Genomic DNA, 56,883 nt, shown 5'->3' with positions numbered 1-56,883 from the left:
GGGTACAGCACATGTGCATGGAAGGGTTCCGCTTGTTCGGCAGCGGTGCCGAGCTCTGTACTCCGAACGGGCATTTGTGGAACGTGATGATCACCTATCACGGTGTTCTGATGATGTTCTTCGTGGTCATCCCTGCCCTATTCGGCGGATTTGGCAACTATTTCATGCCGTTGCAGATTGGCGCACCGGACATGGCGTTCCCGCGGATGAACAACTTGTCCTTCTGGCTCTATGTCGCCGGTACTTCGCTGGGCGTGGCCTCGCTGCTGAGCCCCGGTGGTAATGACCAGCTTGGTTCGGGCGTCGGCTGGGTTTTGTACCCGCCGCTGTCGACGAGCGAGGGCGGCATGTCCATGGACCTTGCGATCTTTGCCGTGCACGTATCGGGCGCCTCCTCGATCCTCGGCGCGATCAACATGATCACCACCTTCCTGAACATGCGTGCCCCGGGCATGACCCTGTTCAAGGTGCCGCTGTTCAGCTGGTCGATCTTCATCACCTCGTGGCTGATTCTTCTGTCGCTGCCGGTTTTGGCGGGCGCGATCACCATGTTGCTAATGGACCGCAACTTTGGTTTCACCTTCTTTGATCCGGCCGGTGGTGGTGATCCGATCCTGTATCAGCACATCCTGTGGTTCTTTGGCCACCCAGAAGTGTACATCGTGATCCTACCTGGATTTGGCCTTATCAGCCACATCATCGCGACCTTCTCGCGCAAGCCAGTCTTCGGTTACCTGCCGATGGTTTGGGCACTTATTGCGATCGGTGTACTGGGCTTTGTCGTGTGGGCACACCACATGTACACAGTCGGCATGTCGGTCCAGCAGCAAGCCTACTTCATGCTGGCAACGATGGTCATCGCGGTTCCTACCGGCGTTAAGGTCTTCTCGTGGATCGCAACCATGTGGGGCGGCTCGATCGAGTTCAAGACACCGATGCTGTTTGCCTTCGGCTTCCTCTTCCTGTTCACCGTTGGCGGTGTGACCGGTGTGGTTCTGTCGCAGGCTGGTATCGACCGCGCCTATCACGACACATATTATGTGGTTGCACACTTCCACTATGTGATGTCGCTGGGCGCTGTGTTTGCGATCTTTGCTGGGATCTATTTCTACTTCTCCAAGATGACAGGCCGTCAGTATTCAGAGTTCTGGGGCAAGGTTCACTTCTGGCTGTTCTTCATCGGCGCCAACCTGACCTTTTTCCCGCAGCACTTCCTGGGCCGTCAGGGCATGCCACGTCGCTACATCGATTATCCCGAAGCGTTCGCGCAGTGGAACTATGTCTCGTCGATTGGCGCCTTTGTATCCTTCGCCTCGTTCCTGCTGTTCTTTGGTATCGTGTTTTACGCCTTGTTCCGTGGCGCACGTGAGACCCGGAACAACCCGTGGAACGAATACGCGGATACGCTGGAATGGACCCTGCCCTCGCCGCCGCCCGAACACACGTTCGAGCAGCTGCCCAAGCAAGAAGACTGGGACAAGGGCCACGCGCACTGATCCCTCTGAACCAACAGAAAACCCCGCCAACTTGGCGGGGTTTTTCATTTCTAAGTGGCGTGCCACCGGAAATTCGCCAGATCGGTCAAAATAGGGTACTCTGGTAAAGGCAAAACAATCGGCAACCCCGAGGGTTCACATGCCCGATCTTGATTTCTGGTACTCTATCGGAAGCACCTACAGCTTTCTGACGATCATGCGCCTGGACGATTGGTGTTCTGAACACGATGCGTCCGTCACATGGCGGCCGTTCAATGTACGCACAGTTATGTCGCAGCAGAAGAACATCCCCTTTGCAGGGAAACCCGTCAAATCCGCCTATATGTGGCGCGACATTGAGCGTCGGGCGGCTAAGTACCATATGCACGCCCAGCTTCCTGCGCCCTACCCCATTTCTGACCTTGCCTTGGCAAATCAAGTAGCGCTGTTAGGAATGGAAGAAGGCTGGGGCAAGAACTTTACGCAAATTCTATATCGGATCTGGTTCGAAGAAGGTGTAGAGGCCGGCAGCGAAACCGCCCTGTCCGAAGCGCTACATCGCAATCAGCAGGATCCCCGACTGATCCTGTCCCGCGCGCGCAGCCCCGACATTGTCGCCGCACTTGAGGCGGAAACACTACGCGCAATTAAGCTGGGCATTTTTGGCGCCCCAAGCCTGGTTGTGGGGAACGAAGTCTTTTGGGGGGATGATCGGCTGGACGATGCCCTATCGTGGGCCCGCGTCGGGCACGTCATCTGAATTTTCAGCGTCGACTCGGACGCGCTTTGGGCTATCTTCCGGCCATGCCCTACAGATGGAATCAAACCACCACTTCAGAACTTGAATTGCGCCTGTGGCCGCATAACTCACTGCCGCGTCCTTGGGCGGTGCGAGTTGTGTTTGGGGTCTTTCTGTTCGGGCTGATCCCACTTTTGGCCGTGCTTGGCTCGGCCTTGCTTTGGGGGTTGCTGCCCTTCCTGCTGCTAACAGTTATTGGCCTTTGGCTGGCGCTCCGGTCAAACTATCGGGCCCGTAGCATATTCGAAGTCCTGACTCTGACCGGGACACAGGCGCATCTGATACATCATGACCCGCGACAGGGGCAGCAGGAATGGGCCTGTAATCGCTATTGGGCCCGCCCCGAGATCCATCAGAGCGGCGGCCCGGTTCCGAACTACGTCACCCTCAAGGGTGAAGGTCGCGAAGTCGAAATCGGCGCATTCCTGTCCGAGGAAGAGCGGATTGCGCTTTACGATGACCTCAAAGAAAAACTGCGCGAACCAGTCGCGCAGTAAACTTTCAGCATGTCACGGCAGTCAGCCGCTGGCAGCCGCACAAAGCTGATCTTTGACCATGGGCCCAACTTTCCCAAAGTCCATCTGGCCAGTATAGCGTGTCTTGAGCTCGCCCATGACCTTGCCCATATCCCGGATCGACCCGGCACCAGTGGCCGTAATCGCTGATTGGATGGCTTTCGTCACCTCATCGTCGTCCAGTTGCTCGGGCAGGAATTCTTCTATGACTTCTATCTCGCGCAGTTCACGCTCCGCCAGATCGAGGCGTCCACCCTCTTCGTAAGCACGCGCACTTTCCTTACGCTGCTTGGACATTTTCCCTAGAATTTCAAGAACTTCGGCATCACCGCAACCCTTGGCTTCCTCGTTGACCGCAGCACGAGACGCGATATCCCGGTCCTTGATTGCTGCATTGATCAGACGTAGGGTCGACAGACGCTCGGCGTTCTTGTCTTTCATTGCTTGCTTCAGGGCGGAATTCACCCGTGATCGCATATCCATTTAGTTTGTCCATCCCCATGACAAAAGGAACCCCGACCATATCGAAACAAAAAGCGTGATACAACCGGGGGTCTCAACATCTAAGTCATTGATATTGCTCAATAGCCCAAAAATTGAACACACTTGACCCAAGCGCATAACCCCCTTAGGTATGCGCCGATTTACCCTGCAGGAGAGTCGCGCTATGGCCCAGAACGCCCCGTCCAAGCCCACCGCATGTCTGGCTTTGGCCGATGGAACACTGTTCTACGGGGTCGGTTTCGGCGCCACAGGCCAGACCGTGGCCGAGCTGTGTTTCAACACCGCAATGACCGGCTATCAAGAGATCATGACCGATCCTTCTTATGCCGGGCAGATCGTGACCTTCACTTTCCCTCATATCGGAAATGTTGGCGTGAACCCCGAGGATGACGAAACCGGTGATCCTGTCGCGGCCGGAATGGTCGTCAAATGGGACCCAACCGAACCGTCCAGCTGGCGGTCTGCAGAAGAGCTGAAATCATGGCTTGCCCAGCGTGGGCGTATTGCCATTGGCGGTGTCGATACCCGCCGGTTGACCCGCGCAATTCGCCAGCAAGGCGCACCTCATGTGGCATTGGCCCATGATCCTGAGGGCAATTTTGACATCGAAGCTCTGGTTTCGGCTGCGCGTGGCTTTGCCGGGCTTGAAGGTATGGATTTGGCCAAGGAAGTGACTTGTGCGCAAAGCTATCGCTGGGATGAGATGCGTTGGTCCTGGCCAGATGGCTATAAACGGCAAGAGGCCCCAGTACATAAGGTTGTGGCACTGGATTTCGGGGCAAAGCGCAATATCCTGAGATGCCTTGCCTCGACCGGGTGCGATGTCACTGTGCTGCCCGCAACGGCCACCGCGGCTGAGGTTCTGGCCCATAGTCCCGACGGCGTATTCCTGTCCAATGGCCCCGGTGATCCAGCGGCTACGGGTGAATACGCAGTACCGATGATCAAAGAGGTATTGGACACCACCGACCTACCCGTATTCGGGATTTGCCTTGGTCATCAGATGCTTGCGCTGGCCCTTGGCGGTCAGACTGTCAAGATGAATCACGGCCACCACGGGGCGAACCACCCGGTAAAAGATCTCGAGACTGGGAAGGTGGAAATAACGTCTATGAACCATGGGTTTGCGGTAGACGCTCAAACCCTTCCCGACGGTGTCGTTGAGACTCATCGTTCGTTGTTTGATGGTTCAAACTGCGGAATTCGCATGACGGATCGACCGGTCTATTCGGTACAGTACCACCCAGAGGCATCTCCGGGCCCACAAGACAGCTTCTACCTGTTCGAGCGGTTCTCGCATGCGATGGCCGCCCGGAAGGCACAGGCATAATCATACAGTCTTAACGGCCTATTAACCTTAATCGCTCCACCCTGACGCAGATTACCACGTCTGGGTTGATTGAATGGTTGAACTGAACCTGCAGCATTTCGCATCGGCCGCGCCGATTTCTACAACGGTGCGCAAGCCTTTGGGGGCTTGCCTGATCGACCGCGGGCTACTTTCGAACCATCAGTTGCAAAAAGCCCTGCACCTGCAATCCAGACAAAATGTTGCACTGGGCGAAATCCTGGTCGGCGAAGGCTGGGTAGATCGGTCCGAGGTTCTGACGGCGCTGTCTGAACAAACAGGATTGCAGATCGCGGACCTGGATCTGCATCCACCAAATCCGGACCTTTGCAAAACCCGCCCCGCCAGCTTTTGGCTGGATCACAACATCATTCCCTGGATGCGCATCGGTCCCATTCTGCTGGTCGCTACCGCCAATCCCGATCAATTCGACGCAGTTCGCAAGCAGTTGGCAAAGGAAAAGCAAACGATCATACCCGTGCTTGCCGATGCGGACCGGATCGACGATGCAATCGCCAGCATTTTCTCGGAAAGCCTTGCTGAAAAGGCTGAAACCCGTGTGGCAATAGCTCAGAGTTGCCGATCCTGGACTCGGCACTCGCGTATTGGGCCGATTGCCATAGTGCTTGGCCTCGCCACACTGTTCCTGGCGCAACCCATTCCGGGGCTGCTGGCTCTGGTCGTTTTGGCCGTAACGTCGCTTGTATTATTCCTGACATTGCGACTGGCGGGATTGCTCTCGTTTCTGTGTTACAAAGGAAAACGCCACAGTCAGACCGCCACCACGCTTCCTCTTCGACTGCCTCGCGTTTCCATTATGGTCCCTTTGTACAAAGAGCGAGAGATTGCTGGCGCTCTGATCCGCCGATTGCGACGTCTGACATATCCCAAAGCTCTTTTGGACGTCATTCTGGTTTTGGAAGAAACGGATATGGTAACCCGTGCAACCCTGGCCAAAATCGAGCTGCCCTGTTGGATCCGCACGATCGAAGTACCGGCACTAAGCGGGCTGACGACAAAACCGCGCGCGATGAACTATGCGCTGGATTTCTGCCGTGGTGACATTCTAGGCGTTTGGGATGCCGAGGACGCCCCTCTTCCCGATCAAATCGAACGCATCGTCGGACATTTCACCCAAGCCAGTGAAGACGTCGTCTGCTTGCAAGGCGTTCTGGATTATTACAACCCGCGCACCAACTGGCGGTCTCGCTGCTTTACCATCGAGTATAACAGTTGGTTTCGGGTCATTCTGCCTGGCATTGCCCGGTTGGGACTGGTGGTTCCACTTGGTGGTACAACCTTTTTCTTTCGTCGCGAAAAGCTGTTGGAACTGGGCGGTTGGGATGCCCATAATGTGACCGAAGACGCGGATCTGGGCGTCCGCCTCAGCCGCGCGGGTTATCGGACCGAGATGGTTGATACCGCCACTTTCGAAGAAGCAAACTTTCGGGCCTGGCCTTGGGTCAAACAGCGTTCACGATGGCTCAAGGGCTTTATGGTCACATATCTTGTCCACATGCGCTCGCCGATCCATCTGCTGAAAGAGCTGGGTGTGCTGCGCTTCCTTGGGCTTCAGGCGTTTTTTCTGGGCACCGTCGGACAATTCCTGCTGGCCCCGGTTTTGTGGCTGTTCTGGCTTACCACATTCGGATTGGCCAGCCCGCTGGATCCCGTCATTCCGGGCAAGGTCATGACCATACTGATAGCTCTATTCGTATTTGCAGAGATCACGAATGTGACCATCGGGATACTGGCTGTCTCTGCCCGTGAAAGACGGTTTCTGATGCCGTGGGTGCCGACAATGCCGTTGTATTTCCCCTTGGGTGTGCTGGCAGCTTACAAAGCCCTTTGGGAATTGGCTATCAACCCGTTCTTCTGGGACAAAACCCAACACGGTCAAGCTAGTGAAGAAGCCTTCGACATGTGACCGTCAGCTTTCGCGACGAACCGCATCCTGCTTGAGACGCGTCATGAAAGCGACCGAGATATGCTCTTTCAACGCACGTTCCGCGGCTTGCTCGTCACGGGCGGCAATAGCCTCGACGATGCCTTTGTGTTCACTTTGCGCGATCTCACCGCGCCCGGAAACCGCAAGCGATGTCGTTGCCATCAAGGCCATTGTACGGTGCACAAGGTTCAGCTGTTGCACCAAATAGCGGTTGTGCGAGGCCAGATGGATCTGTTCGTGAAACCGCCGGTTCGCCCGAGACAGGGCGTTTGGATTGTCCACCAGCGCATCATCTTCGGCAACCATTTCCTGCAGCACCTTGATCTCTTCCTCGGTCGCGTGCTTGGCGGCCAAACTTGCAGCGAGACCTTCAAGTTCACGGCGAACGACATATAGCTCTGCCATCTGATTGTGGTCCAATGAGGCCACAATCAGCGAACGCCCGTCGCGTTCAAGCAAGGATTGGGTCTCTAACCGCTGCAACGCCTCGCGGATTGGCGTGCGCGAAACACCGAACCTTTCGGCCAGCTCGCTTTCGACCAGCCTGTCACCGGGCTTGTAGATGCCCACATCAATCGCTTCGAGAATAAGGCTGTAGGCGTCGCTGTTGGACTGCTTGGATTGGGGCATCTTTTGTTTTTCTCCTCGTTCGGACATGTCTATCCGTCTGCAGTGCGCACAATCAAGTACTGCATTGAAAACCTGCGCTGCGCGGCTTAAACGGCAGGCATGGTCAAACCTGCCTTCAGCCATGTCTCCCAATGGGTGTTCGATCTGGACAACACCCTGTACCCGCCGCATATGCGCCTGTTCGATCAGATCGAGGTGCTGATGACGGATTATGTGGTCCAGGCCATCGGCGTCGACCGGGCCGAGGCCGACCGGCTGCGATCCCATTACTGGCGCGAATATGGCACCACGCTGGCCGGGCTGATGGCCGAACATGATCTGGATCCCGACCCTTACCTGCATGCCGTGCATCAGGTGGATATGAGCCATATGGACCCGGACGTGGATCTGGCGGCACATATTCGTGCTCTGCCCGGGCGCCGCATTGTCTATACCAATGGCAGCGCGCCCTATGCCGAACGCGTCCTTGCGGCGCGTGGCCTCAGCGGTTTGTTCGATGCCATCTATGGGGTCGAGCATGCGGGATACCGTCCTAAACCCGAGAAGGCCGCATTCCAGGCCATCTTTGCGCAAGACGGAATCAAAGCAGAAAAAGCGGCCATGTTCGAAGACGATCCGCGCAATCTGGCGGCCCCGCATGAGATGGGGATGCGCACGGTTCATGTCGCGCCCGAACCGCACATGGCCGATCACATCCACCACCATACAGACGACCTGACCGCCTTTCTGGCCCGCCTGCGATAGGCTGTCACACTGCGACGATCTGCACGTACTGCGACCCGGGCGCCGCCCCTATATCCCAACTGCGACGAACAGAACGGAGACCCAGATGTCCGCAATCGAAATGCCCCCGCGCTCACCCATCTGGCAGCGCCTGCTATTTGCTGTTCCTCTGTTTGGCTGGATGGCGCGCGATGCGGCCGATGCAGATGGGGACGACTGGTATTACACCGCCGCCGCCATCTTCAGCATGTGGGGCTGTTCAGTGATGCTGTTTGGCTTGCCGGGCCTGTATATCCCCGCCGTCGTGATGGTGCCCGTGATATTCCTGATCCTCATCCTGATCTCGCGCGGCTGACCTGCGAGACAGGATGTCACTTGGCGCAGGCAGCGGAACCGCTCTAGGGTCGGCTCAGAACCAAAGAGGGCGCCATGAACGACGAGTGTGACATCCTGATATCCGGCGGCGGAATTGCCGGTTTGACCGCGGCGGCGGCCTTTGGCGCGGCTGGATTCAATGTGGTCTGCGTTGATCCCACCCCTCCTGTGACCCAGCGGGACGTGGACGGATCGGATTTACGGACTACCGCGTTTTTGCAACCAGCCCACGGTCTTTTGGAACAATGCGGGCTGTGGGAAAAACTCGACGCGCATGCCGCCCCTCTTCAGATCATGCGGATTGTGGATGCAGGCGGAGATGTGCCCGAGCCGCGCGTGGTGCGCGACTTCAATGCCGCGGATATCTCGGACCAGCCCTTTGGTTGGAACCTGCCAAACTGGCTCTTGCGGCGCGAAATGGTGGCCCGTCTCGCTGAACTGCCCAATGTCGAATTTCGCCCCGGAACGGGCACCGTCAGCTTGTTCACCCGTACAGCCGAAGCCCGCGTTGGCCTGAGCGACGGGACGCGCATCCGCTGTAAACTGGTGATCGCCGCAGATGGTCGCAACTCGCCCATGCGAGAGGCCGCCGGGATCAACGTGCACACCACGCGCTATGGGCAAAAGGCGTTGGCCTTCGCGGTTACACACTCGATCCCGCATCAGAACGTCTCGACCGAGATTCACAGGTCCGGCGGCCCGTTCACGCTAGTTCCACTGCCCGACTGGCAGAGTCAGCCCTCGTCCGCGATTGTATGGATGGAGCGTGGCCCGCGCGCGGTAGAGCTGTTGAACACCGATCCGGAAAGTTTTGAAGCGCTGATGACCGAACGGTCCTGTGGGTTGTTCGGTCCGTTGAAACTGGCTTCACGCCGAACAATCTGGCCGATCATCAGCCAATCGGCAGAGCGCCTTTCGGGCGAACGCGTGGCCCTGATGGCCGAAGCCGCCCATGTCGTGCCCCCCATCGGTGCGCAGGGGCTGAACATGTCCTTGGGTGATCTGCGATGCCTGCTGGATTTGGCACAGGCCCGTCCCGAGGGCCTGGGTGACGCGCAGATGTTGGATGCCTATCACAAAGCGCGTCATACCGAGATCGAGGCCCGGGTCAAGGGTATCGACTTGCTGAACCGCGCCTCGATGATCGAAGCGCGGCCTTTACGGGACATACGTGCAATGGGGTTGAACGCGCTGTATTCGCTGCCGACCGTGCGCAAGACGCTGATGCAGATGGGCCTCGGCGTCCGCTAAAGCCCGATGGTCACAAAACCTGGTCCAGCACGCGCTTTAGACGCGCGATTGTGCCGTCAACATCGTACAGCTTGTCCAGACCGAACAGGCCCAGACGGAAGGTGCTGAACCCGTCTGGCTCATCACATTGCAAGGGTACACCAGCAGCGATCTGCATGCCCAGGGCGGCGAATTTGCTGCCGTTCTGGATATTGGGATCCGAGGTATAGCTGACCACCACACCCGGCGCACCAAACCCATCGGCAGCGACAGAAACAATGCCCTTCTCCTTCAGCATTGCCCGTACACCGTCCCCCAATGCCCACTGGGCGTCACGCAGTTTGTCAAAGCCATAGTCTCGAGTCTCAGCCATCGTGTCGCGGAAGGCTTTCAGCGCATCTGTTGGCATCGTGGCGTGATAGGCGTGACCGCCATTTTCATAGGCTTGCATGATCTGACGCCATTTCTTCAGGTCGACGGCAAAACTGTCCGAAGTCGTCTCCTCCAGCCTTGCCTCAGCCTGTTCGGACAGCATGACAAGACCCGCGCAAGGCGATGCGCTCCACCCTTTCTGAGGGGCCGAGATCAGGACATCCACACCCGTCGCCTTCATATCCACCCATGCGCAGCCCGAAGCGATGCAATCCAGAACCATCAGCGCCCCAACCTCGTGGGCTGCGGCTGCCATCGCCGAAATATAGTCGTCGGGCAGAATGACCCCGGCCGCCGTTTCGACATGCGGCGCAAAGACAACATCCGGGCGCCCATCGCGGATCGTTTCGATGACTTCCTCGATCGGAGCAGGCGCAAATGGGGACGTTGCCGAGTTGCCGGTCTGGCGCGCCTTCAGAACTGTTGCCGACGCCGTCAACCCACCGGACTCGATGATCTGGCTCCACCGATAAGAAAACCAGCCATTCCTGACCACCAGAACATTGGCATTGCGGGCAAACTGGCGCGCGACTGCTTCCATTGCATAGGTACCACCGCCCGGGATAACGGCCACACCGTCAGCGTTGTAAACGCCTTTCAGCATCTCAGAGATGTCGCGCATCACATGCTGAAACTGAACCGACATGTGATTAAGCGAGCGATCGGTGAAGACGACCGAAAACTCCTCTAACCCATTGGGGTCAATTTTGTCCAAAAGCGGGGGCATTGGTATTCCTTTCAAATTCCACGAAACGAGCGGGTGTTCGCAACTTCGCTCACTGCCTCTCAGTTATTACTGAAAATTGACCCAACGGAACCCGGTTTCCTAAGAAAATTTTAACGCCTCAAAGACCCTATCGACAACTAATGACGCCAAACAGTGTCAGCAACCCTTTACACCCCTACGTGTTTCTGACCAGATACATACACTTTGGAGAAGAAAGGTATTTTCACTCGTGACTGCGCATAAGCGGATCAGTTTTCAGTTTGTACGTGACGAAGTAAAACGACGAATAGAAACCAGAGTTTGGCCACAGGGGTCGGTGCTGCCGACAGAAACCCAGTTGGCAGAAGAATTTAATTGTGCCCGTGCCACGGTAAATCGTGCTTTGCGGGAACTGGCAGATCAGGGCTTCGTTGAAAGAAAACGTAAAAGCGGAACGCGGGTCAAAAAAGAACCCAGCAAACACGCAAAACTGGAGTTTTCCCTGACCCGACTGGATGTCGAGGGGCAGAACTCCACCTATCGTTATGCGCTGGTCGAGCGTAATATCGTCTCCAGCCCCGGATGGCTTGCCTCTCAGTTAAGCGTCTCGCAAGAAGCGCGTGTTTTGCATATTGTCTGCATGCACTATGCAGACAACCGGCCGTTTCAACTGGAAGAGCGCTGGATCAATATCGATGCTGTTCCAGAAGTGGAACATGCTGACCTCGACACCAAAGGCCCGCATGAGTGGCTGTTGCACGCCGCCCCCTTCACCGATGCTGAAGTCGCCTTTTGCGCGATTTCGGCAGATGGACGGCTGGCTGAATTCATGGGGACAACCTCGGGGACGTCCATGATCCAATTAGAGCGCACGACATGGAAAGACGGGCAGCCAATTACCTTTGCGCGCATGACACATCATCCCGGATATTACATCCGCACTAGGTACTGAAACGGGCCTAGCCGATAGGCCCGGGTAGCCTCTCTTCGCTCAGCAATACATTGGCTTCGACATCTCCGGCCCCGGGCAAAGTCATTATCCGGCGGCGCAGAACACGTTCAAAGTCCGAGAGATCCCGTGCCACGACGCGCAAACGGTAATCATAGAGGCCCAACACATGTTCAACGGTTTGAACCTCGGGGATCGCACTGACGGCACGTTCGAAATCTTCAAGGCTGACCTGACCTTTCCGCGCTAACTTGACCCCCAGAAAAACTGTCACCCCAAACCCCAACGCTTCTGCATTCAAACGCAGGTGGCGCCCCTTTATGATCCCCGTCGTTTCAAGCCTCCGGATACGGCGCCACATCGCGGGCTGAGACAGGTCAAATCTACGCCCCAAGGCACCCGCGCTTTGCGTTGCATCCTGGATCAGAGCGCGCAGAATTTTGCGGTCGAGCTCATCCAATTCGGTCATAGCGGCAGCACCTCGTCGCTTTTGACCCGCGCGATATGCATCAATGCCTCGATATCTGCGATATGCGGTAAAGTCAGGATACGGTCACGATACAGCTGCTGGTAATGTGCCATATCCTTGGCAAGCACAGATAAGCGCACATCCACACGGCCCAAAAAGGTCTGAATCTCGATCACCTCGGGAACCTCACGCGCGACACCCATGAACTCGTCGAATGCACGCGGTTGGGTCTTATCCAGCGTCACCCGCAATGAAACCTCGACTGCATATCCCAATGCGGCCCAGTCAATGATCGCCTCTTGGGCTTGAATAATCCCGGCCTCTTGCATTTTTTCGATACGTCGCCAGCAGACACTTGTGCTGATGCGACAAAGCTCGGCCAACTCAGCGGTTGTCAGCGTCGGGTCGGCCTGGAAATGACGCAGAAGCCTGCGGTCAACATCATCAAGCATGATTTTTTCTTTTTTACTATACTTCAAGAATAGATACTCGAGTTATCCTTGATAATTCAAGGATAACAGTATCGCTATCCTTGGAAAATCGCCTTAAAACCCACAGCAATCGAAACAGAAAGGACCAGCATCATGCGCGTCTATTACGATCGCGATTGCGACATCAACCTGATCAAAGATAAAAAAGTGGCCATCCTGGGTTATGGCAGCCAGGGTCATGCACACGCGCTGAACCTGCGCGACTCGGGCGCGAAGAATCTGGTCGTTGCCCTGCGCGAAGGCTCGCCTTCGGCTAGGAAAGCCGAAGCCGAAGGCCTGGCGGTCATGGGCATTGCAGAAGCGGCAGCCTGGTGTGATGTCATCATGTTCACCATGCCCGATGAATTGCAGGCCGAAACTTACAAGAAATACGTGCATGACAACATCAAGCCGGGTGCTGCGATTGCGTTCGCCCACGGCCTGAATGTTCACTTTGGCCTGATCGAACCGAAAGCAGGCGTAGACGTCATCATGATGGCCCCCAAAGGCCCCGGCCACACCGTCCGTGGTGAATACACCAAAGGTGGCGGCGTTCCCTGCCTTGTGGCTGTTGACACTGACGCAACCGGCAAAGCGCTGGAAATCGGTCTGTCCTATTGCTCGGCCATCGGTGGCGGCCGTTCGGGCATCATCGAGACCAACTTCCGCGAAGAATGCGAAACCGACCTGTTCGGTGAACAGGCGGTTCTGTGTGGTGGTATCGTCGAGCTGATCCGCTGCGGCTTTGAAACTCTGGTCGAGGCTGGTTATGCACCCGAAATGGCCTATTTCGAGTGTCTGCACGAAACCAAGCTGATCGTGGACCTGATCTATGAAGGCGGAATCGCCAACATGGATTACTCGATCTCGAACACTGCTGAATACGGTCAGTACGTCACTGGTCCGCGCATCCTGCCTTATGAGCAGACCAAGAAGGCAATGAAAGAGACCCTGTCGGACATCCAGAGCGGCAAGTTCGTACGCGACTTCATGCTGGAAAATGCTGTGGGTCAACCCACCATCAAAGCCTCGCGCCGTTCCAATGACGAGCACCAGATCGAAGTGGTCGGCAAAAAGCTGCGGGACATGATGCCCTGGATTTCGGCCGGTAAACTGGTCGATCAGGAAAAGAACTGATCCTATCGTGACGCCGCCCCCCGGGGCGGCGTCATTCATTTAATGGGCGTCAAAAATTTCTATCGACGGCCCGCCAACAATATCCACATGGGTATACATCGGGTTCGAATGCTGCTCGAACCGCACCGGCTTGTCGACAACCACCGAGGGCCATTTCCCGGGCTTCTGACAGAGGAAGATGTTGAGCAGCAAATGGCTGGGATTGATCCCCTGCGGATTGGCGATAACCAACATGGGCTCGACCCCTGGATTACCAACCGTGACAATGCCCGTCACAATCAACCTAGCGGGCCCCGGAGGCATCTTGTTGTTCCAAGCATACCAATCTCGTGAAGCCACATCGTCTCCGGGCTGGCAAACAGCATTCACTTCTTTGTAGTCCATAATTTGTCTCCAAATTCTTTTTCCAATACCCCTACAATACCACACTCGCAGCTAATTGTGACGAAGCAGGCAATACCATGAGCGAACCCTCTGAAATCACCAATAAAAACTGGCTTATGGTCGCTGTACTTGGCTTCATCTGGGGCGGCACATTTATGGTCGTGGCCATCGCGCTCGAAGGGTACGGGCCCGTCACAGTAGCAACAGCGCGCACGACTCTGGGCGCGCTCACCCTTATACTGCTGATGGGGGCGACGGGTCGCAAATTGCCAACAACCACGCGGGGCCTTTGGCCTTCAATCATCGTGATCGGCATTCTGTCGACGGCCCTACCTTTTTTGCTGCTCAGCTGGGGCCAGCAATATGTTCCGTCCGCCTTTGCGGGCCTGTCGATGGCGGCCATCCCGTTGATGGTGTTGCCACTGGCACATTTCTTTTCAGATGAGCCCCTCAACGCGCGGCGTTTTGTTGGCGTATCACTTGGATTTGCAGGCGCACTGGTGCTGATTGGCCCTGGCCTTGCACAGCTTGGTCAAGGTGCGGAACCACTGGCACAGCTGGCATGTATTGGTGCTGCACTGTGCTATTCCTGCGCTTCTATATTCACGCGCAGATGCCCTCCGGTCGATCCGGTTGTTCTGGCTGCGCTCACTTTGCTGGTCGGCGCGGCGATCTTGTTGCCCATCATGCTGGTAACCGAAGGGGTGCCAAATTGGCATGGCGCACGGCCTAGCCTCGCCATAATCGCATTGGGCCTTGTTCCGACCGCCTTTGCCACGTTGTTGCGCGTCTCGATTATTCGCAGCGCCGGGTCTGTTTTTCTGACGCTGGTCAACTACCAGGTTCCGATATGGTCGATGGTATTTGGCGCGTGGATTCTGTCCGAGGCATTGCCGATACGGTTTTACGTTGCTCTGGCGATGATCCTGACCGGGCTAGCGATCAGCCAGTGGTTCAGCCTGCGCAGAATGCTTGCCGGTCGCTAGCCTGCAACCGCCGCGACCTCAGCAACGATACTGTCAACGACTTGGGCCAACAGCTGATCATCTTCACACTCCGCCATGACGCGGATCAGAGGTTCAGTGCCGGATTTACGGATCAGTAATCGGCCTTTTCCTTTCAGACGCTCTTCGGCATCCGAGATTGCGGCTTTCACACCAGTTGTTTCCAGCGGGGCCTGCCCCTCGCCATAGCGCACGTTCTTCAACAGTTGCGGTACTGTTTCGAACTGAACCGACAGTTCGGATGCGTTGCGCCCGGAATGTACCATTTCAGCCAGGAAATGCAGGCCCGCCATGAGGCCATCGCCTGTGGTGGCATAATCGCTCATGACGATGTGGCCAGATTGTTCACCACCCAGGTTGAAATCTCCTTCACGCATCCGCTCGACTACATAGCGGTCGCCTACGGCCGTTCTTTCAAGCCTGAGCCCCTGCGAACCGAGATGGCGTTCGAGACCAAGGTTGGACATGACTGTCGCGACCAAAGCGCCGCCGCGCAAGCGGTCTGCCTTGGCCCAAGAGGTCGCTAACAACGCCATCAACTGATCGCCGTCGGCCACGTGTCCGTGCTCATCCACGATCACAACCCGATCGGCATCACCATCCAGGCAGATCCCGACATCGGCCCCGTGCGCCACCACTGTTTCAGCTGCAAGCTGAGGTTTGGTCGAACCGCAATTCAGGTTGATATTCTTACCGTTAGGAGATGTGCCTACAGGAATGACCTCGGCCCCAAGTTCCCACAAAACTTCGGGCGCAGTGCGGTGCGCGGCGCCATTGGCGCAATCCACCACCACTTTGAGACCGTCCAGTCTAAGATCGCGGGATAGCGAAGATTTCACCCGCTCGCCATAGCGAAACCGCGCATCGTCTACCCGGCGGGCCCGACCGATATTTTGCGCCTGCGCAGGCTTAACCCCTTCTTCGATCAGCCGTTCGATTTCAATTTCCGCCTGATCCGACAGCTTGAAGCCATCAGGCCCGAAAAACTTGATCCCGTTGTCTTCGGCGGGGTTGTGACTGGCCGAGATCATCACGCCCAGATCGGCGCGCATTGACCGCGTCATCAGGCCGACAGCCGGCGTTGGAACTGGTCCCAGCAGCAAAACATTCATCCCGGTCGAGGTCAGCCCCGCCGTCAGCGCGTTTTCCAGCATATACCCAGACAGGCGCGTATCCTTGCCAATAACAACACGGTGCACGCCGGATTGGTCACGTCGGAAGTACCGCCCAACCGCGGCCCCCATGCGCAGGGCCATCTCAGCCGTGATCGGATGCGTATTGGCGGTGCCACGCACCCCATCGGTTCCGAACAGCTTGCGCATTGGTATCTCTCCGTAAATTCTTGCTTGCGACCGGATTACCGGACGGCGGCCCATAGACGCAAGGCCTGAGCGGTTTCAGCGACGTCATGAACACGAAGGATCTGCACACCCTGTGCCAATCCGGCCAGCCCCACGGCGATAGATCCCGGCGCACGGGCATCTTTGCCGGGTTCTTTGCCTATCTGACCAATAAACCCCTTTCGGGACACGCCCAGCAGGATCGGACACCCCAAACCGTGAAACAGGCTGAGATTCTGCAGAAGGATAAGATTGTGCTTTTCGGTTTTGCCAAATCCTATGCCCGGGTCGATAACGATCTGGTCCCGGCTCATGCCGAGGTCTTCAAGAAAACCAACCTGCCCATGTAGGAAGTCATAAACATCCAGCAAAACATTGTCGTAAGTCGGGTCATCCTGCATCGAACCGGGATCGCCCTGCATGTGCATCACGCAGACAGGGGCTCCGACCTGGGCACAGAACGGCGCAAGGTCCGGATCGAAGGTAAAGCCCGAGACGTCGTTGATCAGCCCTGCCCCGGCTTTCCAAGCGGCTTTGGCAACGGCGGCTTTGCGGGTATCTATGGAAATCAACGCATCGGTGGCCGACCTGATCGCCCTGATCAGCGGTTCGGTCCGGGCGATTTCCTCATCTTCAGGGACAAAGGTTGCACCCGGGCGTGTCGACTCGCCTCCGATATCGAGAATGCTGGCGTCCTGCAAGACCATGTCCCGAGCCGCAGCCTGTGCCGCCTCGACCGAGTTATGCACCCCGCCATCCGAGAAACTGTCCGGCGTGGCGTTGAGGATCCCCATGATCTGAGGGCAATCCATCGCAACTCCAGAAACAGCTGCCCGTGGACGTGTCAGTCGATCCAGCACATCCCCCGGAACCTGCGCAGCCGGGATGATGCACGCGGCTTCAGTCCGGTTCAGACGTTCGACATGGGTAAACCACAGCTTCTGACCGGCTAAGGTCACCGCCCCTTCAGGGCGCACCTCACCATGCTGAACCAGAGGTCGGTAGTATGCAGTCACAGATTCGCCTGACCCACCGGCACAGCGCGCAGCGGAATCTGTGGCGAGTCCGGCAGGGCGCCTCCGAAAACCAACAGCTCACTTGCTTCGAAAGTCGCGGCAAACCACGCCGCCAAAGCGACCGCGTCAGAGGGTGCGGCAGATGGCCCATCCACCGCATCAAGAACGATCTTGGACGGGGCCCAAACGCAAATCTGTCCGTTCTTCATGGCCCAATCCAATTCAGTCCGCGTGGATACGACGACACAGCGCAGGTCACGCGCGGCCAATACCCAGGCGTTTTGCTCGATGGCCAAAAGGTCGATCCGGCGTTGTGTCATGGCGTGCCCGGTTTGTGAAACGGCCATATCCGCCGCCCCAACGCATAGGATCAAGGGACGTTTCCGGTTCTCCAACTGGTCGATCCAACCGGTCAGATTGTCCGAAGCAATTGCTTCGTTTGACAGGAAGGCCAAACGCGGGTGCGGACGCTCTTCCTCGACCAGATCGTGGTGAGATGCATCTTTACCGCGCACGATCTCGACGCCCAAAGCGCCGGGTCCTCGATCCAGTTTTTCTATTCTGACAAAAGCCCTTACGGCCTGAGGCTCAAGCAAAATTCTTTCCGCAATCCGGTCTGCCAGAGTTTCCAGCAGGTTCAACCGCTCGGCTGACAGTTCAAAGGCGATAGCCTCGGTCACACGATCATATGACAAAATGCGATCAACATCATCGTCAATCGGATCGGTCAAAGGGCGCACTTCGACAACGATATTAAAGCAAATGCGTTGCGTCGTTCCGCGCTCGGCCTGAAAAGCGCCAATTTCGACCTCGACAATATGGTCCCGCAGAGAAATGCGATCCAGAGGTCCCCGCGTGGCTGTCGCTTCGGACCGCTCGGAGGGGTGCGCAAAGGCAAGACGGATTTCAGAACTCATGCGGTTGACCCTTTGGGCTTGGTGGACTTTTCGGACCTATTTACACATTGCAGGCCCTATAACACTGCAACAAGCGCCATTCCAGTCTTCGAATGCGGCGTCAGCTGACGCGAAACCAGCTCATCATTCCCGATGCTGAATGACCCAGCATGTGGCAGTGTAACAACCAGTCGCCTGGATTGTCAGCAATCAGCGCGATTTTACGGGTCTGACCCCGCCCTATCAGTATCGTGTCGCGCCAGGGGCCCAGCGTGCCGTCATCCAGGATGATGCGGAAATGGTGCCCATGCAGGTGCATAGCGTGGGGAAACGCCGTTTCATTGACAAACTCAATCTGATGAGCACTTCCCAATCGCGCATCCAGAAACGGCTCATCCGGTCGATCAGAATAGCCATTCAATGCCCAAAACCTCCCGAGTTGGGCCAATTCACGGCCTGATAGCTCGGTCTTGCCCATATTGGCGGAATCCAGCCAGCGCATGGCCCCGCCTTGCAGCGTCATGCGATGGATCGGTGCGTCGTCCAGCCGAACCTTAGGCATCTCATTTGCTGGCAAAGGGCGGATTCCAGTCCTGTTTGCCGCCGCCTGACCGGCCACCGCAAGCCGAACCAGACCGAAGCTGTCACCGCGTTCTTGACTTACAAGCCCGGCAATCTGACCCTCATCACTTTGCACATCCACGATCAGATCCATCCGCTGAGCAGGTGCAAGCGGGACGTTCCCGGAAAACGGCAAAGGGTCAACCAGAGGCATTCCATCCAAAGCGACGATCCAACCTGTCAGACCATCCAGCCCCAGATCGAATATCCTGGCATTTGCCGCATTGATCAGCCGCAGCCTCAGGCGCGCGCCGCGCGCCACTGCATATTCTGGATCAAACTGGCCATTAACTGTGACGAGATTGCCCAAACGCCCGGCGTGGCTGAGGTCGTGCTGGTTATCAAAATCTTCTACGATCTGCCCGGTTTCCGGGGCCAACCTCCAGTCGTCCAGGACAAGGGTCAAATCCTGATCCACATCAGGCAGATTATCTTCTTCGACAATCAATGGGCCGTAGAGGCCACGCGCAACCTGCTCCATGGATCGGTTATGGGCATGATACCAATATGTTCCCGCATCCGGGACCACAAAGTCATAGGTAAAACTGTGGCCAGGCTGAACAGCGTCCTGCGTCAGACCCGGGACTCCGTCCATTGCATTGACAATCCGAATGCCATGCCAGTGGATCGTAGCGGGTTGGGGTAAATCGTTTACCAATCTGCGCCGGACGCTTTGCCCTTTGCGCAGGCGAATTTCTGAACCGGGCACATTTCCACCAAAGGACCAAACCGAGGTCTCGGGGTACCCGTCAGGGGCCAGCTGTCGGGAGACGATCTGGGCAACCAAATCATCTATTGCGGCATGCACTGCCTTGGGCAACAGCAACATTGCTGTACCGGATTGCAAAATCTGTCTGCGTGATAACACCAATACGGGCCTCCTGGACCCGCAATCTAAACCGATTTTCGTCCCGCGCCAGTAGGGTTCCAGCGCGGGTGCGTCAATCAGTTACTCGCCGTCTGATAGTTGTGACGGTAGAAAATATGGACACCGATACGCGCGGTTTCCTTGTAGACCTTGGCCCAAGACGGGCGCACTGCGGTCGTGTGATAATGCGTAGCCCCTTCGGTGAGCTTTTTGGCAGCCCCGTCGATGGCTGTACGCGCGACTTTCGCTACACGCTCATAGGCCTTCTTTTCACGGATCACTTCCTCTTGACCGTCACAGGTATAGGTGAACTGGCACTGGTATTTCTTACCTGTGCCCTGATTGATCACACCACACAGCGTGTCGGGAAAGCGGCTGCTGGCAACACGGTTGAGGATTACCTCCGCCACAGCAAACTGACCGCGCACGCCTTCGCCGCGCGCTTCAAAGTACAACGCCTCGGCCAGGCACTTGAACTGTTCGCCTCCGGTGGCGGTGGGTTGCTCGTCCAACCAGCTCTTGGAGTAGGACACTTCTTTCGGCTCAGGCTCCTGTCGGGGCTTGAACAAATTCAGATAATCGCGAAAATTCTGACCGGGCAGTTCGCTACGGGCGACCAGCTCACGTTTCGCAGTATCGGTTGCTTCCCTCTCAGCGAAGGACACACTAGGCAGCATGGTTGTCGCCATAACGGCAACAGCCAGAATATATCTTAGCATCAGATAACCTCGCACAGGCACATTCTGCGCCATACCCTCCCCCGGCGGGCGCGATGAGGCTCATACCGAATTGAATCGGAAACGTCCAGATCAGAAGAAGATGCAAGTGGAAAATCGCCGTAACGTCAAAATAAGTTGACGACGGCTACCTTCTTTTCCCACTAATCCTTGGGTCGGCCGTTACTGTCAACCCCCAAGTCTGGACGAAATCGCCAGTTGAGCGGCAGCCAGCCGAGCGACAGGTACCCGGAAGGGTGAACATGACACATAGTCGAACCCCAAATCCCGACAAATTGCGATTGATTCGGGGTTTCCGCCATGTTCACCACAGACCGACAGGGTCACGTCCGGCTGAACCCGGCGTCCGCGTTCAGACCCCAGCTTCAGCAATTCCCCTACACCATCGGGATCTAGCACGTGGAACGGGTCCTCGGCGAAAACACCCTGACGCACATAAGCAGACATGAAACGACCAGCATCATCACGAGACAATCCGTAGGTCATTTGGGTCAAATCATTGGTGCCGAAGCTAAGGAACGCAGTTTGTGGAGCGATTTCGTCCGCCCGCAGGCAGGCACGCGGCGTTTCCACCATGACCCCCAGCCGATATTCGAACTCTTGCCCTCGTTCAGCGGCTACCGACGCCGCAACCGTGTCTATCCGAGATTTGACAAGCTCAACCTCGCGCTTGGCCGAAACCAGCGGTATCATCACCTCGGGGACCACCAGAGCGCCCTCTTTGCTGGCCTCAAGCGTCGCCTCAAAGATTGCCCGGGCCTGCATATCATAGATTTCCGGCACCGTGATGCCCAGCCTGACGCCGCGCAATCCCAACATCGGATTATATTCGGTCATCTCAGCGACACGGCGTTCCACATCCGAAACCGGCAGATCAAGTGCCTCTGCTAATTCACGCTGGCCACTGCGAGTCGTGGGCAGGAACTCATGCAACGGCGGATCGAACAGGCGGATACAGACCGGTTGACCTTCCATAATTCGAAAGAGTTGCACGAAATCTGCGCGTTGCATCGGAAGCAGACGTTCCAGAACCGCCGCACGACCGGAAGAGGTTTGGGCAAAGATCATTTCGCGCATCACGATCAGGCGGCCGGGATCAAAGAACATATGTTCCGTCCGGCACAGGCCGATCCCTTGTGCCGAAAAGTTCCGAGCGGTCTGCGCATCCGCAGGCGTATCGGCATTGGCGCGGATCTCAATATCACGTTCAGCGTCTGCCCAGCTCATAAGCGTCTGAAAACAATCGTCTAGCGCCGCCTCAAGCATCGCGGGCTGCCCCGCCAGAACCTGCCCCGAAGTTCCGTCGATCGTCAGCTTGTCGCCCGTTTTGAAAACGCGGCCATCCTGGGCTGTCAACATCTTCTCTTTGGTCTGAAACCGCATTTCAGAGGCGCCAACGATGCAAGGCAGGCCCAAGCCGCGACCGATCACGGCCGCATGGCTGGTCATCCCACCCTTTTCGGTCAGAACAGCCACTGCGGCGTGCATTCCCCGGACATCTTCCGGGGACGTCTCTCGGCGCACCAGAATACAGGGCTCGCCCCGCGCGGCACTGGCCTGCGCCTCGGCCGCAGTAAACACAAGCTTTCCGGTTGCCGCCCCTGGACTGGCTGCAATGCCTGTGGTCAGCACATCGCGGCGCGCGTCGGGGTGAACCTGCCGGTGCAGCAACTCGTTCAGAGAATGCGGATCGACCCGCATCACCGCCTCTTGCTGAGGAATGATGCCATCCTCGGCCAACCGAACAGCAATCCGCATGGCGGCACGGGCACTGCGCTGCACGCGCACACCGTCCAGAATGTGAACGTGCCCATTTTCGATGACGAATTCGACCTGCATTTCCTCACGCAGCTTTTCGCGCATGATTGCAGCATGTGCTTTGAGTTCGGCAAAAGCCTTGGGCGCAACTTCTTCAAGCGACTTACCGCGCGGATCCTTTTCCAGATACAGCGCGGCGACCCCTTCGCCCAAGGCATCACGCCCCTGGCTTTGGCTGAGATAACGACCGGTAATCTGCTGCATTCCTGTTGTCGGATCAATCAGTTGCAGAACACCGGACCCGCATTCGCCCTGCCCGACTCCGGGAACCATTTCCTGAATGACCAGGCCCAGACCCGCATCCGCCGGCGCACCTTTTGCCTGACGCAACAGCCGGGCGGAGGTTCCATCCCAGGCCCGCGCCATCGACCGAAGAACGGCAACCAGCTGTTCACCACGATCCTGTGGGAAGGGCTCGTCGGTCTCATCCTCATAGGCCCGCAACGACTGGCGCAGACCTTCCAGCCCATCGGCCTCGATGTCGTCAAACACATCCGCATCCAGACGCGCCACATGAATGGCATAGCTTTGAACAAAGCGCAGCGACAGTGCAGCCGCGGCCTCGTTCCCCATCTCGTCTGACAGGTCCACATAGCGCGCATCATTCATACCGATGTTGAGGATTGCCCCAGGCCCGCCCCAATCGGGGTCCTCGGAACTTGGACGAACACATAGCAGCGCCGCCTCGTCGAACTGTTCGAGAATGGCCGCAATGTCGGGCACTTGCCCGTCAGCGATCCGCTGCACCGCATCAAAAGACAATGCAACGGTTCGTGGTACGGGAAAGTCCAGCCGAACAAGGCGCTGCAGGCATTTCGCGCGCCCGCCATGGGTGTTCGCCGCTACGGGCGCTTTGGCTGTGATCAGAGTGGTATGCGGGTTATTCTGCACTGCGGCACCTTTTGGTTTCACCGCAGCATAGGCCCCTGCGCCGATGGCGCAAGAGCGTTAACCTTCGATTCGGGCCAGATCGGCCACGCTGGAACAGACCGTCCTGATCTGGCTAAGCAGGTTCAGACGATTGCGGCGCAGGATGTCATTGTCAGTGTTGACCTGAACATCCTCAAAGAACGCATCCACCGGACCGCGCAGCGCGGCCATAGCCGTCATCGCCGCCGGGAAATCCTCGGACGCCAGCGCTGTGTCGATCTGTGCCTGCGCCTGATCCAATGCCGCGAACAGAGCTTTCTCGCTGTCCGTTTCGGCAAATTTCACATCCGCCCCATAAGAGTATTCCACCCCGTCCTTTTCCTCGGCCTGAGTCAGGATATTGTTCGCCCGCTTGAACCCCTGCACGAGGTTTTCGCCATCCTCGGTCGCAATCACGGCATTCAGAGCACGGGCGCGTTTGACCAGTAGGTTGAGGTCTTCACCGCCTCCCATCGCGACGCAGGCATCGATGATGTCGTGACGTATGCCCTCATCTCGAAGGAGGACTTTGAGGCGGTCGTGGAAGAAGGAGAGTAAGTCCTCTACGACGCTGAGCGTTTTTTTCGGATCGTACAGTGCAAGTGCTGCCTCTTTGTCTTTGTGATCCTGCTCAGTCCATTCACCCATTGGTTTGCCAGCGCTGCGCCAATGGTTCGGGTAGACATGACCATTGTAGCCCATCGCAAGAAATTCCCGAAAACTCGGTGTGTCATTAAGGTGCAAGTCATTCTCTAACGCCAACCGAACAAAACCCAACGCCGCACGACGCAGTGCAAACGGGTCCTTCGACCCGGTCGGCTTCTCATCAATCGCCCAGAACCCGGTCAGCGTGTCCAGCTTATCAGCCAGCGCCACAGTCACCGAAAGCGGTGCGGTTGGCACGTCGTCTGACGGGCCCAGCGGCGAGTAGTGTTCTTGCGCCACCGCGGCCACGGCGGTGTCTTCGCCTGCAGCCTCAATATAGTACCGCCCCATAAGCCCCTGAAGTTCGGGGAATTCATAGACCATTTCCGAGCTCAGGTCGGCCTTGGCCAGACGCGCGGCTTTCTCGGCCTGATCTGCGTCCGCTCCAACAATCGGTGCCAACTCGCGCGCCAGTGCGGCGATGCGATTGATCCGTTCGGCCTGCGTGCCCAGCTTGTTGTGGAAGGTCACATTCTCCAACGCGCGGGTCCATTGGGCGATATCCGATTTGGCAATGCGCAGATCGTTCTCCCAAAAGAACTTGGCGTCCGCCAGACGGGCCGACAGCACCTTCTGGTTCCCCGCCAAAATGGTCGCGCCATTGTCGGCGGTTTCGCGGTTGGCGACGGTGATAAACCGTTCGATCCGGCCCGTTTTGGGGTTCTTCACGGAAAAGAACTTCTGATGTTCCTTCATCGAGGTCTGCAACACCTCGGGCGGCAGTTCCAGGAATTCCTCGTCGATCTGCCCCATCAGCACCACGGGCCATTCGACCAGACCGGCGACCTCGGCCAGCAGGCCCTTGTCATCGACCACTTCCAGACCGGCGGCAAACGCCATGTTCTGCGCGTCGTTCCAGATGTGTTCGGCGCGTTCCTCGGGTGACAGCACAACAAAGGCGCGTTTCAGCTTGGCGGCGTAATCCTCGAACGACGTGACAGAAAACCGGTTCGGGGCCATAAAGCGGTGGCCCTCGGTCGTGTCGCCGGAATTGATCCCTTCGATCTCGAGCGGCACGACCTGCGCGCCTGCCTCATCGCTGAGGAGGCACAAGATCGAATGCAGCGGACGTACCCAGCGCATCGGTCCACTGCCCCAGCGCATCGACTTGGGCCAGGGGAAATTGCGGATGGTCGCCTCAAGCACTTCGGCCACGATATCAGCCGCCGGGCGACCGGGCTTTTCGATCAGCGCGAAATAGACCGCGCCTTTGGGCGTTTCACGCTCTTCCAACTGGTCGCGGGTCAGGCCGGCGCCGCGCAGGAAGCCTTCGATGGCCTTATCGGGTGCGCCCACTTTCGGGCCTTTGCGTTCCTCGCGGATGGACGGGCTTTCGGCCAGCAAGCCTTCGACCGCCAAAGTCAGACGACGGGGCGTGGTCAGAGAGGCAGCCCCGGCATAGGTCAGACCGGCCTCGACCAGACCATCAGTGATCCGCTTTTTCAGGTCTTCACCGGCACGGGTTTGCATGCGTGCAGGGATTTCCTCGGAAAACAGTTCGATCAGCAGGTCGGGCATAGTCAGTCCTTAGAAATTGACGATCGTCTGGATGACGATGGCATTAGCGATATCCACAAAAAAGGCGGATACAAGGGGCAGTACGATAAAGGCAATAGGTGAAGGGCCATATCGCTTGGTTACAGCGGTCATATTGGCAATGGCGGTGGGGGTCGCGCCCAGCGCAAACCCGCCGAAACCCGCGGCCAGAACCGCGGCGCGATATCCTGACCCCATCACCGGAAACAACACGTAGATAACGAAGATTACCGTAAAGGCGGTTTGTGCCGCCAGTACGACCAAAATGGTCACACCAAGTTCCGCAATCGTCCACAACTGCAGGCTCATCAGCGACATGGCCAGAAAGGTACCCAACGCAAGCTCTGAAACCAGCCCAAGCGCGGATGTGCGGCTGACGGGAACTGCATTTGGCCGCAACCAGCTGCGCAGGTTGCCGATCAAAATGGCAATGATCAGACAAGGTACAAACAGGGGAAGTTTCAGGCCGGCCTCTGCGATCAGGACATTCACACCGTAGCCAACGATAATGGCAAGATGGAGGTACAGCATGACCCGCATCAGTCCAAGCGGCGTAATATCGGGATAACGCTGTTCTTCGGTTGCGACACCAACTGTCAGTTCTTCGTTGGGGCGGTCGGGGGTCAGATTATAGCGTTCGACAAGATACTTGGCCACAGGACCGCCAACCACCGCGGCCAACACCAGACCCAATGTCGCCACTGCGACCCCCAACTCGGTCGCGCCTTCCAACCCAGTTACGGCACCAACGTCCGGCGCCCATGCAATGGCGGTTCCATGCCCTCCGATCAGGGCAGCTGATCCGAATAACACTCCGGATTGGGCAGGAAAGCCAAATGCAACCGCCCCGACGGCACCAATGCCGTTTTGCATGATGATGGTGATCAGTGTCAGAACCAACAGCAAGAACAGAGGTTTGCCGCCGGTAAGCAGATCCAGGAACCGGGCATTCAGGCCGATTGCCGCAAAAAACAGCACCAGCATGTAATCCCGCGTGGCCATCTCAAAATCGAATGAGATGCCTGTGGCCATGTATAATCCCAACATCACCAGCGCTGCGACCAACCCGCCGCTGACCGGTTCGGGTATGTTGAAGCGCTGAAGCAGCTTCACCTGCGTGTTCAACTCCGCCCCCAAAAGATATACAGCCAGACCCAACGTGGCGGCGATCATATCCGGGATGAGATAAGTCATTGCCCCGTTTCCGGTTGCTGCGGGCATTCCTCTCCGACGACCGTGCCGTCATAGGCCTTTTCCCCGCAGTTGTTCAGCGCGTGCCAAACATAGCCTTTTCCATCCTGGGTTACAGCGACGATCCGGTCCACGCCAAAGTGTATATTCTTAGCCCCGATAAAGGCCTGCGCCTGACCGGTCTGCAACGCGTTGGCAATCTCGATGGCATCGTAGCACTCAAACCATCCGGGCGCCGTCAACGGTTCGGGGTCATTGGCGGTCTGATAACCAGCCAGATCTGCTGGCGTCAGGTCAGTTTCAAAGCAGGCGCGGTATCGAATCGGAGAGCTGTCCGCATCAATCGCCTGAAAGTCCGTATAGGCGATGGTCTCGGGCTCATCTGCGCCGATTGCTAGCAAACGGACATCCTGTCCCGGCTTTGAGACCACTTCATAATAAAAGCCGTAAACTTGGAGATAGTACATGGCCCCACCAGCTAGAACAGCCGACCCAAGAAGGAGAATAGCAAGTAGTTTTCCGGTCATCGTTCGAGCATCCTATTCACGTGGCCTCTTTCATTGAGGTCAAAAATGGGCCAGTTTCCAACCTGATACAGGCTGACATTAGGGTAATGAAAATGGACACGACTCTCGCCGCAGGTTTTTTCGGCGCGCTTTTTGCGATCATGAACCCGATCACCAACTTGCCCGTTTTTCTGAGCGTGACTGATGGTCTGACCCCCGCAGATCAACGCAAGGTTGCGGTGAAAACCGTCACCTACTGTCTGATCCTGGGCGGTGCTTTTGCAGCCATTGGCAGCAAGACATTGGGACTGTTCGGCATCAGCGTCAATGATCTGCGCGTTGCGGGCGGTCTTGTTGTCCTGATGATCGGCCTGAACATGCTGAGCGGCACCGAGAGCACGGCGCATCACGGAACCGAAGGCGAAAAGAAATCTTATCCCGAGCCCGACACCGTCGCCTTTTATCCGTTGGCCTTTCCCATCCTCGTTGGGCCTGGCACAATCACAACGTTGATCCTCTATGCACATCAAATGTCCAAACCTATGGACGTCATACTCTATGCGGGCGTTTTTCTGGCAGTGCTGTTTTTGCTGTTCGTCACATTCTGGAACGCCGCGGCGCTGTCCAAGCGGCTTTCGGACAACGCTCGGGTGATCATGAGCCGCTTTATGGGTATGATCCTGTCTGCCATCGCAATCAGCATGATCGCGGACGGACTTAAAGTTCTGCTTCCCGGTTTGGCGTAACTGCCGCATCAGACCTCGTACCCGGCGGCATCGGTCTGAACGAAGGCGTCGGCGCATTGCTTTGCCAAGGTCCGCACGCGCCCAATATAGGCCTGCCGTTCCGTCACCGAGATCACGCCACGCGCATCCAACAGGTTAAAGATATGTGATGCCTTGATGCACTGATCATAGGCCGGGTGCGCCATTACGATACGCTTACCGGTTTTTGGATCGTCATGCTCTTGCGCCAGAATATTGGCGCATTCGGACTCGGCCTCTTCGAAATGGCGCAGTAGGACTTCGGTGTTGGCCACGTCAAAGTTCCAGCGGGCATATTCTTCTTCGGTCTGCTTGAATATGTCACCATAGGTCAGCGGGCTGGGTGACTGCGGATCGTTGAAGGGCATGTCCATCACGTGATCAACACCCAGCACATACATCGCCAGCCGCTCCAACCCATAGGTCAATTCACCTGAAACCGGCGCGCAGTCATGGCCTCCGACCTGTTGGAAATAGGTGAACTGGCTGACTTCCATGCCGTCGCACCAGACCTCCCAGCCCAGGCCCCAGGCGCCCAGCGTTGGGCTTTCCCAGTCATCCTCGACAAACCGGATGTCATGCAGGTCCATGTCGATGCCGATTGCCTCAAGGCTGCCCAGATACAACGCCTGCAGGTCCGGCGGGCTAGGCTTGATCAACACCTGATACTGGTAATAGTGCTGCAAGCGATTGGGGTTCTCGCCATAACGCCCATCTGTTGGGCGGCGCGAGGGTTGCACATAAGCTGCGGCCCAGGACTTGGACCCCAAAGCGCGCAAAGTAGTCGCTGGATGGAATGTCCCTGCCCCGACCTCCATGTCATAGGGCTGCAGAATGGCGCAGCCTTTTGACGCCCAATAGGTCTGAAGGCGCAGGATGATCTCCTGAAAAGAGCGAGGTGCGTTGGACTTAACGGTCATCACATTCCCTTTGGACGCCATTGCGCCCTGTTCCGGTGGGTTTTGCCCTTCCTATGCAAGGGGCCAAGGGGCGTCAACGGGACAGTGTGCCCGGGAAGCCACTGAGCGGCCAAACTGGAAATTCCCCGTATTCCAGGCATGGTGTTTCAACCCGCATATCGCGTACTCTTCATCGCAGAAAAACACCGCGGACACAGGCACACAATGAGACGCATATTAACGGTAATTTCAGTTCTTTTCCTTTTCGGCGTGCGAGCATCATTTGCGCAGCAAGACGGAGGTGTTTGGGTCCAGGTCGAGGCGCAGCCTTCGCTGCGTGAAGCCCAGGAACGCGCACAAACCTATTCTGGCGCGTTGCCAGACGTAAATGGATTTCGCCTGAATTCGGGCTGGTATGCCATTGTGATCGGCCCGTATCTGCGCGGCGATGCCGAGCAAGTTCTGCGGGTGTACCGCGCAGAGGGGCAAATTCCAGCCGACAGCTTTATCGCCTTCTCGAACACACTGGGGCAGCAGTTCTGGCCGGTCAGTGCGAATACTCAGGACCAGGCCGCTGTTACAGCGCCGGTCGCATCTGAACCGGAACAACCAGTGGCCGAGGCAACCCCGCAAATTGCCGATGAAACCAGATCACAGGCGCTGCAAAGCGAACGATTGCTGAGCGCGCAGGAGCGTATGGGCCTTCAAACCGCACTTCAGGCAGCCGGTTTCTACAATTCGACGATTGACGGTGCCTTTGGTCAGGGGACACGCCGCTCGATGGGCGACTGGCAAAGTTTCAACGGATACGAGGCGACCGGGGTTTTGACCACGGCACAGCGCAAGGCCTTGATGGATGACTATAACGCGCCATTAATCAGCGCGGGAATGCAGCTCTACACAGACCCACAGGCAGGTATCGAGATGGCCATGCCGCTGGGTGTTGTTGCATTCGACCGTTACGAGGCCCCCTTCGTGCATTTCAACGGCTCGACCGACCTGAATGCTCAGGCCCTGCTGATCAGTCAGGATGGCACCAAAGCAACCCTGCGGGCCCTTTTTGAAGTCATGCAGTCGCTGGAAATCGTTCCGCTTGAAGGCCCTCGCCAGCTGCGCGGTGACAGCTTTACGCTGGAAGGTCGCGGCAATGACATTGTATCCTATACCGAGGCCAAGCTGAAAGATGGTCAGATTAAAGGTTTTACCCTGGTCTGGCCCGAAGGGGACGAGGCGCGCCGTACCCGCGTTCTTGCCGCCATGAAAGCGGGCTTTAGCACCACTGATGCGGTTCTTGACGCCGCCGCCGGATCGGACGCTGCTCAAAGCATTGATCTTGTATCCGGCCTGCAGGTTCGCAAACCGCGCCTGTCACGCTCGGGGTTCTTTGCGGATGCCAAAGGCACCGTCCTGACCGTGACCGAGGCGGCAGATAGCTGCTCGCGGATCACGCTGGACGGCGCGCACGAGCTTGAGGTCGCCTCGACCGATCCCAATCTCGGCATCGCCGTTCTGCGGCCAAGCCGCGACCTTTCCCCGATCAGCGTGGCCGAGTTCAGCAGCACCAAGCCGCGGATTCAGTCCGAGGTTGCGGTCTCCGGATTCTCGTATCAGGGCGTATTGGGCGGTCCGACGCTATCATATGGGCAGATCGCCGACCTGCGCGGCCTGAACGGTGAGGATGGCGTGAAGCGTCTGGCGCTGGCCACCCAACCCGGCGATGCAGGAGGCCCCGTGTTTGACGGCAACGGTCAGGTGGTCGGGATGCTTTTGCCGACCCCGACGAATGGGCGGACCCTGCCCGCCTCGGTCAGCCTGTCTGCCAATACAGAGAGCCTGAACAAGGCGCTGAGCAAGGCTGGGCTGGCAGGTCAATCCAGCGCCACCGCCGCCACGCAGGTCTCACCCAATGAGCTTAGCCGCCGGGCAAATGGGATGACTGTTCTGGTACAATGCTGGGATTGAGTTCGTAAAATCGCGCATTAACGCCGCCCATCCGGGCGGCGTTTTTTATTCTGCGCGCCATATGTCCGGAGTGATCCGGATCAATGTCGGCCCCTTAGCGGTAAACGCTTTTCGCACCGCAGACTGCATGTCTTCCAGTGTTGAGGGCGCGGCAGACAAGGCGCCGAATGCCTCGGCCAGTTTGCAAAAGTCAGGGTTACGCGCAACGACAGCATTCGGGGCGATCTGACTGCCCACCATGCTGTCTTCGATCTCTTTCAGCTTGCCATTGTCCCAAAGAATGATCGGCAGGGGCAAACCCAGCTCTACCGCCACGCCCAATTCCATCATCGTGTAGTGAAAGCCATAATCCCCAGCAATCACAGCAGTCGGCCTGCCCGGCCGCGCGATAGCGCCACCTATTCCAGCCGGCAACGCATAGCCCAGCGTGCCAAAGCCGTTCGGGTGGTGCCAATGATAGGGGAAGGGCATTTCCCACACCCCCTTGGCAACATAGGCGAACTGGGTCATGTCCGAATACACCATCACATCCGCTGGCATTGCCTTACGCAAGGCATCCAACACCGGGACAATTCCGGGTCGATCTGCGTCAATCTCGGCGCGCCATTTACTGCGGGCTTCGGAAACCTCATCCGAAGACCAGCCATTTGCCGGTTTGACATGGTCAATAGACGCCCACATCGCGTGGGCAAAGCTTTCGCCATCCGCCTGCAACTTGACCGAGGCCCGATGATGGTCTGACAGGACCTGAGGGTCCAGATCAATGCGGATCATATTGGCCGTATGCCCCAGCGCATCGCGCCACAGATCGACCTCACCCAGCTCGGCTCCGACGACCACCACAAGATCGGCGGAGGCGATGATCTGGGCGCTTTCGGGACGAGACAAGGCAGCGCCAAAATCCAACGCATAATCCAACCCCACCATTCCACGCCCCGCATAGGTGGTGAAACAGGCCGCTCCGATCTGTGTCAGAATCTGCCGCCACAGGTTTGATCTTGCACCGCCTCCCAGAACGAACAGCGGCCTGCGCGCAATGTTCAGCATCGACAAGACCGGCGCGACGTCCGGCGGCAGAGCCTTTGTCCGCAAACCCGGCTGGTTCGGGAATGGGGCCGGGTCAGCCTGTGCCTTAAGCTGCGAAATCGGCACCTGTATGTGCTTGGGTCTGGGGCGGCTCAGCGCGAACTCTTCGAAAGCACGTTCAACCAGGCCATAGGCGGCCGAAGCTGTATTAGCCTGCAACGACCAATCCGCGACCGTTTCTCCGGCGGCACGTTGATCCTTCATCTGATGAAGCTGTCCCTGCAGCGCCTGATCATCATCAAGGCAGGAGGACAGCACCAGCATTGGCACCGAATCCGAATACCCCTGCCCCATGGGTGTCATGATGTTGCACAGCCCAGGCCCAGTGATCACATAGGCCACGCCAGGATTGCCGCTTGCGCGCGCATATCCGTCCGCCATGAAACCGGCCCCCTGCTCGTGACGTGCAAGAACATGGGTGATGCCGGCTTCTTCGATCCCGCGATACATCTCCTGATTATGAACGCCGGGGATACCAAAAATCACATCAACACCCCGATCCCGGAGCATGTGCGAGATTTGAGCGCCAAGTGGTCTTTTCATCAACTTCTCCAGAAATGGACTGTGAACAGCGCATAGACCGCGAGCAGTTCAAGCCGACCGACCAGCATCCCCGCAGATAGTAGCCATTTGGCTGTATCGCTGAGCCCGCTGAAATTACCCGCTGGTCCGATCTGATCCCCAAGGCCGGGACCAACATTGGCCAACGCTGTTGCTGCACCCGATACAGAGGTAATGAAATCCAGCCCGGTCAGCGCCAACGCCCATGCCAGGAAACCCAAAGACAATACGAAGAACATGAAAAAGCTCATGACCGAAGTCAGGACATCCGTTCCGATGGGACGCCCGTCATAGAGAGGCATGAATACCCCATGCGGTGAACGGATACGCCGGATTTGTGTTTTGATGGATGCAAACAGCAGTTGATAGCGGAAAATCTTGATCGAACAGGCAGTTGATCCCGCACATCCTCCGATCAGGCCAATCAGGAAGAACACCATGATCGGAAAACTGCCCCAACCCATGTAATCGACGCTGGCATAACCGGTGCCTGAAATGATCGACGTGATGTTGAACAGCGATTCCCGGACCGCCTGTTCCCAGTGATGCGGAAAGACAGAGGTCAAAAACACCGCCATGACGGCTACAAGAACCACGATCGTGGCCAAAAACGCCCGAATCTGACTGTCGCGGAACAGGGAGCCGGTGCTGCCATTGGCAAACTGAACATAACGCACAAATGGCAGGGCAGCGAGGATCATGAAAATCGACGCCGCATATTCCGCCGGACCCGAGAAGGTACCGAACGATGCATCATAGTTTGAAAACCCACCGGTCGAGATTGTGGTCATAGAATGAACCACGGCGTCAAAAAAGCTCATGCCAAGGCCGGTGTAAACAAGCGCGCAGACCACGGTCAGGAACACGTAGATCAGGGAAATCTGGCCTGCGATTTCTTGCGCCCGCGGCAGGATCTTACCCATGGTTTCGAAACCTTCCGAACGGAAGATCTGCATTCCTCCGACCCGAAGCTCGGGCAGAAAAACCATTGCAACAACGATGATCCCGATACCGCCCAGCCATTGCAGCACACCGCGCCACAAAAGCAACCCCTGCGGCAGCCCGTCGAGCCCGGAAATCACGGTCGATCCCGTGGTCGTAAGGCCAGACATGGCCTCGAAATAGGCATCTACAAAGCGCAGCTCGGTTTCCCCGAACAGGAAAGGAATTGCCCCAAATAAAGGCAAAGCCACCCAAACGCCGGTCGTGAGCAGAAAGGTCTGGCGGATCGTCAACCCTTCGCCAACGCCATTTGAGCAGCTCATAGAAAGGACAGCGCCGGTCAGAATGGTAATAACGCTGCTTTCAAGGAAAACATGCCATTCGCCGCGGCCCTCGATAAGGTCCGCAAGCATGGGCAACATCATGGTCGCCCCAAGAATGGCGACCAACAGGCCAATCACATATCCTACCGGGCGCATGTCCGTCATGAGGCGCAGCGTTGGCGCGCCTGCACGACTGTGTCAAGCGGATGTCCCGATTACTTTTCGGTTTTGCCGCTCGAGACGGGCATCACGGGCGGTTTCGAAGGCGCGCGTGACCGGCGTGCAGCTGCCGCCTGTCCCGCCTGTGTCTTCGACGCGGCCGGATTTGCGGGTGCAGGTTTGGCGGTTGCGACCCGATCTGCCTTCACCTTGGACGCTACGGGTTTAACAGCTGCGGTTTTTGCAACAGCAGCGTCGATCGCAGCGGCGGGAGCAGCAGATTTTACCACTGCAGGCCTAACTGCAGCAGGTTTAGCGGCTTCTACTTTGGGCGTTTCAGATTTGGCAGTTACGGTTTTGGTAACAGCAGGCTTTGCCGTAGCGGCTTTGGGGGCAGCGGGCCTAGCTGCGACTTTTGGGGCTGCGGCTTTTGCCACTGCAGGTTTTGCCGCGGATTTGGTCTGTGCCTTTTTCGCACCCCCCGACGCTCTGGCTTTTGTCACAGGTTTCGCCAGGGCGGGCTTGGGCGATTCGGCCTTTGCCTTGACTTCTGCCTTCTTCTGGACGGCCACTTTTACCTTTGCCGCAGGTTGCGGATCAGCATTGACCACAGGCATCGCCTGAGATTTGAACTCAGGTGCCTTCACGTCAGCAACAGTCTTTTCGGAGGCGACACGCAGGGCCTGAACTTGGGCGAAGGGCAGTTCAATCGCAGAGTTGGTCAGAATTTGCATGATTTTCAAATGGTTGGTCATTGCCTCACCGGCAAATCGAATTGCTGCTGCCTGAAATTCAAATGGCTGGGTAAACGGGTTCATGAGGTTGTTCTCCTGTGAAAGTGATGCAACCCGCGAATGAGTAAAGAACCCTGCCCGCCCTGACTAAACGGGCGGATTACGTTGCCTTGCAGTCCTTGGCGTCGCACGTGCCGGCTTCCTGATTGAGTGAAATGATCACCAGAACAGTGACCACGAGATGGCTGCATTCAAGGATAGTTTACAGCAAGAACTTCGCGCTTGCAGCATTTATCGCTGCAATGCGGCGAATTTTCACCGCACCGGCACTTAATCAAGGTTTTACAAAAGTTTAGCGCCTATCCGACGTGAAACAACGTCGTAAACAGCCTCGGATCCAGGCTGGAGGACACAAAGGTCGGGCCCTCAGTCAGAACAGAAACGGCATCATGGCTGTGCAGGCTTTCTTGATGGCTGGCGATCACGCGGAAATCGCCGATATGATGGTCGGCCAAAAGTTCGGCACAAAACAGGCGTGCCGCGTCTTCGACAAAAATCGGGTTTGCGGCGTTCAGCTCGGCAAATGCCTGCTCATCTTCACGTTTGACCATGACCTGCGTCTCGGTCGGCACCGCCCTGCGACACAGCGCAATCAGATCTTCGAACCAGAGGCAATCGGCATCGCAATCGACCGCAACCGATATCCGCGCAACCGAGCGCTGCGAATGCGGCGTCGCCAGTTGCCCTCGTGTAGACCGCGCATGCTCGCTGAGCTCCAGAGAACATGGGCACGTCGAGGAATACACATAATCCAGATGCATGATCTTTTGACGCACGCCATTCTGTTCAACCAGTTCCAGCGCGATATCGTAATATTGATAGCCTTCCAGACCCGAACGCAGGCTTTGGGTCCTGTCCGGGTAAGAGAACCGCATCTGGATACGTGCGTCAAAGCTGTCCAGATCGGTCATATAGTCGTTCAGCGCAGCCTCGATCACCTCAAAGCTGAACGTGCGCTCAGCATGTTTGTAGAACGAACGCATGATACGGGACATGTTGATGCCCTTCTTTTCCGCATCAAGGCTGACAGTGCCAGTCACTGAGGTCTCCAGCGTCAGGTCGTCGCCCTGCTTGCGGTGAAACCGGATCGGCAGGCGGAAATTCGATATGCCAACATGTTGAATCTGTTGCTTTGCCCCACGGATCAGGCTGGAAGGTCCATTCTGAAGGTCAGGCAACGAGGCGCGGTAGGCCTCATCCACAGCAAACCCCTCGGGGTAATGCCGCGACAGGGATGGGTAGTTGACCGGCAGGAGCCCCGGCACAAGCCGCGCGACAGCAGGATCAAGCTGACCGATTTCAGCCTCGGTCGCGTTCTCGGCCCATTTCCGCAGGGTTTTCAACGCTGCCGCGGCCTCATCATTGTTGGGGGCGTCATCAATGTCACGGGGATACACGTTCATCGATCAGGGTTCCTCGGGTTGGTCGCCGGACTATATATATGTTCGACACGATTTCCAGTCTAATGGTATACGCGCCGAAACACAGCCCGGATCGAAACTTCGTGATGGGCGCACCATGCGCACAAGTCACAAACCGTTTTCGAACCATGCCTAACAGTCCAGCTGACGCCCCTATTGCTGAGAAACGTCCAATGCGCGCTTGATATCGGCAAGAAGATCATCGGCGTCTTCCAGACCTACCGAGAACCGGATGAGGCCCGGAGCAATGCCCAGCTCAACTTTTTGGTCGTCACTCAATCTTTGATGTGTGGTGGTTGCCGGGTGGGTCGCAATCGACTTGGCATCGCCCAGGTTGTTCGAAATCACCGGAATCGTCAGGGCGTTAAGGAAGGAAAATGCCGCCTCTTTTCCGCCCTTGATATCCAACGACAGCACTGTCCCGCCTTTGCCGCCAAGCTGCGTTTGTATCAGATCATTCTGCGCATGAGACTTCAGACCGGGGTAAAGCGTCCGCTCCAACGCCGGATGGCCCTCTAGCGCCTCGGCAATCCTCTGGGCGGTTTCGGCCTGTGCGTTGACCCGCAAGGCCATGGTCTCAAGCCCTTTCAACATGATCCACGCGTTGAAGGGGCTAAGCGCGCCTCCGGTGTGTTTCATATAGGGCTCGACCGTACCACGGATGAACTCTTTGGTGCCGATGATGACACCACCCAGGGCGCGGCCCTGCCCGTCAATATGCTTGGTCGCCGAGTAGACAACCACGTCAGCCCCCTGAGCGATCGCGCGCGAGAAAACTGGGGTCGAGAACACATTGTCCACGATGACCGTTGCACCAACCGCATGGGCCAGAAGGGAAACGGCTGAGATGTCGATGACCTCAAGCGTCGGGTTGGACATGGATTCGAAGAAAACCGCTTTGGTATCCGGGCGGATCGCAGCCTCCCATGCGTCAAGATCGGTACCGTCCACAAAGGTCACTTCAACCCCGAACCGGGTCAGCACGTTTTCCAGAATATACAGGCACGACCCGAACAGAGCCTTGGCAGAAACAACGTGGTCACCGGCTTGCAACATCGAAGTCAGTGCCGCATTCACCGCAGCCATTCCAGAGGCGGTGGCAAAAGCGTCTTCGCCCCCTTCCAGAGCCGCAATACGCTGTTCGAACATCGACACTGTGGGGTTGCCATAACGGGCATAGATGAACTCGTCCGGGCCGGTTTCGATGAACCGCGCCTCGGCCTGCTCGGCCGTATCATAGACAAATCCCTGGGTCAGAAAAATCGCCTCGCTCACTTCGTTGTATTGGCTGCGGCGGGTGCCGCCATGGACGGCTTGTGTGCGCTTGTTCCAGCTCTCGCTCATGTCATTCCTTTCAGCCCCTTGAGGGACGTAAACAAAAAACCCCAGACGCGGCCAAGCGAAAGGGGTCTTTCATCCTGACCTTTTAGCGGTGTTGTTTAGCGTGGCCCGCAATCCGGTAACAAATCGCCACGTGGTGATGCTGAATTACGCCGCGGCTGCAGTATCGTCAACCCCGCCCCCGCAACGTCGCGCAGCTGTAACAATCCCTTCACCTAGGGGGCATAGGCTGTTGGGATATTGCCGCCACAACATCTTGTATGAGGCTGTGAGAATGCCAATAATCCGGATCAACGCGACCGGCGACACGCTTACGCTGCACAACAGCCCACAGTCCCCCTTCAGCCTGCTATGTCAGACCCGGCACATCCAAGGCCCGGTCATCCTCATGTCACATGGGTACAGGTTCCGGCCAGGCCGGGCCAAGGCCTGCCCGCACCAACATTTCTTGTCCCTGCCCCGGACATCCTCGCCAACATCTTTCTGCAGCTGGCCGCGGCAACTTGGTTTTGGCACTGGTTTGCAAACCGAAGGGCTGGGCATTGCCTTTGGCTGGAATGCACGGGGATCGTTTTGGGGTGCCCTCCGCCGGGCGCACGAGGCCGGACGTGTTCTGGCCGAATTGATCCGGGAACTGCACCATCTGAACCCGCGACGTCCGATCCACTTTATTGGCCACTCGATGGGGACCGAATTGGCGCTTGAAGCCCTGCATCACATCCGACCCGGATCCCTGAGCCGCATCATCTCGTTGACCGGAGCCGCCTATCAGAGTCGCGCGTTAAGAGCGCTGGCCACTCCGGCGGGTAGACGGGCGGAATTCATCAATATTACGAGCCGCGAAAACGATCTGTTTGATTTTCTATACGAATGCCTGATCCCTCCGCCTGAACGGGGCGATCGCAGCATAGGCAGCAGCTTGACGGCCCCGAATGCAATAACGCTGCAACTGGATTGCCCGGACACGCTGAATCATCTGGCGTATCACGCTTTTGCGATCCATGCCTCCAGACGCAGGTTCAGCCATTGGTCCAGCTACACACGCCCCGGTGCATTGCAAGTCTATCAGGCATTGTTACTTAACCCTAACGCCCTGAGCTTGGCGGTCCTGCGCAGTGGCATCCCACCCTTACCCCAGCGCCGATGGTCTCGGCTATTTGCATGGGCAGAACCCTTGGCGTTCAATTCGCTTTCCGGCAAAACCTCATGACCTCGGCAATCGGCGTATTATTGACCCTCGACCTCACAGCGGGCAGCCGCTGACAGGCTACGCCAAATCCAGTCAGTAGCTGCGGGTAAAAATACAGCGAGCAGAAGAACGGGAGGGGAACAAAGGCCAAGAATTCCCAGACGCGGCACATCGAGTCGCAAATGAGGCTGGAAACACCTAAATGCCTTGACTAAGGAAGGATCTAACATCGCAAGAGGAAGATGCACGCAATGGCAAAGATCACTTATGTCGAGCATGGCGGTACCGAGCACACTGTCGAGGTCGCCAACGGACTAACCGTCATGGAAGGAGCCCGTGACAACAACATTCCCGGCATCGAAGCGGATTGCGGCGGCGCCTGTGCCTGTTCGACCTGCCATGTCTATATCCACCCCGACTGGGTTGAGAAAATTCCCGGCAAGGATGACATGGAAGAAGACATGTTGGACTTTGCCTATGAGCCCGACCCTGCCCGTTCGCGCCTGACCTGCCAGATCAAAGTCACAGACGAGATGGATGGCCTGATCGTTCAGATGCCGGAAAAACAGATCTGATGCCCTGCAAAGCGCCGCGCCTACCCTACCGAACTTGGCAGGGTCAGGCCCGCGGCGCAGCGCTGACGTTGTGCTTCTGGCTGACGGGCCATGCCCCGTTGGCACTGGCGGAGACCGTCTCAGCCGCTCGTTTCACCGAGCCGACAACACGTTACGCCCACGGAGTTCTGGGTGATAACATCGAATATGGCGCGTTAGAGCTGACTACCCAAAGCGGAAACGTGACCATCCGTCTTCCATCTGATCGCGTATTTGAAGATCTCGCTCCACGGCTTGTGGACGTAGATCAGGACGGGACCCCCGAGGCCATTGTCGTTGAATCTCAGGATCAAGCGGGCGCTCAGTTGGCCATCTATGATGCCAGAGGGGACAAAATCGCCGCAACTCCGCATATCGGTACCCGCTTTCGATGGCTTGCTCCGGTCGGGGCGGCGGATCTGGATGGGGATGGCAATATCGAGATCGCCTATATCGACCGCCCTCATCTGGCCAAGACATTGCGCATTTGGCGCTTTGTCGACGGCGAATTAATCCAGATTGCCGCTCTACCAAGGCTGACAAATCATCGGATCGGCGAAGATTTCATCACAGGGGGTCTGCGCGACTGTGGCAATGGCCCGGAACTGGTTGTCGCGTCTGCGGACTGGCGCGAAATTGTCAGCATCCGCTTTGACAATGGCTGGGTGCAGCATCTGGTCGCCCCCTTTAGCCCGAAAGCAATGACCTCTGCGCTTAACTGCGTACCCTCGCCCTGACTGCAGCCCGCGTCAGAGGGCTGCCCGGCCCAAGTCCATTGACGCTGCATCTCTGATGCAGTGGCTGGGCGCGGGAGCCGTCGCGATTAAAGCGCCCGCCATCCGATATCCCGGCGAAAGAACCCCTCTGGCCAGTTGATCCCGTCGATCAGCTCATAGGCGCGGTCACGCGCTTCCTGCAGGTTCCGTCCGCGTGCGGTGACATTCAATACCCGGCCACCACTAGAGACGATCTGACCGTCGGCTTCTTTGGTTCCTGCGTGAAACACCATATTACCGCTATCTTCAGATACGTCATCCAGCCCTTTGATCACGCTGCCTTTTTGGTAAGAGCCCGGATAACCATTTGCGGCCATGACTACCGTCAAGGCGTGATCATCCGCCCAGTTTACACGCGCCTCGGCCAACCGGCCTTCTGCTGCAGCGTGCATCAGGTCCATCGCCTGCGCGCCCAGGCGCATCATCAGCACCTGACATTCCGGGTCGCCGAAACGCACGTTATATTCAACCAACCGTGGCTGGCCGTCCTTGATCATCAAGCCAACATAAAGAACGCCCTGAAACGGCGTACCCCGCCGCTTCATCTCTGCCATGGTGGGGCGCACAATCTCGTTCATCGCGCGCTCTTCGATTACAGCGCATAACACAGGAGCCGGAGAATACGCGCCCATGCCGCCGGTGTTCAGACCGGTATCGCCCTCGCCTACCCGTTTATGGTCTTGCGCCGTGCCAATGGACAGGATGCTTTCCCCGTCGCATAGCACGAACAGAGATGCCTCTTCACCTTCCATGAACTCTTCGACCACAACTTCGGCACCGGCACCACCAAAGGCTCCGCCAAACATGTCATCGATCGCATCCAAGGCCGTCGCTTCGTCCATCGCAACGATCACACCCTTGCCCGCGGCCAAGCCATCAGCCTTGACGACGATAGGTGCGCCCTTCTTTTTGATATAGGCTTTGGCTGGCTCGGCCTCGGTAAACCGGGCGTATCCTGCGGTTGGAGCATTGGCGGCGTCGCAGATCTCTTTAGTAAAGCTCTTGGACGCCTCGAGACGTGCAGCCGCGGCCGAGGGGCCAAAAACCAGGACACCGGCCTCGCGCAAACGATCCGCAACCCCCGCAGCCAATGGCGCCTCGGGGCCGACGATCACAAAGTCGATCGCGTTCTCATCCGCAAACCTGACCACCTCACCGCCGTTTTCGATATCCAGCGCTGCACATTCGGCAATCTGGGCGATCCCGGCATTGCCCGGCGCCACAATCAGGCGGTCGCATTTCGGGTTTTGCATCACCGCCCAGGCCAGGCTGTGTTCGCGCCCACCACTGCCGAGAATGAGGATGTTCATGACTGCTCTCCGATCTGCTTGGCCTTGCCTTCCGCGCGTTCTAAGCTGGCCGGGCATTTGACACAAGGCGCTGAAATGTCCGACCTGCTTGACGACCCCATTCCCGGCCAAAATACCCCAGAATACACTGTTTCCGACATCTCGGGCGAGGTGAAGCGGACGCTGGAAGGCAGTTTCGGCCGAATCCGTGTTCGGGGTGAAGTCGGTCGCGTGTTCAAAGCCAGATCTGGTCATCTGTACTATGACATCAAGGACGACAAGAACGTACTGGCCTGCACCACTTGGAAAGGCCAGGTTGCTGCCCTGTCCGTGGTTCCCGAGGAAGGTCTGGAAGTGGTCGTCACAGGCCGCCTGACCGCTTTTGGAGCGCAGTCCAAATACAATCTGAACGTGGATGAGGTTTCGGTGGCCGGACAGGGTGCCCTGATGGCCCTGCTTGAAAAGCGAAAGAAACAGTTGGAATCCGAGGGCCTGTTCGCACCCGAGCGTAAAAAGCCTCTGCCCTATCTTCCTCAGATCATCGGCGTGGTGACTTCACCCTCGGGCGCGGTGATCCGCGATATCCTGCACCGGTTGCGTGACCGATTTCCGCGCAAAGTGTTGATCTGGCCTGTCGCCGTGCAAGGTTCGAATTGCGCGCCTGAGGTGGCGAACGCGATTACTGGTTTCAACCAACTGACTCCTGGCGGTACGCTGCCACGACCGGACCTGATCATCGTCGCCCGTGGTGGCGGGTCAATCGAGGACCTCTGGGGGTTCAACGAAGAGATCGTGGCCCGCGCTACGGCGGCATCAGAGATCCCGGTGATCTCGGCCGTTGGGCACGAGACCGACACGACCCTGATTGATTTTGTGTCGGACCGCAGGGCCCCAACCCCCACAGCCGCAGCCGAACTTGCGGTGCCTGTCCGCATGGAACTTCTGGCCTGGACCGGAGAGCAAGGCGCCCGCCTGTCCCGTGCAGCCACGGACGCTGTGCAAAGACGGTCGCAACGGTTGCGGGATTTATCCCGCGCATTACCACGCCCGGATAGCTTGTTGAACAACCCGCGACAACGCCTTGATTTAATTGCGGACCGACTGACACCAGCACTTGAGCGCGGCGTACAAAACCGCCGCCTTCAAGTTGTGAAACTGTCCGCCCATCTGCGCCCGTCCACATTACGCTCACTGGTCGGAACCCGACAGGAAACACTGCGCAGCCTTTCGTCGCGCCTGTCTGTCCGGCCGATCCAGCGCGAAATCGACAGCCAACGGCAAAACATCAACCGCCTAGCCGAACGCTTGAGTACAGCGCAAGCCGCGCGTCTGGACCGGATGCGTCAATCCCTGGAAACCGCAGACCGGCTGCGGGAAACGCTAAGCTACAAGGCAACGCTGCAACGTGGATATGCGGTCGTACGCGCCGAAGGACAGGTGCTGACGACTCGTAAACAGGCGGCAAAGCACCAATCCTTTGACATTGAATTTGCAGATGGCGAATTGAAGACCGGCCCGTCTACCGCGTCACCGTCAACTTCGAAAAAGCCGCCGAAAAAGGATGCGCCGGATCAGGGGTCGTTGTTCTGACCCCTGCACAGGCTAGACACCGACTTCAGGACCGTAACAGACCATCTCGGCGTCTGTGTCTTCGTTCTCATATAGTTCGGTCATCTCAGGATTTCCCTCGAACTGAGCGATCAGACCGCCGCCAGATTCGGTGAATACCCAACATTGCGGGTCATGCCGGTCTTCATAGACGAAACAGATCTGTCCTTCCTGCTCGTACCAGAGCCCTTCTTTGCAGTTCCCATCCAGAAAAGACCAAATCACGCGGCGATCCGGCAGATAACGCTCGACCCCATAAATCCTGCCTTCAAAGCCATAGAACAGGGTTTTTCCCAGCGTATAGCGGTCAAATTCGGCGCCGGACAGGGATGTGTCGGCACAAACCGCCGGGGCAGCCAACGACAACAGAATCGCAATTCGTTTCAGCATGGGTTCATTCTGTCAGATGGCAGGCCGCTAGGCCAATTCCCTTTTCATTCCAACCGGGTGCCTTCACGTCACCGATTGAGTTTTGCGGTTATGCGCTGCGAAAGTGTTCAGTACATGCTGCGGAGATAACTCTATGACCAATGCCCTCTTTCTGATTGCGACAGCTTGCGCTCTGGCTTACCTGCCATTGACCTCGCGTGGCGCTGGCGCTGTTCGGTCAATCCTAAAGACCTTATCCGTCGCAGTTCTGGCGGTCATTGCCGCCCAAAGTGGCGCTCCATTTCTGTTGATCCTTGCGCTGGCATTCTGTGCGCTGGGGGACGCCCTTCTGTCCCGGGAAAGTGATGCCACCTTCATGGCCGGGATCGGTGCCTTTGCAACTGGTCATCTGGCCTATATCGGGCTGTTCTTGTCCCATTCGGCCAGCGACGCCGCGCTTATTCTGGAGAAGCCCGGATATTTCTGGTCTTTGATCCTCCTCGGTATTGTCGTTGTCACCCTATTACCGCCGCGTGCCGGAGACCTGAAATGGCCCGTTCTCGGGTATATTCCGATCATTCTGGGCATGGGTATCACGGTCCTGGCCCTGCCCGCGACAGGCGCGCTGCGTTGGGCTTTACCTGCGGCGTTGTCCTTTATCGCGTCCGACCTGATCCTGGCGACTGAGAAGTTTCTTCTGCCAGCGGACCATCCCAGCCGCCGTTTCACCTCCTATCTGGTTTGGGTATTGTATTGGGGGGCGCAAGCCGGTCTTCTGATCGCCTTCCTCTGACCCTTTGCAACTGCTGCAATTCCGCATTAGGTGAGAGGAACACCTGCGGAGACCAAAAATGGCGCTATTCTCAAAGCTCAAGGACAAGCTGTTCAAATCCTCATCCCGCCTTGAACAGGGGTTGGATGCCATCGTTGAAGATGGGGGCGAGGAAACAACTGCACCGGATCCAATCCCACCAGCGCCGCATTCCGAACCGGAACCCGAAGTCGCGCAACCGGACATGGCACCGGAACAGGCAGTTGCCAAACCGGTGGCCACTACAGCCGAGTCTGCTCCGTCCAAATCCATGCTCGGGCGGCTTTTCGGGCGCGCCGAGACCGAGACAACAGTTCGCCGCACGCTGGATGACGACATGCTGGAACAGCTTGAAGAGCTGTTGATTGCATCCGACATGGGTGTGGACACAGCGCTGCGCGTCACCGCCAATATGGCCGAGGGCCGTTATGGCCGCAAACTTTCGACACAAGAGATCAAGCAGCTTCTGGCGCAGGAAGTCGCCCGGGTTATGGAACCCGTTGCAAAGCCCATGCCGCTCTATTCCAAACGCCCACAGGTGGTACTGGTCGTTGGCGTCAACGGATCGGGCAAGACCACCACGATCGGCAAACTAGCCAGCCAGTTCAGGGCGGCCGGCAAGAACGTAGTGATCGCAGCTGGAGACACCTTCCGCGCAGCCGCCGTAGAACAGCTGCAGGTCTGGGGCGACCGCGCAGGCGTTCCGGTCCTGACAGCCCCCGAAGGCTCGGACCCCGCCTCCCTGGCCTTCGACGCGTTGACCCGCGCACAAGAGGATGGCGCCGATCTGTTGATGATCGACACCGCCGGTCGTCTGCAAAATCGTGCCGACCTGATGGAGGAATTGGCCAAGATCGTCCGGGTGATCCGCAAAGTCGACGAAACCGCACCGCACAATACCCTTTTGGTTTTGGACGCCACCACCGGTCAGAATGCACTCAGCCAGGTTGATACTTTTCAAAAACTGGCCGATGTCTCCGGCCTGGTGATGACCAAGCTGGACGGCACCGCAAAAGGCGGCGTGCTGGTGGCACTGGCCGACAAGTTCGGCCTGCCCATTCACGCAATCGGCGTCGGAGAACAGATCGATGATCTCGCCCCTTTCGATCCCGAAGAATTCGCCGCTGCTCTAACCGGCCTCGATCAACGCTGATCCGAACTTCAACTGGCTAAAAATATCTTCGGGGGGTGTGGGGGGCAGACAGTCCCCCACCCTCTCCACCCGCGAAAGGTCGATGTCTTGAGCGACTGGCTCATCTCTCTGGAAGGCACGCCCAAGGGCCATGACCTTGCCCTCGGGCTCGCGCTGATGGCCGCCTTCTTGCACGCGGTGTTCGGAGCCTTGCAAAAAGGCCGTCACGACCCGTGGCTGTCCCGCGGGGCCATAGACGCCAGCTACTGTCTTCTGGCTGCACCTTTCGCGTTTTTTGTGGTGCCCTGGCCCGAACCCTATATGTGGCCAATCTTCGCCACCGTCTGGCTGATCCACATCGCCTATAAGACCCTGCAGGCAATGGCCTATACCAAAGGCTCTTATACAGTGGTCTATCCTGTTGTGCGCGGCACCGGACCCCTGTTCACAGTATTCGGTGCCTACCTGTTGTTTGGCGAGACCTTCTCTGCCACGCAATGGTTTGGTGTCGCGGTCTTGCTGGCCGGGATATTCGGGCTTGCGGCCTATAATCTGCGGTTTCTCGAAACCAACCGCGAAACGCTTGGGATCGCCCTAGCCTTGGCCCTCGCAACCGGCCTGTTTGTGGCGTTATATACCACCTATGACGCCTATGGCATTCGCGCGACGGCCGATCCGTTCACCTTTCTGGCTTGGTTTTTCATGATCGACGGGGCCGCCATGCCGATCTATGCGTTCTTCCGCTGGCGCGCGATGGCCCATCGCCCGGCCTTGGGGCCCTTGGCGCTGCGCGGCATCGCCGGCGGGATCATCGCCCCTCTATCTTTCGGGGCCATCATGCTGGCCACGCGGTTGGACAAGGTCGGCGAAGCCGCCGTTCTGCGGGAAACCTCCACCGTCTTTGCCGCCCTGATCGGCTGGCTGGTTCTGAAAGAAACCGTCGGCCCAAGGCGGATCGCGCTGATGGCATTGATTGCACTCGGCGCCGTAATAGTTGAAATGGGCGGGTAAGCAGCAGGACAAAAGACATGACAGGCAAGACCGACATAAATCCATTTCTGAAACAGGTGCTGGAACTGGGTCCTCCGCTGGCCTTTTTCTTCATCTACCTACGCTTGCGCGATGACAGCTTTCAGATCGGCGGCATCGAGTATTCCGGCTTTATCATTGCCACGATCATTTTTGTGCCGCTGATGCTGGGGGCAATGGGCATCTTGTGGTACCTGACCGGCAAGCTAAGCCGGATGCAGATATTCACAGCTTTCATGGTCATTTTCTTCGGCGGCCTGACCGCCTGGTTCAATGACGAGCGGTTCTTCAAGATGAAAACCACGCTTGTTTATGGCCTGTTTGCTCTGATCCTGGGGATCGGGCTGCTGCAAAAGAAATCCTATCTTGCCTATGTTCTGGACGAGATGCTGCCCATGAAACACGAAGGCTGGATGATCCTGACCCGTCGTCTGTGTGCGTGTTTTGCTGTTCTGGCCGTCGCAAATGAATTCGTGTGGCGCACGATGTCGACCGACCTGTGGGTCAAGATTGAGACCTTCGGATTCCCCATTGCCCTTATGGCGTTCCTCATGCTGCAGTTCAGCCTGTTGCAAAGCTATATGGATGATCCCGATCATCAATGACGGCTAAATCCTCAACCGCCCTTCGGATGACTTTTCCGTGAAGCGCGGGAGGCCATAAAACCTAACAAAATCCTTGGCTAAACGCTTGGGCTATGAAAAGTTGTGTCACCACTCACCTTTTCCCGCCGGAGCACCACACCAAATGACGGCTTTCCCAAATAGTGGCTTTCTATCCGAAGCTTCAGACCGGCTGAGATCAATGCTCTCGGCACAGGCGACAGAGATTTCTCTCGAACCTGGTGATATCCTTTTCGAACAAGGGGATGAAGGGGATGCCCTCTATGCCATTCTTGCCGGCACGCTAGAGGTGTCCTTCTTGGCGATGAGCGGTCGAAAACTCTCGTTGACATTGATGAAGCCTGGCGAGGTCTTTGGTGAAATCGGCTTGTTCGACAATGGCCCCCGCACCGCAACCGTGGCCGCGGCCGAGGCCTCTCGGGTGCTGCGTGTGCGTAGGTCCGATGTCATGAACCAGATCCGCCAACATCCTGACCTTGCGGTGGATATGATCCGACTGGCCGGTTTGCGCATGCGGTGGATGGGGTCGCAACTGAATGAACAGGTCTTTTTGCCGATGCCTATCCGGCTTGCGCGCAAACTGCTGCATCTGTCCAACCTTCAAGACGATCCAACCACCCGCATTACCCTGTCCCAAAGCGAGCTGGCCGAATTCGTTGGTGCCACGCGCGAAGCTGTCTCAAAGACAATTTCAACCTGGAAACGCGACAAGGTTGTCGAAGCTTCGCGGGGCGGCCTGATGATCCATGATTTTGAGGCACTGCGGGAACTGGCGGATTCCGACCTCATTTGACCTGTTGTGACCTGCTTCACATACGACGGATCGCATTAAGATTACGTTAGGAACTGTTACCGTAGGAGGTCAGAGAATCATCCCCGATATCTGTCCACTGACCTCTCCCTGTACCAGAGCCATACGCCTTCCCCGGCGTGTGGCTCATCTTTTTTCAGCACAGAAAAAAGGCCAGAGCAGGTGCCCTGGCCTTTCTGTTTGTTCAACCTAAGAGATCACTCTTCAAGGCTCAGCGCGACAAAGCGTGGATCTCCACCGCGCCGCACCAAAAGCAGCAGTGACTTCCGCCCGGCCGTGCGGGCTTCTTCCATTCGGTCCTCGAGATCAGAAATCGCAGTGACCTTCTGCTGGCCAGCCTCGGTGATCAGATCACCGGCGCGCAAACCCTTGGCATAGGCTTCTGACGCCTCGTCCACTTCGGTCACAACCAGCCCCTCAGTATCCGGCTCCAGCCCCAGATCAGCACGCAGGGCTTCAGTCACGGGCGATATCGTCAGCCCCAGAATATCGGCATTTTCCTCAACCGGGGCTTCTTCGGCCTCACCCTCTTCGCTTTCGGCCCGCTCGGCATCTTCGCGACGGCCCAGAGTCACAAGCACTGTCTGCGTGCTGCCATCCCGATGCACCACCACACGGACCGACTTGCCAACCGTTGTCTCACCAACCTGACGTACCAATCCACGGGTGTCATCGACCTCGACACCATCAAAGCTGAGGATCACGTCACCGGCCAACAGGCCAGCCTCTTTGGCCGGGCCCTCGGGTACATCGCTGATCAGTGCGCCACCCGGCTTGTCCAGGCCCATCGCCTCGGCCATATCCTCGGTCACGTCCTGAATGCGGACACCCAGCCAACCGCGGCGGGTCTCGCCGAACTCGCGCAGTTGGTCGACAACCTTGACCACCACATTCGAGGCCATCGAGAAGCCAATCCCGATCGAACCGCCATTCGGCGACAGGATCGCCGTATTCACGCCGATCACCTCGCCATCCATATTGAACAGCGGCCCGCCCGAGTTCCCCCGGTTAATCGCAGCATCGGTCTGAATATAGTCGTCATAAGATCCGCTGAGCGCGCGGTTCCGCGCCGAGACGATCCCCGCCGAAACCGAAAACCCTTGCCCCAGCGGGTTGCCCATCGCAATCACCCAGTCGCCAACGCGCGCAATGTCACTATCGCCGAACTTGACGTATTTCAGCGGCCCGGTGGCTTCGACCTTCAAAAGGGCGATATCGGTTTTTTCATCCGTACCGATCACTTTCGCAGGCAGTTCTTTCTTCGGTTGACCGTCGCCCGGGAAAAATTCGACCAGTATCTCATCAGCCTCGGCAATAACGTGGTTGTTAGTAACGATGAAACCATCCTCGGATATCACAAACCCCGAGCCCAGCGAATTGCTGCGGCGCGGGCGGTTGTCATCTTCCCCGTTACGGTCTTGAAACTCGCGAAAGAAATCTTCGAACGGAGAGCCCTCGGGAACGATCCCCTGCGGGCCGGTCTGTCCCTCAATCAGTGTCGAAGTGGTGATGTTGACCACCGCTGGGCTGATCTTATCGGCCAGCGGAGCCAGGCTTTCGCCCCGCGCCTGTGCGGCCACTGACTGCGCCAATACAAGCAGCATCCCGGCAAAGGCCAGCCACATCAACCGCATGAAACCAACAACGTCGTCCCGCCGGACGGATATACTGCGCGCTTGTGACTGCACGTGGGAACTCCTTGTCGTCAACACTATCTGGATCGCCCGCAGGCGGCCCTTCTTGATATCCAATGTAGCTGGTTTGTCCTTGCCCGCAACTGAGGATCGCGGGGAAATCACCATGAAGTGTAGCCGTTGTTCAAAACCCGACCTGATATGCACCCCATAGCAACACGAGACCTCCCACCATACATAACAATCCTGCAAGCCGACGTGCCTGCTCTGGCATAGACCGCAACGCCTCTAGCATACGTTCAATAAGCGAAGGGGCCAGCGCATAGGCCAGCCCCTCGACAATCAACACCAGCCCAAAGGCCAGAAGGATCATACCCATTATTCAGACGCCTGCCCCGCCGATTGGCCCCGGCCGGTGGGTGATTTGAGATAGTTGAAGAACTCGGAATCCGGGCTCAATACCATCGAGCTGTTACCGCCCTGCAAAGCATTCTGATAGGCGGTCAGCGAACGATAGAATTCGAAGAATTCAGGGTCCGCACCGTAAGCTTCGGCAAAGATCGCATTGCGTTCGGCGTCAGCCTCACCGCGAATGATCTCAGCCTCACGCCGTGCATCCGACACCAGTTCGACAACGGTCCTGTCGGCCTGGGCACGTACACGCTGTGCCGCCTCATTACCACGGGCACGTTCGTCCGTTGCTTCGCGCTCCCGCTCGGCCTTCATACGGTCAAACGTCGCTTCGAGGTTGGCCTGCGGCAGATCGGTCGCTTTCAGACGTACGTCAATGACGGTCACACCCAGCGCACGTGCCTCGGCAATCGCACTATTGCGAATACGCAACATCAGCGCAGCCCGGTCCGAGCTCAGGATGTCACGGGACGAAACTGAACCCAGAACTTCGCGGGTTTCAGCGCGCAAGATGCGGTCCAGACGATCCTCGGCAACCGGGATACCACCGACACCAACCGCCTGGCGGAACTGGTTCAGATCGGAAATCCGGTACCGTGCGAAGGCATCGACTACCAGACGACGATCATCCAACGGCGTCACTTCAAGCGGTTGAACGTCGATGGACAGGATACGGTCGTCATAACGGACAACTTCCTGAATAAGTGGAATTTTGAACGCCAGACCAGGCTCTTCCTTAACCGCGACCACACGGCCGAATTGCAGAACCAATGCGCGCTGGCGTTCGTCCACGATAAAGATCGATGACAGCGCAACAGCGCCGAGGATCACCACAAGGATGAGGATAATGGGTGACTTACGCATCAGTTGCTCTCCCCGGATTGATTGCGGCGCAGTTCGTTCAGCGGCAGATACGGAACAATGCCCTGTCCCTGACCGGTCGAGTTTTCGTCCAGTATGATCTTGTCGACATCACCCAGAATCTGCTCCATCCGCTCCAGATACAAACGTTTGCGCGTTACATCCGGCGCTTTGGAGTATTCTTCCAGAACCGCGCTAAAGCGGCTGGCTTCACCTTGAGCACTGTTGATCTGCTGGGCGCGATATCCTTCGGCCTCTTCCACAACTTGCGCGGCTTCACCACGTGCTTCGGCCAGTACCTTATTGGCATAGGCGTCGGCGACGTTCTGCAGACGGTCACGTTCTTGTGCGGCAGCCTGAACATCGCGGAAGGCCGCGATTACGTCCTGTGGCGGGTCGGCTTTGTCAAAGTTGACACGCACAATGTTCACGCCGGAATCATAGCTGTCCATCGTCGATTGAATCAATTCCTGCAAGCGATCAGCGATCACACCCCGATCTCGGTTCAGGATCGGTGCCAGCTCGCTTTGTGCAATGATCTCGCGCATGGCCGATTCCGACACGGCGCGGATCGTCTGGCGCGGGTCGCGCAAATTGAACAGATACTTGGCCGGGTCATTGATGTTCCAGACCACCTGATAGTCGATATCGACAACATTTTCGTCGCCTGTCAGCATCAAGCCATCATCGCTACCACGGGCTCCGCCCATGTCTTCGTTCTGCTCGCGGGTCACAGGAATGACCTCGGCAGTTACAAACGGCCAAGGCGCAAAGTTCAGACCGGGATTTCCAATGTTTGAAAATTCACCCAAAAACAGCTCTACTGACTGTTCTTCCGGCTTTACCGTATAAAAGCTGGCCGCCCCCCAAAGGACTGCACCCACCACCAACCCAATGGCAATAGTCCCTTTGGTAAAGATGGGACCACCCCCGCCACCGCCCGAACCATTGCTACCACGGCCGCCACCGCCGCCGCCCATCAGGACGCGCAGCTGTTCCTGGCCTTTTTTCATCAGCTCGTCGATCTCGGGAATCTGCGGGCCCTCGTTTTCAGGGGGCTTGCGCCCGTCCCCGTTATCACCCCGATTTCCTCCGCCGCCAGAAGAGCCTCCGCCCCCCCAGGGGCCGCCGCTGTTGCCCGCCATTTGTATCTATTCCCTTGTGTTGAACCGTGTGATCACGGGTTCCCTTGTAACTTGTGTGCGCGCGGTTGCAAATCAAGCCGTACGCACAGGATGACGCATTGTTACCAGTTCTTCCGCCATGACCGGATGAACTGCAACGGTGCGGTCGAAATCTTCCTTGGTTGCGCCCATTTTGACGGCAATGCCAGCCAGTTGAATCATCTCGCCGGCGCCCGGCGCCACGATGTGACAGCCCAACACCTTACGCGTGGCCTGAGAGACGATCAGTTTCATCAAAACCCGCTGCGTGCCACCTGCGAATGCCTTTTGCATCGGCTTGAACGAGGTTGCATAGATCTCGACCGGCTCTTGGGCTGCAGCGTCTTCTTCGCTCAACCCGACCGTGCCGAATTCCGGCTGCGTGAAAATCGCAGTTGGAATCAGGTCGTGATCCACAGGTGTCGGGTTGCCTTTGAACACGGTTTCGACAAAAGCCATCCCCTCGCGGATCGCAACCGGGGTTAGGTTAACCCGGTCCGTCACATCCCCAATGGCATAGATCGAGGGCACGCCTGTCTGGCTGTAATCATCCACGATGATCTCACCCTTGCGGCCGCGTTCAACGCCGATGGCCTCAAGCCCCAGATTGTCGGCATTGGGCGCGCGACCAGTGGCATACATGACCACGTCAAACAGCTGTTCCGTGCCATTGGTGGCCTTTACGCGAATCTTGTCACCGTCTTTGGCCATCTCAAGCACATTGGTGCCCAGATGCAGATCAATCCCGTTCTGGCACATCTCTTCGCTGATCAGACCGCGCGCTTCTTCGTCAAAACCCCGAAGGATTTGCGCACCGCGGTAGAACTGGGTGGTTTTCACGCCCATGCCGTTCATGATTCCTGCAAACTCGCTGGCGATATAACCGCCACCAACGATCAGGATGCTTTCGGGCAGTTTTTCCAGATGGAAAATCTCGTTCGAGGTGATCGCCAGGTCCGAGCCCGGAAACTCGGGTACAACAGGGCGTCCGCCTGTGGCGACCAGAATATGCTTGGCCGTCATGCGGGTGCCATCGGCCAGCTCGACGGTATGTGCGTCCACCACGTGTGCACGCTGATCAAAGCTTTCGACGCCGTTGTTTTTCAGGATGTTGCGATAGATGCCTTCCAGCCGGTCCAGCTCGGCATGGAGTTTGCCGCGAAAGAAATCCCAGTCAAATGCACCGGGTTTGACGTCCCAGCCATAGGCCTGCGCATCTTCGACCATGCCAGAGAATTCGCTGGCAAATACCATCAGCTTTTTGGGGACACATCCGCGGATCACACAGGTCCCGCCATAGCGATCCTCTTCCGCCAGTGCCACTTTGGCCCCGTTTTCGCCAGCTGCCACACGCGCCGCCCGGACCCCGCCCGAGCCGCCTCCGATGACGAAAAGATCATAGTCAAAGCTCATTTACAGTGCCTCTTTCAGTTTTCTGACAACGCTATCGAGCCATCATCAATGATGTACCCGGTCACTCATGACGGCCCAGACTGGACCACTGGGACAGTTGATCTTGCCAGGACGCATACAGATTTGGTCGATAATGCTCAATCGTCTCTACGAAACACTCAGATATGGGTTTCGGCATGGATTGCAACGGAAGGGGTAAACACTCATGCCCGCCATCTGACTTGTTGAAGCTAACAAAAAAAATAGGGCGTCGTTTTTGCTCGGTTTCGTCGAACGCATCAATGTAGCGTACATCAGGCCAAACAATGTCTTGGATCATTCCTCTACGCGTGCGGAGCTTCGATCCACCAGAGTCCACTAGGGCCACAAGCGACGGCACCTTGAGTGAACCTAGATAGTTCATGAACAACACGACGGAAGTAAGGACAACGAGCACCAATGTGAAAAGCGTGCCACCTGTCCACCCCGCGGAAACAAAACCCCACGCCGCCACCACAGCCGCAATCCCGATCTTTATCAGGTTGCGTTTTAGCGTCCTGGCTCGCGCAGCCAAATCTGCTTCCGTTTCGCGGTATTCAGCAACCGGAGAGGTGCTCATACCTTAATCCGCCAAATCCGTGAACAGGTTGTCTTTGCCGCCATCGAACAACTCGTCCAGTTCCACCGTTCCCTCGTTGATGTCGCGCAGTTCGACCCGGCCATCTCCATAACCGATCACGACCTTGTCGCAAATGTCGATGAACAATCCGTTCTCGACCACGCCGGGCACCTGGTTCAGCACCAGCGCCATCTGCCTTGGATTTCCGATCCGTTGCAGATGCAGGTCCAGCACGTGATTGCCTTCATCCGTGACAAACGGCGCTTCTCCGTTCATGCGAAGTGCCGAGCGGGTACCGAGAACATCCATGGTATCCAGCACCTCTTCGATCAGGGTGCGTGTGGTCTGCCAGCCAAAGGGGATCACCTCGACCGGCAATGGGAAGGCACCCAGAGTCTCGACCTCTTTGCCGGCATCGGCGATGACCACCATCTGGTCGCTGGCCGTGGCTACGATCTTTTCCTGCAGGTGCGCGCCGCCGCCGCCCTTGATCAGATTAAGCTCTCTGTCGAATTCGTCCGCTCCGTCGATGGTGATGTCCAGCCATCCCGCCTGATCCAGAGAAACAACCTCAATGCCCAGTTCGCGGGCCAGTTGGGCCGTCCGGGTCGATGTCGGAACACCCTTGATCGCCAGACCTTCTTCTCTAACCCGTTCCCCCAACCGACGCACCATCCATGCAGCGGTCGATCCGGTTCCCAGGCCGACTCGCATCCCATTCTGCACCATGTCAGCCGCACGGCGTGCTGCGACGTATTTTGCAGTGTCGATGGGCGACAGATCACCGGCCATTTCAGCATCCCCCTAATTCGCTGCGGAACTTATACGGAATGCCTACGACAACTGCGAGAGAGAATTGTCCGGATCGGTAGACCAACATGTCGCGAAACTACGCGTTTCCTATGGGAAACGTCGCAATCAGGTCTGTTGAAAACATACGTGAGGTATACATAGTTCGCATGAACACGCCTTACCGCCTGCACTATGCCCCGGACAATGCTTCGCTGGTCATCCGGCTGGCGCTGGAAGAGATGTGCCTGCCCTATGAAACCGTTCTGGTAGACCGCCGCCAAAGCGCACAGGACAGCCCGGAATATCGCGCGCTGAACCCCAATGGGCTGATCCCGGTATTGGAAACACCACAGGGGCCGATCTTCGAAACCGCTGCTATCTTGTTGTGGCTGGCGGATACGCATGGCCGGCTGGCCCCTACCCCCATGGACAGCAACCGCGCCGCGTTTCTGAAGTGGCTGTTCTTTGCCTCCAATACGCTGCACGCTGATCTGCGTATTCTGTTTTATGCCGAAAAATATATAGACGCAGCGCAGGTCAATCCTTTGCGCGCCGGTATCCGCCCTCGTTTGCGCCAGCACTTGCGCCTGCTTGACGAAGTTGCGAAAAGCGCGCCGCCCTGGCTGAGCCCGGACATACCATCGGTCCTGAGTTATTATCTGGCCTGTCAGATGCGCTGGATGGCGCTCTATCCTGCGAAGGCTGATCGCAGCTGGTTTCAGATCGCTGACACGCCGCATCTGCAGCGAATGCTGATGCAGTTGGAGACGCGCCCCGCCACACGCGCCGCAATCGCGGCCGAGGGTTTAGGGGTTACACCCTTTACCTCACCAACCTATGCTAACCCACCGGAAGGCTTTGCTACCTGATATGTTTCTGTCTGTCTTCGATATGTTCAAAGTGGGCATTGGCCCGTCCTCGTCCCATACGATGGGACCAATGGTTGCTGCCGCGCGGTTTTTGGACATGATGCGCGCCTCTCCGTTCGAATTTTCAGGGCTGCGCGGGTCGTTGCACGGGTCGCTGGCCTTTACCGGTGTCGGCCACGCAACCGATCGCGCCACGATCCTGGGCCTGGCCGGATTTGTGCCCGACACATATGATCACGAACGGGCCGAGGCCGCACTGGCTGGCATAAGTGAGACCCACAGCGTGACCCCCGAAGGATTGCCCACGCTGCAGTTCGATCCCAAGGCCGATCTGGTTTTCGACTATGAAAACAATCTGCCGGGCCATGCTAACGGTATGGTCCTGATGGCCACGGACGCACAGGGCGACGTGATCCTGCGGCAGGTCTATTACTCGATCGGTGGCGGCTTTGTTCTGACCGAGGAAGAACTGGCCCAAGGCAAGGCAACAGATGAAGGCGCACCGGTGCCCTTTCCTTTCAAATCGGCGGTCGAGATGTTGGACATGGCCAAAACCAGCGGCAAAAGCATCGCCGAGATGAAGCGCGCCAACGAGATCGCGCGCGGCTGTGCAGACAGTTTTGCCAAAGGCACTGCGCGCCTCTGGCAGGTCATGAATGACTGTATCGAGCGCGGTCTGACCACTGACGGTATTCTGCCAGGCGGTTTGAACGTGCGCCGTCGCGCCAAAGGCATCCATGACGCGTTGATGGCCGAGCGTGGCATGAACCTGAACGCGCCCCACACGATCAACGACTGGATGAGCGTTTACGCCATGGCCGTAAACGAAGAAAACGCAGCTGGCGGTCAGGTGGTGACCGCCCCCACCAATGGTGCTGCCGGGGTTCTTCCAGCGGTAATGCGCTATTATCTGGACCATGTACCCGGTGCTTCAGAGAACCACATCGAAGATTTCATGCTAACTGCGGCCGCTATTGGCGGGCTGGTCAAATACAACGCCTCGATCTCGGGCGCCGAGGCCGGGTGTCAGGCTGAAGTCGGCAGCGCCGCAGCCATGGCTGCAGCCGGGCTGTGCGCGGTTATGGGCGGCACGCCGGAACAGGTGGAAAATGCCGCTGAGATCGCGCTCGAGCATCATCTGGGCATGACCTGTGATCCTGTCGCCGGGCTGGTTCAAGTACCCTGTATCGAACGCAACGGGCTGGGTGCGATCAAGGCGGTGTCGGCAGCCTCTTTGGCCCTGCGCGGAGATGGTCACCATTTCGTACCGCTGGACGCTGTCATCGAAACCATGCGGCAGACCGGGCACGACATGCACGAAAAGTATAAGGAAACGTCTTTGGGCGGTTTGGCGGTGAACGTGCCGAATTGCTGAGGCAACGCGGGGAAGCGAAATGGAAGGCCATTGTCTTTGCGGTA

55 protein-coding genes and 1 riboswitch (2 of these 56 only partly in view) are annotated in these 56,883 nt (G+C 57.4%); of the genes, 25 read left to right on the top strand and 30 right to left on the bottom strand.

The features are described from left to right. The 3 genes from ctaD to AC2FIC_RS02585 form a co-directional block, all read left to right on the top strand. Window positions 1-1,496: the 3' portion of a cytochrome c oxidase subunit I gene (gene ctaD / locus AC2FIC_RS02595; RefSeq protein ID WP_142634476.1), read on the top strand. The gene continues 178 nt to the left of window position 1, outside the view; the window shows 1,496 of its 1,674 coding nt (coding positions 179-1,674); the start codon falls outside the window, past its left edge; it ends in the stop codon at window positions 1,494-1,496. Between the two features lie 139 nt (window positions 1,497-1,635). Next, a complete protein-coding gene (locus AC2FIC_RS02590) occupies window positions 1,636-2,235 on the top strand; it encodes a 2-hydroxychromene-2-carboxylate isomerase (RefSeq protein ID WP_496690744.1) in 600 nt (199 codons plus the stop codon). A 44-nt stretch (window positions 2,236-2,279) separates the two neighbouring features. Further along, entirely contained in the window at window positions 2,280-2,771 is a 492-nt protein-coding gene (locus AC2FIC_RS02585) for a DUF2244 domain-containing protein (RefSeq protein ID WP_496690745.1), read from the top strand. A gap of 21 nt (window positions 2,772-2,792) precedes the next feature. On the opposite strand, the gene AC2FIC_RS02580 is transcribed toward AC2FIC_RS02585, so the two are convergent. After that, window positions 2,793-3,272: a GatB/YqeY domain-containing protein gene (locus tag AC2FIC_RS02580; protein WP_142634482.1), complete on the bottom strand. Its 480-nt coding sequence runs from the start codon at window positions 3,270-3,272 to the stop codon at window positions 2,793-2,795. Between the two features lie 184 nt (window positions 3,273-3,456). Here AC2FIC_RS02580 and carA point away from each other — a divergent pair, with 184 nt between their 5' ends. Together carA and AC2FIC_RS02570 are read left to right on the top strand one after the other, a co-directional pair. Next, window positions 3,457-4,623: a glutamine-hydrolyzing carbamoyl-phosphate synthase small subunit gene (gene carA, locus AC2FIC_RS02575; protein WP_496691036.1), complete on the top strand. Its 1,167-nt coding sequence runs from the start codon at window positions 3,457-3,459 to the stop codon at window positions 4,621-4,623. A gap of 73 nt (window positions 4,624-4,696) precedes the next feature. Beyond that, window positions 4,697-6,568: a glycosyltransferase gene (locus AC2FIC_RS02570; protein WP_496690746.1), complete on the top strand. Its 1,872-nt coding sequence runs from the start codon at window positions 4,697-4,699 to the stop codon at window positions 6,566-6,568. Window positions 6,569-6,571: 3 nt separating this feature from the next. Here the strand turns inward: AC2FIC_RS02570 and AC2FIC_RS02565 are convergent, their stop codons facing one another. Further along, window positions 6,572-7,219, bottom strand: coding sequence for a GntR family transcriptional regulator (locus tag AC2FIC_RS02565; protein WP_142634488.1), 648 nt, complete (start codon window positions 7,217-7,219; stop codon window positions 6,572-6,574). 99 nt (window positions 7,220-7,318) lie between these two features. Here AC2FIC_RS02565 and AC2FIC_RS02560 point away from each other — a divergent pair, with 99 nt between their 5' ends. The 3 genes from AC2FIC_RS02560 (at window position 7,319) to AC2FIC_RS02550 (ending at window position 9,568) form a co-directional block, all read left to right on the top strand. Continuing rightward, complete coding sequence (locus AC2FIC_RS02560) at window positions 7,319-7,963, top strand: pyrimidine 5'-nucleotidase (protein WP_142634490.1); 645 nt, start codon at window positions 7,319-7,321, stop codon at window positions 7,961-7,963. A gap of 85 nt (window positions 7,964-8,048) precedes the next feature. After that, a complete protein-coding gene (locus AC2FIC_RS02555; protein WP_271946430.1) occupies window positions 8,049-8,297 on the top strand; it encodes a hypothetical protein in 249 nt (82 codons plus the stop codon). Window positions 8,298-8,371: 74 nt separating this feature from the next. Continuing rightward, window positions 8,372-9,568 carry a UbiH/UbiF family hydroxylase gene (locus tag AC2FIC_RS02550; RefSeq protein ID WP_496690747.1) on the top strand — a complete coding sequence of 399 codons (1,197 nt, stop codon included), beginning with the start codon at window positions 8,372-8,374 and terminating at the stop codon, window positions 9,566-9,568. 10 nt (window positions 9,569-9,578) lie between these two features. Here AC2FIC_RS02550 and AC2FIC_RS02545 read toward each other — a convergent pair whose 3' ends face one another. Continuing rightward, the gene (locus tag AC2FIC_RS02545; protein WP_496690748.1) at window positions 9,579-10,706 is read right to left on the bottom strand and encodes an aminotransferase class V-fold PLP-dependent enzyme; all 1,128 of its coding nucleotides are present in this window, start codon (window positions 10,704-10,706) and stop codon (window positions 9,579-9,581) included. Between the two features lie 229 nt (window positions 10,707-10,935). On the opposite strand from AC2FIC_RS02545, the gene hutC reads away from it, so the two are divergent. Further along, a complete protein-coding gene (gene hutC / locus AC2FIC_RS02540) occupies window positions 10,936-11,637 on the top strand; it encodes a histidine utilization transcriptional repressor HutC (RefSeq protein ID WP_142634498.1) in 702 nt (233 codons plus the stop codon). 7 nt (window positions 11,638-11,644) lie between these two features. On the opposite strand, the gene AC2FIC_RS02535 is transcribed toward hutC, so the two are convergent. Together AC2FIC_RS02535 and AC2FIC_RS02530 are read right to left on the bottom strand one after the other, a co-directional pair. Next, window positions 11,645-12,103: an Lrp/AsnC family transcriptional regulator gene (locus AC2FIC_RS02535; RefSeq protein ID WP_496690749.1), complete on the bottom strand. Its 459-nt coding sequence runs from the start codon at window positions 12,101-12,103 to the stop codon at window positions 11,645-11,647. Next, a complete protein-coding gene (locus AC2FIC_RS02530) occupies window positions 12,100-12,555 on the bottom strand; it encodes an Lrp/AsnC family transcriptional regulator (RefSeq protein WP_271946422.1) in 456 nt (151 codons plus the stop codon). Before AC2FIC_RS02530 ends, AC2FIC_RS02535 begins: the two co-directional genes overlap by 4 nt. Window positions 12,556-12,687: 132 nt before the next feature. Here AC2FIC_RS02530 and ilvC point away from each other — a divergent pair, with 132 nt between their 5' ends. Next, window positions 12,688-13,710, top strand: a complete 1,023-nt coding sequence (ilvC, locus tag AC2FIC_RS02525; protein WP_142634504.1) for a ketol-acid reductoisomerase — start codon at window positions 12,688-12,690, stop codon at window positions 13,708-13,710. Window positions 13,711-13,749: 39 nt separating this feature from the next. On the opposite strand, the gene AC2FIC_RS02520 is transcribed toward ilvC, so the two are convergent. Further along, complete coding sequence (locus AC2FIC_RS02520) at window positions 13,750-14,094, bottom strand: hypothetical protein (protein ID WP_142634506.1); 345 nt, start codon at window positions 14,092-14,094, stop codon at window positions 13,750-13,752. Window positions 14,095-14,171: 77 nt separating this feature from the next. Between AC2FIC_RS02520 and AC2FIC_RS02515 the strand changes: the two genes are divergently transcribed. Further along, window positions 14,172-15,080, top strand: a complete 909-nt coding sequence (locus tag AC2FIC_RS02515; RefSeq protein ID WP_496690750.1) for a DMT family transporter — start codon at window positions 14,172-14,174, stop codon at window positions 15,078-15,080. On the opposite strand, the gene glmM is transcribed toward AC2FIC_RS02515, so the two are convergent. The 9 genes from glmM to AC2FIC_RS02470 all read right to left on the bottom strand — a co-directional run bounded on the left by glmM (window position 15,077) and on the right by AC2FIC_RS02470 (window position 27,262). Then, window positions 15,077-16,420, bottom strand: a complete 1,344-nt coding sequence (gene glmM, locus AC2FIC_RS02510; RefSeq protein WP_496690751.1) for a phosphoglucosamine mutase — start codon at window positions 16,418-16,420, stop codon at window positions 15,077-15,079. The two genes, AC2FIC_RS02515 and glmM, sit on opposite strands and share 4 nt — an antisense overlap. A gap of 35 nt (window positions 16,421-16,455) precedes the next feature. Then, the gene (gene folP, locus AC2FIC_RS02505; RefSeq protein WP_496690752.1) at window positions 16,456-17,454 is read right to left on the bottom strand and encodes a dihydropteroate synthase; all 999 of its coding nucleotides are present in this window, start codon (window positions 17,452-17,454) and stop codon (window positions 16,456-16,458) included. Next, window positions 17,451-18,371 (bottom strand): dihydroneopterin aldolase, encoded by a 921-nt coding sequence (locus AC2FIC_RS02500; protein WP_496690753.1) that lies wholly within the window; start codon window positions 18,369-18,371, stop codon window positions 17,451-17,453. Before AC2FIC_RS02500 ends, folP begins: the two co-directional genes overlap by 4 nt. A gap of 100 nt (window positions 18,372-18,471) precedes the next feature. Then, window positions 18,472-19,800: a multicopper oxidase family protein gene (locus tag AC2FIC_RS02495; RefSeq protein ID WP_496690754.1), complete on the bottom strand. Its 1,329-nt coding sequence runs from the start codon at window positions 19,798-19,800 to the stop codon at window positions 18,472-18,474. Window positions 19,801-19,916: 116 nt separating this feature from the next. Beyond that, window positions 19,917-20,591: a cell wall hydrolase gene (locus AC2FIC_RS02490; protein WP_271946407.1), complete on the bottom strand. Its 675-nt coding sequence runs from the start codon at window positions 20,589-20,591 to the stop codon at window positions 19,917-19,919. 153 nt (window positions 20,592-20,744) lie between these two features. Beyond that, entirely contained in the window at window positions 20,745-23,306 is a 2,562-nt protein-coding gene (locus tag AC2FIC_RS02485) for a putative PEP-binding protein (protein WP_496690755.1), read from the bottom strand. A gap of 36 nt (window positions 23,307-23,342) precedes the next feature. After that, window positions 23,343-25,478: a glycine--tRNA ligase subunit beta gene (gene glyS / locus AC2FIC_RS02480; RefSeq protein ID WP_496870015.1), complete on the bottom strand. Its 2,136-nt coding sequence runs from the start codon at window positions 25,476-25,478 to the stop codon at window positions 23,343-23,345. A gap of 57 nt (window positions 25,479-25,535) precedes the next feature. After that, window positions 25,536-26,738, bottom strand: coding sequence for a sodium/glutamate symporter (gltS, locus tag AC2FIC_RS02475; RefSeq protein WP_496687541.1), 1,203 nt, complete (start codon window positions 26,736-26,738; stop codon window positions 25,536-25,538). After that, window positions 26,735-27,262 (bottom strand): DUF6446 family protein, encoded by a 528-nt coding sequence (locus AC2FIC_RS02470; RefSeq protein WP_496690757.1) that lies wholly within the window; start codon window positions 27,260-27,262, stop codon window positions 26,735-26,737. Before AC2FIC_RS02470 ends, gltS begins: the two co-directional genes overlap by 4 nt. A gap of 92 nt (window positions 27,263-27,354) precedes the next feature. Here AC2FIC_RS02470 and AC2FIC_RS02465 point away from each other — a divergent pair, with 92 nt between their 5' ends. After that, window positions 27,355-27,987 carry a MarC family protein gene (locus AC2FIC_RS02465; protein ID WP_496690758.1) on the top strand — a complete coding sequence of 211 codons (633 nt, stop codon included), beginning with the start codon at window positions 27,355-27,357 and terminating at the stop codon, window positions 27,985-27,987. A gap of 8 nt (window positions 27,988-27,995) precedes the next feature. Here AC2FIC_RS02465 and AC2FIC_RS02460 read toward each other — a convergent pair whose 3' ends face one another. After that, window positions 27,996-28,925 carry a glycine--tRNA ligase subunit alpha gene (locus AC2FIC_RS02460; RefSeq protein ID WP_496690759.1) on the bottom strand — a complete coding sequence of 310 codons (930 nt, stop codon included), beginning with the start codon at window positions 28,923-28,925 and terminating at the stop codon, window positions 27,996-27,998. A 204-nt stretch (window positions 28,926-29,129) separates the two neighbouring features. On the opposite strand from AC2FIC_RS02460, the gene AC2FIC_RS02455 reads away from it, so the two are divergent. Further along, on the top strand, window positions 29,130-30,866 hold the full coding sequence (locus AC2FIC_RS02455; protein WP_496690760.1) for a serine protease: 1,737 nt from the start codon (window positions 29,130-29,132) through the stop codon (window positions 30,864-30,866). A gap of 45 nt (window positions 30,867-30,911) precedes the next feature. Here the strand turns inward: AC2FIC_RS02455 and AC2FIC_RS02450 are convergent, their stop codons facing one another. The 5 genes from AC2FIC_RS02450 to metZ all read right to left on the bottom strand — a co-directional run bounded on the left by AC2FIC_RS02450 (window position 30,912) and on the right by metZ (window position 37,496). Beyond that, complete coding sequence (locus AC2FIC_RS02450; RefSeq protein ID WP_496690761.1) at window positions 30,912-32,495, bottom strand: thiamine pyrophosphate-binding protein; 1,584 nt, start codon at window positions 32,493-32,495, stop codon at window positions 30,912-30,914. Next, window positions 32,495-33,943 (bottom strand): TrkH family potassium uptake protein, encoded by a 1,449-nt coding sequence (locus AC2FIC_RS02445; RefSeq protein ID WP_496678166.1) that lies wholly within the window; start codon window positions 33,941-33,943, stop codon window positions 32,495-32,497. Before AC2FIC_RS02445 ends, AC2FIC_RS02450 begins: the two co-directional genes overlap by 1 nt. Window positions 33,944-33,993: 50 nt before the next feature. Then, on the bottom strand, window positions 33,994-34,755 hold the full coding sequence (locus tag AC2FIC_RS02440) for a hypothetical protein (protein WP_496700049.1): 762 nt from the start codon (window positions 34,753-34,755) through the stop codon (window positions 33,994-33,996). A gap of 275 nt (window positions 34,756-35,030) precedes the next feature. After that, the gene (gene folE2, locus AC2FIC_RS02435; protein WP_142634540.1) at window positions 35,031-36,134 is read right to left on the bottom strand and encodes a GTP cyclohydrolase FolE2; all 1,104 of its coding nucleotides are present in this window, start codon (window positions 36,132-36,134) and stop codon (window positions 35,031-35,033) included. A 171-nt stretch (window positions 36,135-36,305) separates the two neighbouring features. After that, window positions 36,306-37,496 (bottom strand): O-succinylhomoserine sulfhydrylase, encoded by a 1,191-nt coding sequence (metZ, locus tag AC2FIC_RS02430; protein ID WP_496690763.1) that lies wholly within the window; start codon window positions 37,494-37,496, stop codon window positions 36,306-36,308. 62 nt (window positions 37,497-37,558) lie between these two features. Further along, window positions 37,559-37,636: riboswitch (SAM riboswitch) on the bottom strand. Window positions 37,637-37,767: 131 nt separating this feature from the next. Between metZ and AC2FIC_RS02425 the strand changes: the two genes are divergently transcribed. The 3 genes from AC2FIC_RS02425 to AC2FIC_RS02415 all read left to right on the top strand — a co-directional run bounded on the left by AC2FIC_RS02425 (window position 37,768) and on the right by AC2FIC_RS02415 (window position 40,012). Beyond that, a complete protein-coding gene (locus AC2FIC_RS02425) occupies window positions 37,768-38,703 on the top strand; it encodes an alpha/beta hydrolase (RefSeq protein WP_496690764.1) in 936 nt (311 codons plus the stop codon). 230 nt (window positions 38,704-38,933) lie between these two features. After that, window positions 38,934-39,257: a 2Fe-2S iron-sulfur cluster-binding protein gene (locus AC2FIC_RS02420; protein ID WP_142634548.1), complete on the top strand. Its 324-nt coding sequence runs from the start codon at window positions 38,934-38,936 to the stop codon at window positions 39,255-39,257. Beyond that, window positions 39,257-40,012: an FG-GAP repeat domain-containing protein gene (locus AC2FIC_RS02415; protein WP_496690765.1), complete on the top strand. Its 756-nt coding sequence runs from the start codon at window positions 39,257-39,259 to the stop codon at window positions 40,010-40,012. The genes AC2FIC_RS02420 and AC2FIC_RS02415 overlap by 1 nt, the downstream gene beginning before the upstream one ends. Before the next feature lie 86 nt (window positions 40,013-40,098). Here AC2FIC_RS02415 and purD read toward each other — a convergent pair whose 3' ends face one another. After that, window positions 40,099-41,361, bottom strand: coding sequence for a phosphoribosylamine--glycine ligase (gene purD, locus AC2FIC_RS02410; protein WP_496690766.1), 1,263 nt, complete (start codon window positions 41,359-41,361; stop codon window positions 40,099-40,101). Window positions 41,362-41,436: 75 nt separating this feature from the next. On the opposite strand from purD, the gene xseA reads away from it, so the two are divergent. Beyond that, window positions 41,437-42,930 carry an exodeoxyribonuclease VII large subunit gene (xseA, locus tag AC2FIC_RS02405; RefSeq protein WP_496690767.1) on the top strand — a complete coding sequence of 498 codons (1,494 nt, stop codon included), beginning with the start codon at window positions 41,437-41,439 and terminating at the stop codon, window positions 42,928-42,930. A gap of 12 nt (window positions 42,931-42,942) precedes the next feature. On the opposite strand, the gene AC2FIC_RS02400 is transcribed toward xseA, so the two are convergent. After that, window positions 42,943-43,338 carry a hypothetical protein gene (locus tag AC2FIC_RS02400; RefSeq protein WP_496690768.1) on the bottom strand — a complete coding sequence of 132 codons (396 nt, stop codon included), beginning with the start codon at window positions 43,336-43,338 and terminating at the stop codon, window positions 42,943-42,945. A gap of 133 nt (window positions 43,339-43,471) precedes the next feature. Here AC2FIC_RS02400 and AC2FIC_RS02395 point away from each other — a divergent pair, with 133 nt between their 5' ends. The 5 genes from AC2FIC_RS02395 (at window position 43,472) to AC2FIC_RS02375 (ending at window position 47,705) form a co-directional block, all read left to right on the top strand. After that, complete coding sequence (locus tag AC2FIC_RS02395) at window positions 43,472-44,110, top strand: lysoplasmalogenase family protein (RefSeq protein ID WP_496690769.1); 639 nt, start codon at window positions 43,472-43,474, stop codon at window positions 44,108-44,110. Between the two features lie 58 nt (window positions 44,111-44,168). Beyond that, window positions 44,169-45,281, top strand: a complete 1,113-nt coding sequence (gene ftsY / locus AC2FIC_RS02390; protein ID WP_496690770.1) for a signal recognition particle-docking protein FtsY — start codon at window positions 44,169-44,171, stop codon at window positions 45,279-45,281. An 87-nt stretch (window positions 45,282-45,368) separates the two neighbouring features. Next, entirely contained in the window at window positions 45,369-46,271 is a 903-nt protein-coding gene (locus tag AC2FIC_RS02385; protein ID WP_496690771.1) for an EamA family transporter, read from the top strand. A gap of 17 nt (window positions 46,272-46,288) precedes the next feature. Beyond that, the gene (locus AC2FIC_RS02380; protein ID WP_496690772.1) at window positions 46,289-46,894 is read left to right on the top strand and encodes an inner membrane-spanning protein YciB; all 606 of its coding nucleotides are present in this window, start codon (window positions 46,289-46,291) and stop codon (window positions 46,892-46,894) included. Window positions 46,895-47,036: 142 nt separating this feature from the next. Further along, complete coding sequence (locus AC2FIC_RS02375; RefSeq protein WP_142634564.1) at window positions 47,037-47,705, top strand: Crp/Fnr family transcriptional regulator; 669 nt, start codon at window positions 47,037-47,039, stop codon at window positions 47,703-47,705. Between the two features lie 215 nt (window positions 47,706-47,920). Here the strand turns inward: AC2FIC_RS02375 and AC2FIC_RS02370 are convergent, their stop codons facing one another. The 7 genes from AC2FIC_RS02370 to rpiA all read right to left on the bottom strand — a co-directional run bounded on the left by AC2FIC_RS02370 (window position 47,921) and on the right by rpiA (window position 54,595). Beyond that, complete coding sequence (locus tag AC2FIC_RS02370) at window positions 47,921-49,411, bottom strand: Do family serine endopeptidase (protein WP_496690773.1); 1,491 nt, start codon at window positions 49,409-49,411, stop codon at window positions 47,921-47,923. Between the two features lie 130 nt (window positions 49,412-49,541). Next, window positions 49,542-49,736 carry a DUF2065 domain-containing protein gene (locus tag AC2FIC_RS02365; RefSeq protein ID WP_142634568.1) on the bottom strand — a complete coding sequence of 65 codons (195 nt, stop codon included), beginning with the start codon at window positions 49,734-49,736 and terminating at the stop codon, window positions 49,542-49,544. Further along, window positions 49,736-50,632, bottom strand: a complete 897-nt coding sequence (gene hflC / locus AC2FIC_RS02360; RefSeq protein WP_496690774.1) for a protease modulator HflC — start codon at window positions 50,630-50,632, stop codon at window positions 49,736-49,738. The genes AC2FIC_RS02365 and hflC overlap by 1 nt, the downstream gene beginning before the upstream one ends. After that, on the bottom strand, window positions 50,632-51,774 hold the full coding sequence (hflK, locus tag AC2FIC_RS02355; protein ID WP_496690775.1) for an FtsH protease activity modulator HflK: 1,143 nt from the start codon (window positions 51,772-51,774) through the stop codon (window positions 50,632-50,634). Before hflK ends, hflC begins: the two co-directional genes overlap by 1 nt. A gap of 72 nt (window positions 51,775-51,846) precedes the next feature. Next, entirely contained in the window at window positions 51,847-53,205 is a 1,359-nt protein-coding gene (gor, locus tag AC2FIC_RS02350) for a glutathione-disulfide reductase (RefSeq protein WP_496690776.1), read from the bottom strand. A 61-nt stretch (window positions 53,206-53,266) separates the two neighbouring features. Further along, window positions 53,267-53,803, bottom strand: coding sequence for a hypothetical protein (locus AC2FIC_RS02345; protein ID WP_496690777.1), 537 nt, complete (start codon window positions 53,801-53,803; stop codon window positions 53,267-53,269). Window positions 53,804-53,806: 3 nt separating this feature from the next. Continuing rightward, window positions 53,807-54,595, bottom strand: coding sequence for a ribose-5-phosphate isomerase RpiA (gene rpiA, locus AC2FIC_RS02340; protein ID WP_271946345.1), 789 nt, complete (start codon window positions 54,593-54,595; stop codon window positions 53,807-53,809). Between the two features lie 167 nt (window positions 54,596-54,762). Between rpiA and AC2FIC_RS02335 the strand changes: the two genes are divergently transcribed. The 3 genes in view from AC2FIC_RS02335 to AC2FIC_RS02325 are tightly spaced (at most 19 nt apart) and all read left to right on the top strand, a layout consistent with a single transcriptional unit that may run on beyond the window. Further along, window positions 54,763-55,464, top strand: a complete 702-nt coding sequence (locus tag AC2FIC_RS02335) for a glutathione S-transferase family protein (RefSeq protein WP_496690778.1) — start codon at window positions 54,763-54,765, stop codon at window positions 55,462-55,464. A gap of 1 nt (window position 55,465) precedes the next feature. Beyond that, on the top strand, window positions 55,466-56,839 hold the full coding sequence (locus tag AC2FIC_RS02330) for an L-serine ammonia-lyase (protein WP_496678195.1): 1,374 nt from the start codon (window positions 55,466-55,468) through the stop codon (window positions 56,837-56,839). A gap of 19 nt (window positions 56,840-56,858) precedes the next feature. Further along, window positions 56,859-56,883 carry the start of a GFA family protein gene (locus tag AC2FIC_RS02325; protein ID WP_496690779.1) on the top strand. It continues 392 nt past the right edge of the window, so only the first 25 of its 417 coding nucleotides appear in the window; its start codon is at window positions 56,859-56,861; its stop codon lies beyond the right edge, outside the window.

The sequence above is a fragment of the Ruegeria sp. CDSC079 genome (assembly GCF_059610505.1).
The sequence above is the reverse complement of the archived record's forward strand: the minus strand, read 5'-3'. Positions and strand labels throughout refer to the sequence as shown.

Coding starts and splice junctions, on each gene's coding strand:
- AC2FIC_RS02375 (WP_142634564.1), top strand. CDS start 47,037: ATGACGGCTTTCCCAAATAGTGGCTTTCTATCCGAAGCTTCAGACCGG.
- AC2FIC_RS02425 (WP_496690764.1), top strand. CDS start 37,768: ATGCCAATAATCCGGATCAACGCGACCGGCGACACGCTTACGCTGCAC.
- AC2FIC_RS02335 (WP_496690778.1), top strand. CDS start 54,763: ATGAACACGCCTTACCGCCTGCACTATGCCCCGGACAATGCTTCGCTG.
- ilvC (WP_142634504.1), top strand. CDS start 12,688: ATGCGCGTCTATTACGATCGCGATTGCGACATCAACCTGATCAAAGAT.
- carA (WP_496691036.1), top strand. CDS start 3,457: ATGGCCCAGAACGCCCCGTCCAAGCCCACCGCATGTCTGGCTTTGGCC.
- AC2FIC_RS02440 (WP_496700049.1), bottom strand. CDS start 34,755: ATGAACCCGTTTACCCAGCCATTTGAATTTCAGGCAGCAGCAATTCGA.
- AC2FIC_RS02585 (WP_496690745.1), top strand. CDS start 2,280: ATGCCCTACAGATGGAATCAAACCACCACTTCAGAACTTGAATTGCGC.
- AC2FIC_RS02580 (WP_142634482.1), bottom strand. CDS start 3,272: ATGGATATGCGATCACGGGTGAATTCCGCCCTGAAGCAAGCAATGAAA.
- AC2FIC_RS02560 (WP_142634490.1), top strand. CDS start 7,319: ATGGTCAAACCTGCCTTCAGCCATGTCTCCCAATGGGTGTTCGATCTG.
- AC2FIC_RS02445 (WP_496678166.1), bottom strand. CDS start 33,943: ATGACGGACATGCGCCCGGTAGGATATGTGATTGGCCTGTTGGTCGCC.
- AC2FIC_RS02535 (WP_496690749.1), bottom strand. CDS start 12,103: ATGACCGAATTGGATGAGCTCGACCGCAAAATTCTGCGCGCTCTGATC.
- gltS (WP_496687541.1), bottom strand. CDS start 26,738: ATGACTTATCTCATCCCGGATATGATCGCCGCCACGTTGGGTCTGGCT.
- rpiA (WP_271946345.1), bottom strand. CDS start 54,595: ATGGCCGGTGATCTGTCGCCCATCGACACTGCAAAATACGTCGCAGCA.
- purD (WP_496690766.1), bottom strand. CDS start 41,361: ATGAACATCCTCATTCTCGGCAGTGGTGGGCGCGAACACAGCCTGGCC.
- AC2FIC_RS02570 (WP_496690746.1), top strand. CDS start 4,697: ATGGTTGAACTGAACCTGCAGCATTTCGCATCGGCCGCGCCGATTTCT.
- folE2 (WP_142634540.1), bottom strand. CDS start 36,134: ATGAACGTGTATCCCCGTGACATTGATGACGCCCCCAACAATGATGAG.
- AC2FIC_RS02460 (WP_496690759.1), bottom strand. CDS start 28,925: ATGACCGTTAAGTCCAACGCACCTCGCTCTTTTCAGGAGATCATCCTG.
- AC2FIC_RS02500 (WP_496690753.1), bottom strand. CDS start 18,371: ATGAGTTCTGAAATCCGTCTTGCCTTTGCGCACCCCTCCGAGCGGTCC.
- AC2FIC_RS02455 (WP_496690760.1), top strand. CDS start 29,130: ATGAGACGCATATTAACGGTAATTTCAGTTCTTTTCCTTTTCGGCGTG.
- AC2FIC_RS02520 (WP_142634506.1), bottom strand. CDS start 14,094: ATGGACTACAAAGAAGTGAATGCTGTTTGCCAGCCCGGAGACGATGTG.
- AC2FIC_RS02380 (WP_496690772.1), top strand. CDS start 46,289: ATGACAGGCAAGACCGACATAAATCCATTTCTGAAACAGGTGCTGGAA.
- AC2FIC_RS02590 (WP_496690744.1), top strand. CDS start 1,636: ATGCCCGATCTTGATTTCTGGTACTCTATCGGAAGCACCTACAGCTTT.
- AC2FIC_RS02450 (WP_496690761.1), bottom strand. CDS start 32,495: ATGAAAAGACCACTTGGCGCTCAAATCTCGCACATGCTCCGGGATCGG.
- hflK (WP_496690775.1), bottom strand. CDS start 51,774: ATGGCGGGCAACAGCGGCGGCCCCTGGGGGGGCGGAGGCTCTTCTGGC.
- AC2FIC_RS02330 (WP_496678195.1), top strand. CDS start 55,466: ATGTTTCTGTCTGTCTTCGATATGTTCAAAGTGGGCATTGGCCCGTCC.
- AC2FIC_RS02365 (WP_142634568.1), bottom strand. CDS start 49,736: ATGGGTATGATCCTTCTGGCCTTTGGGCTGGTGTTGATTGTCGAGGGG.
- AC2FIC_RS02550 (WP_496690747.1), top strand. CDS start 8,372: ATGAACGACGAGTGTGACATCCTGATATCCGGCGGCGGAATTGCCGGT.
- AC2FIC_RS02530 (WP_271946422.1), bottom strand. CDS start 12,555: ATGCTTGATGATGTTGACCGCAGGCTTCTGCGTCATTTCCAGGCCGAC.
- metZ (WP_496690763.1), bottom strand. CDS start 37,496: ATGAGCGAGAGCTGGAACAAGCGCACACAAGCCGTCCATGGCGGCACC.
- AC2FIC_RS02565 (WP_142634488.1), bottom strand. CDS start 7,219: ATGCCCCAATCCAAGCAGTCCAACAGCGACGCCTACAGCCTTATTCTC.
- glmM (WP_496690751.1), bottom strand. CDS start 16,420: ATGCGCAAGCTGTTCGGAACCGATGGGGTGCGTGGCACCGCCAATACG.
- AC2FIC_RS02415 (WP_496690765.1), top strand. CDS start 39,257: ATGCCCTGCAAAGCGCCGCGCCTACCCTACCGAACTTGGCAGGGTCAG.
- AC2FIC_RS02495 (WP_496690754.1), bottom strand. CDS start 19,800: ATGTTGCTGTTGCCCAAGGCAGTGCATGCCGCAATAGATGATTTGGTT.
- hflC (WP_496690774.1), bottom strand. CDS start 50,632: ATGCGTAAGTCACCCATTATCCTCATCCTTGTGGTGATCCTCGGCGCT.
- gor (WP_496690776.1), bottom strand. CDS start 53,205: ATGAGCTTTGACTATGATCTTTTCGTCATCGGAGGCGGCTCGGGCGGG.
- AC2FIC_RS02470 (WP_496690757.1), bottom strand. CDS start 27,262: ATGACCGGAAAACTACTTGCTATTCTCCTTCTTGGGTCGGCTGTTCTA.
- xseA (WP_496690767.1), top strand. CDS start 41,437: ATGTCCGACCTGCTTGACGACCCCATTCCCGGCCAAAATACCCCAGAA.
- glyS (WP_496870015.1), bottom strand. CDS start 25,478: ATGCAAACCCGTGCCGGTGAAGACCTGAAAAAGCGGATCACTGATGGT.
- AC2FIC_RS02400 (WP_496690768.1), bottom strand. CDS start 43,338: ATGCTGAAACGAATTGCGATTCTGTTGTCGTTGGCTGCCCCGGCGGTT.
- ftsY (WP_496690770.1), top strand. CDS start 44,169: ATGGCGCTATTCTCAAAGCTCAAGGACAAGCTGTTCAAATCCTCATCC.
- AC2FIC_RS02515 (WP_496690750.1), top strand. CDS start 14,172: ATGAGCGAACCCTCTGAAATCACCAATAAAAACTGGCTTATGGTCGCT.
- AC2FIC_RS02395 (WP_496690769.1), top strand. CDS start 43,472: ATGACCAATGCCCTCTTTCTGATTGCGACAGCTTGCGCTCTGGCTTAC.
- AC2FIC_RS02555 (WP_271946430.1), top strand. CDS start 8,049: ATGTCCGCAATCGAAATGCCCCCGCGCTCACCCATCTGGCAGCGCCTG.
- AC2FIC_RS02420 (WP_142634548.1), top strand. CDS start 38,934: ATGGCAAAGATCACTTATGTCGAGCATGGCGGTACCGAGCACACTGTC.
- AC2FIC_RS02345 (WP_496690777.1), bottom strand. CDS start 53,803: ATGAGCACCTCTCCGGTTGCTGAATACCGCGAAACGGAAGCAGATTTG.
- AC2FIC_RS02545 (WP_496690748.1), bottom strand. CDS start 10,706: ATGCCCCCGCTTTTGGACAAAATTGACCCCAATGGGTTAGAGGAGTTT.
- AC2FIC_RS02490 (WP_271946407.1), bottom strand. CDS start 20,591: ATGGCGCAGAATGTGCCTGTGCGAGGTTATCTGATGCTAAGATATATT.
- AC2FIC_RS02465 (WP_496690758.1), top strand. CDS start 27,355: ATGGACACGACTCTCGCCGCAGGTTTTTTCGGCGCGCTTTTTGCGATC.